Here is a 57,671-nt window from a genome sequence, read left to right as displayed (position 1 = left end):
GGGCCGGGCACCGTCAGGCATGAGGTGGGGCAGCGGGTGTCCCTGGAGCCCGGTGTGCCCGACTTCACCTGCGAACAATGTCGGGCCGGGCGGTACAACCTCTGCCCGGACATGCGATTCTTTGCCACCCCCCCGGTTGACGGGGCGTTCTGCGAATACGTCGCGCTGCATGAGGCCTTCGCGCATCCGGTACCCGGCTCGATCAGCGACGACACCGCGGCGCTTCTCGAGCCGCTTTCGGTGGGAATCTGGGCCTGCCGCAAGGGCAGGGTGAGCGTGGGGGACCGTGTCCTGGTGACCGGGGCCGGGACCATCGGTCTCGTCACCGCGCAGGCGGCGCTTGCCGCCGGGGCGGGAGAGGTGGTGGTGAGTGACGTTAACCCGGCCCGGCTCCGACTCGCGATCGAGCTCGGCTGCACCGCCGGCATCGACGTGAGTAGGGAACCACTCGCTGACGCCGGATTCGAGCCGAACGTCCTGCTGGAGTGCTCCGGTAATCCGGCGGCAATCGGTACGGCAATGCGCAYCGTGGAACGCGCGGGGCGCGTGGTGCTGGTCGGCATGGGAGGTGACCAGATTCAGATCCCGTTGTCGTATGTGCAGGAGCATGAGCTGGAGGTGACGGGCACATTCCGGTACGCAAACACGTGGCCGACTGCCATCGCGCTCACCGCGTCCGGCCGGGTCGACCTCGACCGGCTCGTCACGGGCCGGTACGGGCTCTCCGAGGTGGAATCCGCGCTCACCACCGGAATGAACGATCCCGCCGCGATAAAGGCGATTGTCCGGCCGGGACAGTAAGGCTGTAGGCGCTCCCGGCCAGCGCGGCGCGAAGGGCCGGTCATCACACAATCACCCCGAAGAAACCGCAACGACTCCCGGATCCGCCGGGCTCCTATACACAGGAGGCTCCCATGGCAAGGAAAAGTCTGTTACCCACCCGGCACGTCCGGGCCGGGGCGGCGCTCGCCGCGCTGGCGTTGGGCGCTGCCACTGCGTGCTCGGGTGCCGGCGGCGGCGACGGCGGCTCCGGCAAAGAGACGGTGACCATCGCCACCGTGTCCAACCCGCAGATGCAGGACATCGAGAAGCTCAGCGCCGAGTTCGAGAAGGACCACCCGGACATAGACCTGAACTTCGTGGTGCTACCGGAGAACGAGCTGCGCGACCGGGTGACGCAGGACATCGCCACCCAGGGCGGCCAGTACGACGTGGTGACCATCGGGACGTACGAGGTGCCGATCTGGGCGCAGAACAGCTGGCTGACCGACCTCGACGACTACGCGAGCCGGGACGACTACGACGTTGCGGACATCATTCCGTCGATCCGCGACGGGTTGTCGTACAAGGACAGCCTGTACGCGGTGCCTTTCTACGGCGAGTCGTCATTCCTGATGTACCGCAAGGACCTGTTCGAACAGGCCGGGATCACCATGCCGGAGAAGCCCACCTGGCAGGAGATCGGGCAGTTCGCCAGGCAGCTGGACGACCCGGACAACAACATCTCGGGGATCTGTCTGCGCGGCCTGCCGGGGTGGGGCGAGGTGCTCGCGCCGCTCAACACACTGATCCTTACCTTCGGCGGCCGCTGGTACGACGAGGAATGGAACGCCCACCTCACCGATCCGGAGACGAAGGAAGCCGTCCAGTTCTACGTCGACCTCGTCCGCGAGGCCGGTGAGCCGGGCGCGCCGAACGCCGGCTTCTCGGAGTGCCTGACCTCCATGGGCCAGGGCAACTCCGCTATGTGGTACGACGCAACCGTCGCAGCCAGTTCCCTGGAGGATTCCAGCTCGAGCACGGTGGCGGGCAAGCTCGGCTACGTCGCCGCTCCCACCGTGCAGACCGAGAACTCCGGCTGGCTGTGGGCCTGGTCGTTCGGGATCCCGGAGACGTCGAAGAAGAAGGACGCCGCGTGGGAGTTCGTGTCCTGGGCGACGTCCAAGGATTACATCAAGCTTGTCGGACAGGAGCTCGGTTGGGCGCGCGTGCCACCGGGAAGCCGGTTGTCCACCTACGAGATCCCCGAGTACCAGGAAGCCGCCGCGGCATTCGCTCAGACGACGTTGGACTCGATCGAGTCGGTGAATGTCGAGCAGCCCGGGGTGCACCCGCAGCCGTGGACGGGCGTGCAGTATGTCGGGATTCCGGAGTTCCAGGATCTCGGGACGAAGGTGTCGCAGGAGATCTCCGCCGCGATCGCCGGTCAGCAGTCTGTGGACGAGGCGCTTGAGAAGGCGCAGAGGTACGCCGAGCAGACCGCCGAGGATGGCGGCTACAAGTAATAGCCGTCCGGCGGAGCTGGCTCACCAGCTCCGCCGCCCCGTCCCTGGCCGGAGGTCGCAGGAGGAATACTCGATGACTACCCGAACGCTGCCCGTCGCGGACTTACCGCGACGCCGGCCGGCGCCCGCGAAACTCTCCGCCGCAGAGCGGTGGAAGCTGCGCGCGCCGCTACTTCCGGCGCTGGTTTTCGCGGTCGTGCTGACGCAGATCCCGTTTCTGTTAACCCTCTACTACAGCACGCAGCGGCGAAACCTGCTGCGACCCGGCTCCAGTGAGTTCGTCGGGCTCGAGAACTACGGCAAGGTTTTCGGCGACGAACTATTCCGCAACGCGGCCTTCAACACGGTCAAGCTGACGGTCAGCGCCGTCGTGCTCTCCATGCTCCTCGGTATCGGCTTCGCGGTGCTGCTGGACAAGAAGTTCTTCGRCCGAGGAATCGTCCGCACGCTGCTCATCACGCCTTTCCTGGTCATGCCGGCGGCAGCCGCGCTGCTGTGGAAGACGTCGATGTACAACCCGGTTTTCGGACTCGTCAACTGGGTGCTCTCCCCGTTCGGCGTCGACCAGATCGACTGGGTCAGCCGGTATCCGATGCCGTCCATCGTGGTGGTGCTGGTCTGGCAGTGGACGCCGTTCATGATGCTCATCGTCCTCGCCGGGCTGCAGAGTCAGTCCCCGGAGTTACTCGAGGCCGCCAAGGTCGACGGCGCCAGCAGCTGGAACACCTTCCGTCGGATCACTCTGCCGCATCTGCGTCAGTTCATCGAGCTGGGCATCCTGCTGGGATCCATCTTCATCGTGCAGACCTTCGACGCGATCTTCATGATTACCCAGGGTGGGCCCGGCCAGGCCACCACGAACCTGCCGTACTTCATCTACCAGGAGGCGTTCCGGGCCTTCGACGTCGGTGAGGCCGCCGCGGCGGGAGTGATCGTCGTGGTCGCGACGATCGTGGTGGCCACCTTCGCTCTGCGTGTGATCTCCAATCTGTTCACCGAAGAGGCGTCATGACCACTGTGCCCATCTCCAAACCTCCCGCCGACAAGACGGCCGCCGACCGGACGACCGCCGACCGGGCGACCGCCGCCCGCCGCCGCCACAAGCACCGCTTCTCCGTCGGCACCGCAGGCGTCGCCGTCCTCGCCTGGGCCGGTGGCCTGCTGTTCTTCTTCCCCGTGCTGTGGATTTTCCTGACCGGCTTCAAGCAGGAGTCCGAAGCGTCCACCGACCCGCCGACCTTCTTCTTCACCCCGACGTTCGACCAGTACCGGGCCATTTTCGACCGCGACTTCGCGCCGTACTTCATCAACTCGCTGAGCGCATCGGTGATGTCGACGATCCTCGTGATCGTCCTCGCGACGCCGGCGGCCTACGCCCTTTCGATCGCGAAGGTCGGCAAGTGGCGCGACTCATTGTTCTTCTTCATCTCCACCCGCATGATGCCGGCGGTGGCGTCGATCCTGCCGCTCTACATCCTTACGAACCGCATCGGGATGCTGGACAACATCACGATGCTGTCCCTGATCTACACGGCGATGAACCTGCCGATCGCGGTGTGGATGATCCGATCATTCCTCGTCGAACTCCCCAAGGAGGTCCTCGAAGCCGCCCGGGTCGACGGTGYCTCGCTGTTCCAGGAGATACGCCGCGTCGTCCTGCCAATGATCGCGCCGGGGCTCGCCGCGACCGCCCTGATCTGTATCATCTTCGCCTGGAACGAGTTCTTCTTCGCGGTCAGCCTCACCTCGACGAACGCGGCCACCGTCCCGGTGTTCCTGGTCGGCTTCATCACCAGCGAGGGTCTGTTCTGGGCACGGCTGTCCGCGGCATCGACCATGGCGGTACTACCGGTGATCATTGTCGGCTGGATCGCGCAGAAGTGGCTGGTCCGCGGCCTGTCCCTCGGAGCTGTGAAGTAATGCGCGCAATGGTCATCACCCAGCCGGGCACGGTTTCCATGACGACGGTCGACGACCCCGCCCCCGGACCCCGCCAGGTGGTCGTCGCTCCCGCCGCCGTGGGTATCTGCGGTACCGACATCCACATCCTGGACGGCGAGTTCGAGYACACCCCCTACCCGATCGTCCCGGGACACGAGACGGCAGGCACCGTGGTCGCGATCGGGTCCGGCGTCACCGAGGTCGCCGAGGGCGACCGGGTCGCGGTCGATCCGTCACTGTTCTGCGGAGAGTGCCACTACTGCTCGATCGGACGGGGCAACCTCTGCGAACGGTGGAACGCGATCGGTGTGACCCGGACCGGTGCGGTTGCCGAGTACCTGCTGGCACCGGTCGCCAACTGCCACCGGATCCCCGACGAGCTGCCGTTCGACCATGCAGCTCTGATCGAACCACTGTCCTGCGCGATCCACGGCTTCGACCTGCTGCCCGGCCGGCTCGGCGAACATCACCTCATCTACGGCGCTGGGACGATGGGCCTGTTGATGACACAGCTTGCTCGCCGGGCCGGCGCGGCGAGCGTGTCGGTCATCGACCTCGACGAGGGCCGGCTGGACATGGCGACGAAGCTCGGCGCGGACGCGGTGGCCCGCTCCGCCGACGACCTCGACCGCCCCCAGGGGTGGGAGATCGTGATCGACTGCACCGGCGCGGTCCCCGCCATCTCCGACGGCCTGCGGCGGGTACGGCGAGGCGGCACATTCCAGGTATTCGGTGTCGCAGCGGCCGAGGCGACCGCGTCCTTCTCGCCGTTCCGGGTCTACCGAGACGAGATCACCATCGTCGGCAGCATGGCCGTGCTCCACAGCTTCGGCCGAGCCGTCGACCTCATGGCCAACGGTGCCATCGACGCCGCATCGATGATCAGCCACAGCTTCCCCCTGGGCCAGTACCTGCAGGCCCTCGAGACTTTTCGTGCGGGTAAGGGCTGTCGCAAGGTACAGGTCCGCCCCACCGAAACCGGATAGCCACAGCTCGTCACAGCTCGAGCCAGTCCGTGCACCAGGTCCGCCAGGACCACAAGGCGCTTCAAGGAGGCCCGACATGGCTACCGTCACCTACGACCACACGTCACGCTTCTATCCCGGTTCGGACGTCCCCGCCGTCGACAGGTTGAACCTCGACATCGGCGACGGCGAGTTCCTGGTCCTCGTCGGCCCCTCGGGCTGCGGGAAATCGACCTCGCTGCGGATGCTCGCCGGCCTCGAGGACGTCGACGAAGGTGCCGTCCGGATCGGCGACCGGGACGTCACCAGCATGCCACCGGGAAGACGGGACATCGCGATGGTCTTCCAGTCCTACGCGCTGTACCCGCACATGACCGTCGCCCAGAACATGGCCTTCGCGCTGGAGATGGCGAAGGTGCCGAAGAGCGAGCGGGGCGCCCGGGTGCGTGAGGCGGCGCAGATCCTCGACCTGATGCCGTACCTCGACCGCAAACCCAAGGCACTCTCCGGTGGGCAACGGCAGCGGGTCGCCATGGGCCGCGCCATCGTGCGCCAACCCAAAGTGTTCCTCATGGACGAACCACTGTCCAACCTCGACGCCAAACTGCGGGTGGCCACCCGCTCCCAGATCGCCGCGCTGCAGAACCGCCTCGGCATCACCACCGTGTACGTCACCCATGACCAGGTCGAGGCCATGACGATGGGCGACCGGGTAGCGGTACTCAAAGACGGCGTCCTGCTGCAGTGCGACACGCCGCTGGCCCTCTACCGACGACCCGCCAACGCCTTCGTCGCCGGATTCATCGGCTCACCCGCCATGAACATCCGCGAGTTCGAGGTCGCCAAAGGGCATGCCCGCGTCGGTGACGTCGACGTTCCGCTCCCCCGCGAGGAACTCGCCGGTCTCGCCCGCGAAGGCTCGGACAGCGTCCTGCTCGGGTTCCGGCCGGAATCGGTCGACCTCGTCGGCTCCGAAGAGGGCTTCCCCGTCGTCGTGCGCCTCGTCGAGGAACTGGGCGCCGACGCGTACCTCTACGGCAGCATCGTCGGCGCCGACCCGACCGACTCGCCCGACATCGTCGCCCGGGTCGACCCAGACCGGACGCCGCGCATCGGCGAGACGGTTCACCTGCGGGTCCGACCCGGCCAGGAGCACACCTTCTCCCCCAAGACCGGCGACCGTCTCGGCGCGCAACCGGCGTAACCGGCGAGACGACCGCGGAGGAGTCGGCCGCGGCCGGTGCCACGGCGGCGCCGGTGGTAGTCGATGAAGCCCTGGCGCAGAGCCTGGTCGAGCGGGCCCGCGCCGAGGGGCTGTCGCTGACCGGCCCGGGCGGGATGCTCGGCACGTTGACGAAGATGGTCCTGGAGAAGGCGCTCGCTGCGGAGATGAGCGCGCATCTCGGTTACGAGGCGGGGGATCCGGCCGGTCGTAACAGCGGGAACTCCCGTAACGGCACCCGATCCAGGACGGTGATCACCGAGGTGGGGCCGGTGGAGATCGACGTACCCCGCGACCTTGGCGACCAGCTTCGCCCCGAAGCTGGTCGCCAAGCGGCAGCGTCGCCTCGCCGGTGTCGAGGACCTCGTCATCTCTTTGGTAGCCAAGGGGCTGACGACCGGTGAGGTCCAGGCGCATCTGGCCGAGGTCTACGGCACCGAGGTGTCGCGGCGGACCATCTCGACCATCACCGACACGGTGATCGAGGGCATGGAGGCCTGCCGGGCCCGCCCGCTGGACGCGGGGCGGTCTACGCGGTCGTGTTCATCGACGCGATCGTGGTGAAGGTGCGTGACGGGCAGGTCGCGAACCGGCCGATCTACGCCGCGATCGGGGTCACCGCCGACGGGGAACGTGACGTGCTCGGCCTGTGGGCCGGCACCGGCGGTGAAGGCGCCACGCAGTGGCAGCAGATCCTCACTGAGCTGAAGAACCGTGGTGTCGCCGCGTACCTTGTTCCGTTACTTCCCGACCAAGGAAGACGTCGTTGCGGAGACCTTGCGGTCGGCGGGCAAGCTGGACAAATTCGCGGAGGAGAAACCTCTGCGCTTCCGCGTCACCTATCTTCCCTTTCGGAGAGGTCCCTATTCCAGGAGGGGCCACTGTCCGGAAGAAAAGGGGCGGCTCAGTTCTACAATCGGCGCCGCCACTCCACCAACGGATACCTTAGCCCGCACGACCACGAAACCCTTTTCCACGAGCACAATAAGGCCGCGTAACCGCTCAAAGCCCTACCTGTGAACGAAACCGGGGCAGCTTCAGACCTCCATCGGCCAGTGCCCGTGCCTCGTCCCAGCTCGCTCCAGAAGCCAGCAACCTCCGATACGGCATCAGCTGCCGGACGGCGCCGAACCCCACAGCGCCCTGCAGCGCGCCGTCCCCGCCGGAGATGGCGACGAACGACCCGTCGAGGTCGCCCTGGACAACGTGCAGCTCGTCCTGGGGTCGGATCCGACCGAAAACTTGAAGACGTGAGTCCAGCTGGTCGCTCCACACGTAGGGCAGCGCGTCGTGCCACTGATCCCCGCCTGTGAGGTTGGTGGCCACCACGCCTGCGGTCTCCACCGCGTTGGTGAAGTGCTCGACGCGGGTGTCCTCCCCGTACCGCGGGTTGCGCCAACGGACGACGTCGCCGACTGCGAACACGTCCCGAGCGCCGCGAGCCGCCAGCCGTTCGTCACAGACCACGCCGTCGCGCAGGTCCAGGCCCGCGCCGTTCAGCCACGAGGTCTCCGGGCGGGTGCCCAGCCCGAGGACGACGACGTCCGCCGCAAGGCGGGAGCCATCGGTCAGCCGCACAGCTTCGGCCCGGTCGCTGCCCTCGATGCCCGCGACGCCGGTACCCATTCGCAGGTCGATGCCGGCGGCGGCGTACCGGCGCGTGAACGCCTCGCCCAGCACCGGCCCGACCCCGCGCTGCATCATCGTCGGGAGCATCTCGACGACAGTCACCGTGCATCCCAGGGCCCGGGCCGACCACGCGGTCTCCGCCCCAATGAACCCACCGCCGATCACGACCACCCGGCTGCCTGGTGTGCACGCCGCCCGGATGTCCGTCGCATCCGCGAGCGTCCGCAGCGTGTGGACGCCCTGCCGGGGTTCGACCCCCGGCAGCGTCCGCGGCGTGGAGCCTGTGGCTACGACCAGCGCCGAGAACTCCACGAGTCGCCCCTCGTGCAGGACCACGTGTCGAGTCCCGAGGTCCAGGTCGACGGCAGGCCCGCGCACGAGTCGAACGTCGAGGTCCGCCAGCTCGGTGGGGGACAGCAGGGGCGCGGCTGACGGATCCGGGTCGGTGAGGTACCCCTTGGACAGGGCGGGGCGATCGACTGCGACCCCGTTGGGAGCGCCGGGCTCGGCGCCGACGAGGACGATCTCGCCGGCGTACTCGCGAGCGCGCAACGCTCGCACGGTGTGCACGCCTGCCAGCGAGGCGCCGACCACCACGACCCGGGCGTGGTTCTCGGGCATGTCCGCCTACCTGCCGGGGGTGCCTGAGCTCGCGGCGTCCCCGCGGTAGCCGTCGAGGAAGTCCAGGGTGACGGCGGAGAACAGTTCCGGGTACTCGATCATCGCCCAGTGGCGGCAGTTCGGGATCACGTACCCGGAGGAGTTCTCCAGCAGCTCCAGGAACTTGTACGCCTGGGTGACGGGTACGACCTGGTCGTCCTTGCCGTGCACCACAAGCGTGCGGGTCTTGACCTGTTCGATCTGCTCGGTCCGGTACTCCAGGCCGTGCTCACGTACCCAGGCCATCGTGGCCGCGTAGGCTGCCCGGGTCGCCGGTTGCACGGAGAGCTCGTGGCGGTACCGGACCTGGTCCTCGGTGGCATGGAAGTGCGGGTTGGCCAGCGCGGCGATGATCCGGCGCATGCCGTCGACGGTGAAGTCGTAGTTCAGGATGGCACCGAGGGAGGTGCTTACCGGAGTGGGCAGGCCGGCGCTGCCCATGAGCACCAGGTTCTCGACCAGGTCGGGACGTTGCATGGCAACGCCCAGGGAGGTGGCCCCGCCCATGGAGTTGCCCACCAGGCTGACCTTCTCCAGTCCGAGCGCCTCGATGAAGGCGATGAGTTGCGCGTTGCGCGCGTCCTGGCTGTAGGTGAACCCGGCCGGGTCGGGCGCGTCGGAGTGCCCGAAGCCGACCAGGTCAACGGCGATCGCCCGCTTGCGCTTGGCGAAGAAGGGCAGGCAACCGGTCCAGTTGGACGTGCCGTCGGCTCCGGCCCCACCGCCGTGGACGAGGATCACCGGCTCACCGGCGCCCTGCTCGATGTAGTGGGTCTGGAACTCACCCGTCTTGATCAACGTACCAGGGAGGGAGCTCACGTCCTGCTTCTCTCTTTCGGTTCTCGCGGAGTGGTTGAGCGGCTGACGGGCGACGCCGCCGCGGGCAGGCGCCGACGTGCGCCGACGATGCGCTGGCCGGGGAGCAGGGTGTCAGGAGGCAGCCGGTTCCACGGGCTCCATGCACCCCGGCGCCGGAGCGTTGCCGGGTCGGTGCCCCCAGATGCTCGTGCTCTGCATGTGGGTCACCGCCCACTGATCGGAGTCGTCGACGGTCTCAGCCCCCCAGCCGTACTCGACCTCGAAGCCACTGGGTGACCGGATGTAAAAGCTCAGCATCCGGTCGTTCGTGTGCCGGCCGAGGGTCAGCGCGACGGGGATGTCCCGGTCCAGGCAGAGATCGTGGGCCATGCCCACGTCGTCGACGTCCTCCACCTGCAGCATCAGGTGGTGCATGCCGCGCATGCCCGGGACGGCCATGATCGCCAGGCTGTGGTGCCGCGGGTTGACGTGTAGGAAGACGAGCGTGCTTCCGGCGAAGTCGATCTCGTCGCTCACCCGGAAGCCCAGCACCGCGCAGAAGAAATCGAGAGACTCGGCGAGGTCGGGAACGACCAGGACGATGTGGCCCAGTCCCTGGCCGCCGGTGACGAACCCTGTCGTACCGCGGCCGGGCCGGAACGAACCGGGCACCACCAGCTGGCCGTAGAACAACTCGTGGGTGAATCCCGCGGGGTCGGTGAAGCGCACCAGCTTGCGGACCCGCGCCGCCCGGCACTCCTGCGCGGTGCCCCACTCCACGGTCGTCCCGGCCTGCTCGAGCGTGGCCACCGCGTCGTCCAGGTCGCCGGCTGTGGGTAACTCCCACCCGACACACTGCACCCGGTTGTGAGGACCCTCGCTGACCTGGAGCCGGCCCGGCCGGTCGTCGTTCGTGAGCGACACTGTGCCCGGTTGCCCGGCCAAGTCCTCCGAGACAGCGAGGCCGAGCACCTCCGGGCCGAACGTCGCCCACTCCTTGACGTCGGGTGACTCCACCCGCAAGTACCCGAGCGATGTGATCTTCACGGTCATCCTCTTCTCGACGCCGTACGGGGTCTGGACGTGTCAGCGGTCGTCGGTGCGTTCAGGCACGTCGACGAACAGGTCATCGCCGTCCCGGCGGACCGGGTAGGTCTCCAGCGGGATGATCGCGGGCGGCGCGAGCACCTTCCCGGTCCGGAGACAGAACCTCGCCATGTGCAACGGGCACTCGACCACGTCGCCGTCGAGGTACCCCTCGGCCAGAGAGAATTCGTCGTGGGTGCAGGTGTCACCGACGGCGAAGAACTCGTCCGCCACCCTGAAGACGGCGATCGGCGGTGTGGTGGGCACCCGGAAACCCTCGTCTTCGGGGACCTGCTGGACGGTGCAGGCGTGGATCCAGGTCACCGCGACCTCCTTGCAGTCTGGCTGTCGACAGGGGTCGTGGCCCCGGTGGCGACGTGCACGTGGCCACCGGGGGGACCACGTCAGAAGAAGATGCTGATGTTCTTGCTCAGGATGGTCGTCTGGTCGAGCAGGATCGTCCGCCGAGCGATCTGCCAACCCGGACTGGTGCTCGACGGCCGGAGCAGATCCGACCGTTGCCCCGCGAACAGATCCTGATCACGTTCCAACYGCGTGCGGTAGACGAGGAAGTTGGACTGGACGTGGTACTCGTCCTCGTCCTCGTTCTCGGTCGGCCGCACTCGGACGTTGGTGATCAGGCGACGGGTCCGGCTCGGCGGGTCCTCGGCCCAGGCGGTGCCCAGGCGGAACCGTCGGACCCGCCGGTAGAGGAGGTCGTGCGTCTCGTCAAAGTGGGCGAGCTCCCCGACGCTGGACACCTCCTGCGCGAGCTCGCGTTGCTGCCGGTTGCTCCGCACCGGCATGTAGTAGTGGATGTCCGGCGCCATTAACGTGAACCACTCGTCCAGGTTGCGGTCGTCCAGCAACGCCGCTTCTGCGTAGAGGAACTGCTCGACGTCGTGCTGGAGCTGCACGCTGATACCGGTCGTCGCCCGGAGGATCCCGGTCATGAGGGCGCTCCTGCCGGAACCGAGGTGCGGGCGCGGGTCARCTCGTCGAGGTCGTCCCAGGTGGCGGCGGTCAGCATGTCGGCCCACCGCTGGTACAAGCCGCGGGCAGCTGCTTCGCTGTAGGCGTCCGCGGTCGAACCGGGCAACCCGCCGGCGTCGTGGTCGGAGTACCCCAGACCCATCTTCATGTTGAACTTCGCCTTCCGCGCCTTGTGGCCGCGCAGCACCCGCTGGATCTCCGCCCAGTTCTCGCTGTMGTCCGGCTCGAAGATGCCGGCCGGGCTGAAGCCACGCGAGGTGGTCACCTGCAGCGCTCGCTTGACCTCGGGCGGCGCGGCTGCGGGAACCAACCCCCAGCCCCACACCTCGATCTCGTTCGGCCCGCGGGGGTGCCACACGCGCATGGCGTTGTAGGGCGTCACGAAGGAGAAGCTCGGGAAGAGCGTGTGGTGGCTCTGGAACGCCGAACGCGCCGCACCGACCCGGGCGACGATGCTCTCCTGCTGGGTCGCCAACCAAGCGTCCACAACGGGTCCCGCGAAGTCCGGGGTTCCGGGGGTCGTCCAGAAGCCGGTGCCGTGCCCGAGCGGTGAACTGAACTGGCGCCCCGGACCGCCGGTCGCCATCTCGACCATCTCGGCCTCAGCTCCCTCAGGAGCGAGGACGGCGATCCCCGACGAATGCGAGGTCGCGATGTGGTAGGAGTCGCTGGCGAACTGCTCCGCGCCGAGCTTCCAGTTGCACGGGACCACCCAGCGGTGCGTCCCGCCGACGACTTCCAGACCGCCTTCGAACTTGTCGACGTACGCATCGAAGTACCAGGCGTAGTCACCCAGGTAGTCCTCGAAGCTCGGTGCCGTGGCGTCCCAGGTGCCGAAGATGAAACCCTTGTAGCTGGTTAGCTGAGCGACCTGTGTGGATCCCCAGGACGACTTGTCCATCTCGTTCTTGTAGCCCCGCTCGAGGCGCGGGACGCTCACCAGGTTGCCGGCGATGTCGTAGCTCCACCCGTGATACGTACAGGTGAACGCCTTCGCCGTGCCGGCGTCGGCTCGGCAGATCCGCATCCCGCGGTGCCGGCACTGGTTGAGGAAGGCCCGGATCGACCCGTCACGCTGCCGCACCACGAGCACCGGGTCCTCGCCCATGTAGGTCTGGACGAACGATCCCGGCTTGGTCAGCTGAGACTCGTGCGCAAGGAAGAGCCAGCTACGAGCGAAGATCCGCTCCAGCTCGAGTTGGTACAGGTCTTCATCGGTATAGATGGTCGGGTCGATCTCGCCTCGTGCCGAATCAATGAGCTGTGTCAGATCAACAACCATGGCGATCCCCCCTCCGGCTTACGCCCGGTCGGTTGGCAGCGCAGGAGCGTCCGGACCGGTGCTCCCGCTCGATGTGGCGGTTGTGGTGTCGTGGTCCGAAGGTGCCCGGGGGGCGGGCGGGGTGCCAGAACTTGTTCCGGTCGCCGGAACTCTTGTCAACAAGGTCCGGGCAGCCGTCCGGAGCAGGCGTGGGCGGTGGCGGGTGGCTCAACCCGACCTCGGCGTGGCGGGCCCACTTCCGCACAGTCCCGCCGGCCGCTCGGCGTTACGTCGGTGGCGACCCGCCGCGACACCAGCCCGTGCTCCATCGCGAGAGCGTTCCATCCACCGGACCGCCGGCTTGGCATCCGGCACCTTCGCCCGCCACTGTCGACCCCGCCACTGTCGACACGGTCGACCCGAGGAATGAGATGACACCCGCAGCCACGCCGCCGGGCACCACAGGCCCGAGCACCGCTCCCACCCACCGCAGGACGACCGAGGCCGCGGCCCGGCTCGCCCAGGCTGCTCGTACCGGCATCCCGTGCGCGCCGGTCCGGGACCTCATCGGCGCCGACGACATCGACCTGGCCTATGCCGTCCAGCGGCAGCTGACCCAGCAGCGCCTCGGCGAGGGTGGCCGGATCGTCGGTCGGAAGATCGGTCTTACGTCGCCGGCCGTGCAGGCGCAGCTCGGGGTCGACCGGCCCGACTTCGGGGTCCTCTTCGCCGACATGGACGTCAGTGCCCGGTCCGCGATCCCGTCGGGCCGTCTGCTGCAACCGAAGACCGAAGCCGAGGTGGCCTTCGTCCTGCGCGCCGACCTCGCCGGCGGTCCCCTGGACGACACCCAGGTCCGCGGCGCCGTCGCCTACGCCGTCGCCGCCTTGGAGATCGTCGACAGTCGCATCGCCGGCTGGGACATCACCTTCGGCGACACCGTCGCCGACAACGCCTCCAGCGGGCTGTTCGTCCTCGGCGACACCCGGCTCACCCTGGACCGGTTCGCCCCGGTCGACGTTCCCATGACCATGCAGCTCAACGGTGAGATCGTCTCGCGGGGATCCGGGGCCGCCTGTCTCGGGGACCCCCTGCGGGCCCTGGCCTGGCTCGCCCGCACCGCCCGCGACCTCGGTGACTCCCTGCGCGCCGGCGACGTCGTCCTCTCCGGCGCCCTGGGGCCGATGATCCCCACCCCGCCGGGCTCGGTCGTAGTCGCCGACCTGGGGCCTCTGGGATCGGTAAGCGCCACCTTCTCCGACGAGGATCCCGCATGAACAAGACCAAGGTCGCGATCATCGGATCGGGCAACATCGGCACCGACCTGATGATCAAGATCATCCGCACCTCCGAGGTGCTCGAGATGGGCGCCATGGTCGGCATCGACCCGGACTCCGACGGGCTTGCCCGCGCCGCCCGGATGAAGGTACCCACCACCCACGAAGGCGTCGACGGGCTCATCGCCATGGACGGCTTCGCAGACATCGGCATCGCCTTCGACGCCACCTCAGCCAAGGCACACCTGGCCAACGACGGGAAGCTCGCCCCCCACCGCAAGAGGCTCATCGACCTCACGCCCGCGGCAATCGGCCCCTACGTCGTCCCGTCGGTCAACCTCGACGAGCACCTGGCCGCCGACGCCACGAACCTCAACATGGTCACCTGCGGCGGCCAGGCCACCATCCCCATGGTCGCTGCGATCGCCCGGATCACCCCGGTGCCCTACGCCGAGATCGTCGCCTCGATCGCGTCGAAGTCCGCCGGACCCGGCACCCGCGCCAACATCGACGAGTTCACCGAGACCACCGCGCACGCCATCCAGACCGTCGGCGGCGCCGGCCGCGGCAAGGCGATCATCATCCTCAACCCCGCCGAGCCGCCGATGATCATGCGGGACACCGTGCTGTGCCTCATCGGTGACGCCGACCAGGACACCATCCGCGCCTCCATCGACACGATGGCCAAGAGCGTCGCCGAGTACGTCCCCGGCTACCGGCTCAAGCAGCAGGTCCAGTTCACCGCGATCCCTGACGGGGAGCCGGTGCACACCCTGCTCCCTGACGGCGCCAGCCCGGTCACCACCAAGGTGACCGTCTTCCTCGAAGTCGAGGGCGCCGCCCACTACCTGCCCGCCTACGCGGGCAACCTCGACATCATGACCTCGGCGGCCCTGCGGGTCGGCGAAGGCATCGCCCGACGACTCCTCGCACAGGTGACCGCGTGACCACCACAGACACCAGCCAGATGACCGCTCCGAGCGCCGGTGGCACCGACCTGTACATCCAGGACGTCACGCTGCGCGACGGAATGCACGCCATCCGGCACCGCATCAGCCCGACCGACGTCGGCCGCATCGTCGCAGCCCTCGACGCCGCCGGCGTCGACGCCATCGAGGTGGCCCACGGCGACGGCCTGGCCGGCGGCAGCCTGAACTACGGGCCCGGCAGCAACACCGACTGGGAGTGGATCGAGGCCGCCGCCGCGAACCTCGACCGCGCCGTCCTCACCACACTGCTACTACCCGGCATCGGCACCATCGCCGAACTCAAACACGCCTACTCCCTCGGTGTCCGCTCCATCCGGGTGGCCACCCACTGCACCGAGGCCGACGTGTCCGCCCAGCACATCGCCACCGCCCGCGACCTGGGCATGGACGTGTCCGGGTTCCTCATGATGAGCCACATGGCGCCCGCCGCCGAGCTCGCCCGCCAGGCAGCACTCATGGAGTCCTACGGCGCGCACTGCGTGTACGTCACGGACTCCGGAGGCCGGCTCACGATGGACGGTGTCCGGGAACGGGTCCGCTCCTACCGGGACGCCCTGCGAGCGGACACCGAGATCGGCATCCACGCCCACCAGAACCTCTCACTCTCGGTGGCCAACTCCGTGGTAGCCGTCGAAGAAGGCGTCACCCGCGTCGACGCCTCCCTCGCCGGGCACGGCGCAGGAGCCGGCAACGCACCAATCGAGCCGTTCATCGCCGTCGCCAACCTGAAGGGCTGGACCCACCGCTGCGACCTGTTCGCTCTCCAGGACGCCGCCGACGACATCGTCCGTCCCCTGCAGGACCGGCCCGTGCAGGTCGACCGGGAAACCTTGACCCTCGGATATGCGGGGGTCTACTCAAGCTTCCTGCGGCACGCCGAGGCGGCGTCCCAGCGGTACGGCATCGACGTCCGCACGATCCTGCTCGAAGTCGGCCGACGCGGGCTCATCGGCGGACAGGAGGACATGATCATCGACATCGCACTGGACCTGCAGAGCAGCGGACGCATCCACGACACCTCACCCACCTGACGCCCAGGCCCCCGTGGGACCTGGGATACAGCAATCTCTCCGCTGACCACCGGCGGCGGGTGCGGGTGCTGGCGCGCGACATCGCGCGCCAGCACCCGCGGCGGATCAGGCCAGGCCTATCTGTTGATAGAGGGCCAGGTTGTCGTAGAAGAAGAACTCCTCGGCCATGGTTCCCTGCCGGTTGAAGATCCCAACAGTGATCATGTTCATCGCGAACTTCTTGCCGGTGGGCTGGTTGAAGCCGCCCTTCCCGTCCGGCATGGGTTTGCTGAACGTCCCCTTGAACACGCCGTGGACCGCGACCAGTTCGCCCTTTGCCACCCGGATCGGATGGGAGGTGACCTTGAGGTCGGGCGCCCAGACGAACAGCCACTTCAAGTCCTCGACGTGCTGGTCCAGCCCATCGGTGTAGTGCCCGTCGGGCCAGTGCACGCGGACGTCGGGTGCGTGGCTCTCCCCGAAGCGGTCCCATTGCTGGTTGCTGAAGACCACGAAGTCCGCCTCGTCGAACGTTTTCAGGTGCTCATACTCCTCGCGGGTCAGGTGYCGGGGGAACGGCAGCCCTTCACCGGTCTCGGCCGGGTTGCCCATCACCTGGTACACATCCGCGGCTGCCGAGGCGGGGGTGACACCGCTCTCCACCGCGGTGATTCCGAGCATGCCCACGGCGGCGGCACCGCTACCGCGAAGCACCGAACGTCGATTGACCATCAGGTCCTCCGTACTGGTGTCGATCATTAGATCGTCCCTGCTCGGAGACGCTACTATTGCCCGGACACTAGGTACCTAGAGGAAAGTAATGGCGGGAAGGGCTGATGTGATGGACGACATGGTCCGCGTCGTGGCGGAGGTGGACCCGGAGAACGCCTGCCCCATCGATCCGGTGATCGACATGGTGTTCAGCCGCTGGACCACTCCGATCCTGTGGACGCTCCACAAGTACGGGCGGCAACGCTTCGTGGAGCTCGAACGCCGCATCACCACGATCACTCCCAAGGTGCTGACGCAGCGACTGCGACAACTGGAACGCGACGGCATCGTCGTGCGCACCTACCACGCCGAGGTCCCCCCGCGCGTGGAGTACGAGACCAGCGAGTTGGGGCGCAGCCTGGAACCCCTCTTCGCCAGCCTCGTTGACTGGAAGGCAGCGAACATGCACGACGTCGAGCAGGCTCGCAAGCGCTACGACGCCGTACAGCGGAGCCCGCGCCGAGCCGGTTGACGCGTTCACCAGCCGGCCCACCCCTCAGCGGTCCGACGCACGCCCCACCGTTCCAGCCGCCGGAACCTCCGCTCCGAGTTCGCGCGCCGCGGGTGTGTGATGTGCGTCAACCGCCGGCCGGGTCTGGCTGGTCGGCTCACACGCACCCGAGGAGCGACACGGCATGGCGAGCGCGGAGAAGCGGCCGGTAGACGAGACTGTCCCCGTGATGATCGTCGGAGCCGGCCCGGCCGGACTCACGACGGCCCTGGCCCTGGCCCGCCACGGCATCCAATGCCAGATCATCACGCGCTACCCCAACCAGGCACACACGCCGCGCGCGCACATCACCAACCAGCGTGCACTGGAGATCTTCCGCGCGCTCGGGGTGGCCGACGCCGTCGTCGAAAAGGCGGTGCGCATCGAGGAGATCCCGTACAACCCGTTCATCCTCTCGATGGCGGGTCCGGAGGCGGTGCGGGCGACGGCGTGGGGAGCGGGTCTCAAGGACCAGGAGCGCTACCGGCGGGCCAGCCCCTACACGCCGCACAACATCCACCAGCACCGGCTGGAACCCATCCTCGCCGACGCTCTCGACGCTTCCGGCCTCGCCGACCTCCGGTACAACACGGAGTTCCTCGATTTCACCGAGCACCCCGACGGTGTGGACGTCCGCACCCGGCACCGTGAGACCGGTGAGCAGCGAACCGTCCGGGCGCGGTACCTGGTGGGCGCCGACGGCGCTCGCAGCATGGTTCGCGAGCAGGCCTGCCTGAGCCTGACCGGCGAGATGGACCTCGCCACCTTCGGCTTCGTGTGGGTCAAGGCGGACCTGCGCCGCTACGCCGAACACCGGCCGGGGGCGATGTACTGGTCGATCGACATGACGRAGTTCCCGACCTGGATCATGCTGAACCGCTGGGACGAGTGGCTGATCAGCTGGCAGATCGACCCCGACACCTTCGACCTCGCCGACCACGACGCCATCCGCGCGGTGCTCTACCGGGCGATCGGTGACACGAGCGTCCCGATCGAGATAGTCGACGTGACCAGGTGGAAGGTGAACCACGCCGTCGCCGAGCAGTATTCGAGGGGTCGGGTCTTCTGCGCCGGCGACGCTGTCCACGTCCACCCACCGATGAACGGTCTGGGGAGCAATACGGCGGTGGCCGACGGCTTCAACCTCGGCTGGAAGCTCGCCGCGGTGCTGTCCGGCCAGGCCGGTCCAGGGCTGCTCGACACGTACTCCCAGGAGCGGGTACCGGTCGGCCGGCAGGTCGTCGACCGGGCGTACCGGTCTACCGGCGAGGTCATGACCATCTCGGGCGCGTTCGGCGTCACGCCCGAGATGAGCACGGAGGCCAAGTGGCGGAAGATCCTCGAGGCAGACGCGCCGGGCCCGGAGGGCGAGGCGCGCCGGGCGTCGATCGCCGAGGCGATGCGGCTGATGGAGTACAACCTCAACGCACACGGGGTCGAGATCGGCTATCGCTACGAGACCGGAGCGTTGGTACGGGACGCGACCGACCCGGCCGACGAGCCACGGAGCACGGATCTGGTCTACCGGGCCTCCACCGTGCCCGGGGAACACCTGCCGCACGTGTGGCTGGAGCGGGGGCGGCGGCAGTGGTCCACGTTGGATCTCGGCGGCACGGGTTTTGCCCTGCTCACCGGTCGCGGTGGTGAGGCGTGGATCGACGCCGCCGAGCAGGTACGGCAGCAGTTGGGTGTCGGCGTCACCGTGCGCACGATCGGCGCCCCCGGGTCGTTCCGCGACCTGCYGGGGGAATGGGCCGCCGTGCGGGGCACCGATGAGGACGGCGGTGTGCTCGTCCGCCCCGACGGTCATGTGGCGTGGCGTGCGCGCACCGCGGAGAGCGCCGCGGAGCTGGTCCGAGTGATGGCCACCCTGCTCGACCGGAACACGTACGCCGTGGCGGAGCCCAGCGCGTTCACCCTGCTGAACACCGGCGCCGCCAGCTGATCACCGCCGCGCGCGCATATCAACCGAGCCCGTTGATCACTTGACACACCGCAGGCCAGGAGCGTTGGCCGTGCACAGGCGCGCGGGGCCCTCAAGACGTCACTGGCCGGCCACAGCCGCCTCGTCGGCTCCCTCGTCCGCGCACAGGCCGGCGACGAGGGTCGCCGGCAGCGCCCGCCCGATCCGCGCGGCAGCCGTCCGCAGCGTCGAGATCATCACCTCCCCGTTCCCGGCCGCGGCCGGGAACGCCACCGACACGCCAGCGACCGCCACGCCGTGGGCGTGGATCGGAACGGCCAGACAGGCGAGCCCGTCCACGCACTCCTCCCGATCGACGGCGAACCCGCGCGACCGGCTGAGGGCGAGCTCCCGCTGGAGGATGGCCGGATCCACGATGCTCCTGCGCGTCCGCGCGGGCAGCGGTGCGCGGACCATGTCCGCCACCGCCCGGGTCGTGAGCAGCGACTTTCCGATCGCCGTGCAGTGTGCGGGCAGCCGCTCGCCGACCACCGCCGGGGTTGGGAGCGTCACCCGCGTCCGGAGCTTCTCGATGTAGACGACGTCGCCGCTGCGCAGGACCGCCAAGTGCACAGTCTGCCGGGTGACGCGGTGGACCTCCTGCAGGACGGGCAGCGCCACATCCCGCAGAGCCACCTCGGCCGAGCACGACCCCATCGCGAAGATGCGCAGGCCGATGCGGTAGCCGTGGCCATGCCGTTCGACCGCTCCCATCTCCAGCAACATCGCCAGGACGCGGTGCGTCGTCGACTTCGGCAACCCACTGGCGCGGGACACCTCGGCGAACGTGAGCACACGGCGGTCGGCGCGGAAGGCGCCGAGGACGTCGAAGGCCTTCCAGAGAATGGACGGCGCCCCCAGCGTCGACATCGCGCCCGTCCGGGTCGCGCCGCCCTGCAGTGTGGCCAACTTCCCCATCGGCACCTCCAGAACAACGTTCTAGGGCTCGGACGTTACAAGTGACGTGCGTTACAGTCAACGAGCTGTCGTCGAGCGGGAATGGACGGCCGACCCCCGGAGCCGCGAGCCGCGGGTGCGACCGATCGGGCCTGCCGAGGTGAGGGGCGAAGCAGCGCGGTTCTGGCCATTGGAACACCGACTGGTCCGACCGCCTGGCCAGTGCGGATGATGCCGTACTGCCCGCGATCGTCGCGGCTGCTCCCCCGCGACCGGAACGACCCGGCTGCGAGGGCCACGGCAGGCAAGCGCGTCGCCCGCACGCGGCGCCCGGAGCCACGCCAGACACCACGCTGTTCTACTCGCGGATGGGGGTGAGCCCCCTCGACGCGGAAGTGAGGAAACGCCCATGGGCAGGCTTGAGAGCACCGTCGCGGTGATCACCGGTGGCGGCTCCGGTCTCGGTGCCGCCATCACCTCGAGGTTTGTCGAGGAGGGTGCCCGCGTCGTCGTCCTTGACCGGTCGGCCGAGAAGCTGGCGGCGGCGGAGAACCGCTATGGCGGCACGGTCCGGACAGTCCGGGGAAGCGTGACGGCGTTCGCGGACAACGCCCGCGCCTGCTCCGTGGCCGAGAACGAGTTCGGCGGCCTGGACGTCTTCATCGGCAACGCCGGGCTGTGGGACTTCTCCCGGACCCTGTTCGACTCAACCCCGGAACACCTGGACGCGGGCTTCGACGAGCTGTTCGCGGTGAACGTCAAAGGCTACGTGCTGGGGGCGAAGGCCGCGGCACCGCTGCTCCGGCGCACCCGAGGGAACATGGTCTTCACGCTGTCCAATGCCGCCCTCTATCCGGGCGGCGGAGGGGTGCTGTACACCGCCTCGAAGCACGCCGGGCTGGGCGTCGTCCGACAACTGGCCTACGAGTTGGCGCCCGAGATCCGGGTGAACGCGGTCGCGCCGGGCGGGATGGCCACCGATCTGCGCGGCCCGGAGGCGATGGACCTGTCGGACCAACCGATCGGTGCGGCGATCCCGATCGGCAAGATCGTGCGGGAGAACTCCGCGTTGGGCATCGAACCCTGCGCGGAAGACTATGTTGAGGCCTACGTCCTGCTGGGGTCAGGACGCGAATCGCGCACCGTCACGGGAACTGTCATCGACCTGTCAGGCTTCGGGATCCCGCGTAGACCCGCCTGAGCCCCGGGGAGCGCCGCGCGGACCCGTTCCCGCAGGGGCAGCGCGGCGTCTCACGCCGACGGCACCGCGAGGTCCCGCGGCGACGCGGCGTCTCGCCGGGCGGCGTCCTCGATGGACAGGACGATCAGATGGTGTAGCCGCCGCATGGCGATCCGCACCTTCGTCCTGTCGTCGCCGAACGAGACCAGGCTGCCCCGCGTCAGGTCGATGGTCAGCTCCGCCATCTCCACCGCGAGGGCGCGTGGCTGGAGCACCCCGGCATCGCGGGCGGCCGGTTCGACGACGCTCGCGACCTCCTCGGTGACGTAGCCGCGGATCCTGCCGAGCGCCGCGGTCATCTCGGCGTCCTCCTGGGTCTCCAGGTTGAGGACGACCTCGAGCCGGAAGTACGTCGGGTGCGCCGCGATGGCGACGGCGGCCGCGTCGAAGAACGTGCGCAGGCGCTCCGCCGGCTCCCCCACCAGGTCCTCGGCCCGAGGTAGCTGGGCGAAGAAGGACTCGGCCCCCCGCTGCATGGCTGCCGCCGCGATTCCCGCCTTGTTGCCGAAGTGCCAGTAGATCGAGCCGGTCGGGAGCCCCGTGGCCTCGCGGATGGCGGAGATCGACGTCCTGGCGTAACCGCGCTCGGCCATGAGGTTCTCGGCCGCGACCAGGATCACCTCACGGCCGCCGCGGGGATCGGCTCCGGTCCCATGCTCCACCCGACGACGGTAACGCGTGACCTCCCGGCACAGTGGCTGCGGCGAACTGCCACCGACCGCGGATCCGGTCGAGCCTTCGGCCGCGGCCTCCCCCGCGCGCCGTCCAGCGGGGGTTCCGGCCCCGGCACACGGCCCTGCTGGACCGCGTGCGCCGACGGATCGGAGCTTTACGGCCCTTATCCAGGAAGAATCGGGCCGTGGAACTGCGCCATCTGGAGTACTTCGTCGCGGTCGCGGAGGAGTTGTCCTTCACCCGCGCCTCGCGGCGGCTGCACGTGGTGCAGTCCGGCGTGTCGAGCGCCATCCAGGTGCTGGAACGGGAACTCGGCGCCGCCCTGTTCGACCGGGACCGGCACCGGGTCATCCTGACGGAGGCGGGCCGGGCGCTGCTCCCGGAGGCGCGCGCCACGCTGGCGGCGGCGCGGGCGGCCGCCGATGCGGTAGCGGAGGCCGCCGCCGGGCTGCGGGGAACGCTGACGATCGGGACGATGCTGGCAACCGGGCACGTTGACGTGCCGGGTCTGCTCGGCAGGTTCCACGAGGCGCATCCCGGCGTCGTGGTGCGGTTGCGCACGTCTCCGGGCGGCTCGGCCGAGCTTGGCCGGGAGGTGCTCAGCGGGGCACTGGACCTGGCGCTGCTGTCCATCCCCGGCGAGGCGCCGCCGGGGCTGTCGCTGCGGCTGCTCGTGCAGGAGCCGCTGGTGGTGATCTGCTCGCTGTCGCACCCCCTCGCGAGCGCCAGCGGGGCAGCTGAGGAGGTGACACTCGCGATGCTGGCGGGCGAGTCGTTCATCGACTTCCCTGCCGGGTGGGGCAACCGGACCGTCGTGGACCGGGCCTTCGCCGCCGCCGGCCTTGACCGGCAGGTCTCCTTCGAGGTCGCCGACATCGCGAACTTTGCCGGCTTGGTCCGCAACGGGCTTGGCGTCGCCTTCATCCCGGCATCCGTCGCCGCGACGATGGACGGCGTGACGCGGCTCGCGCTGTCCCCGGCACCGCCGTCCTGGGGGATCTCGGTGGCCACCGCATCGACGAGACGGCTGCCCGCAGCCGCGCGGGCATTCCTGGCACAGCTAACCGCGTCGCACTGTCATCAGGCCGAGCGATAACCGCGAGCACGAAGAGTCATCACCGTTACGACATGCCGCATGGGCCGGCACCGGTTAATGCGGGCATGACTGTTCTCCTTGAAGCCGGGCGCGTTGCGCGGCCGTCCCGCCGGCACAACGCGGCGTTCTGGATCGTCGGCTACACCTTCGCCGTCACGATGGCCTTCTCCGCCGTGCCGACCCCGCTGTACGTGCTGTACCAGTCACGGAACCACTTCAGCACATTCATGGTCACGGTGATCTTCGCCGCCTACGCGGCGGGCATGGTGGCGAGCCTGTTCCTGGCCGGCCACCTGTCGGACACCCGCGGCAGGCGCCGGATGCTCGCGGCGGCCGTGGCGACCAACATGCTGTCGGGGCTGCTGTTCGTGGCGTGGCCGGCCACGGCCGGCCTGATCGTGGCCCGCGTTGTCTCCGGGGTGAGCATCGGCATGCTGACCGCGACGGCGACCGCCTACCTGAGTGAGCTTCACGCGCATGCGCGGCCAGGCCACGGCCAGGCGCGCAGCGAGATCGTGTCGACCGCCGCCAACCTTGGGGGGATCGGCCTCGGCCCGCTGCTCGCCGGGGCGCTCGCGCAGTACGTGGCCCACCCACTGGTGGTGCCGTACCTGGTGGTGGAGACGCTGATGCTCATCGGCGTCGCCGCGCTCTGGGCGACCCCCGAGACCGCATCCGTGCCCGCCGAGCGGCCGGCGTACCGGCCGCAGCGCGTGTCGGTGCCGCCCGCGCACCGGGCCACCTTCCTCGCGGCGGCGGTAACCGGCGGGGCGCTGTTCTCGCTGTTCGGCTTGTTCACCTCGGTCTCCCCAACGCTGCTGGCCAGCGTGCTGCACAACAAGTCGCACCTGGTCGCGGGAGTAGTAGCGTTCACCGTGTTCGGCGCGGCGGCGGCGGCGCAGATCCTCTTCGGCCGGGCCTCGCGCCGGTCACAGCTTGGCGTCGGCCTGCTGGCGGTGCTGGCCGGGCTCGCCTTGGTCACCGCGTCGGCGTGGGCGGCGAGCTTCCCGCTGCTACTGGCCGGCGGCATCGTCGCGGGCGCTGGCGCGGGGGCCGCGTTCCGTGGCACGGTCGCGACCGTCATCCGGATCGCGCCGCCGGAGGCGCGCGGGGAGGCACTCGCCGGGCTGTTCCTCGCCGGGGCCGTCGGCCTCGCGATCCCCGTCGTCGGGCTTGGCGTCGCGACGCTGTGGGTGTCGATGCAGGCCGCCGTGCTCGGCCTCTCGGTCGTACTGGCCGCCGTCATCCTCGCTGTGGGTCCTCGCCTGCTGCGCTCCGTTTGAGGAGACCGGGCCGCAATGCGCGGGCCGGGACTGAGTCCCCGCACGGGCGGATACGGGGCCCCGGATGGTGAACGCGACCAGGGCGGCGGCGAAGATGGCCACCGCGGCGATCCAGCCGCCCTGGCCAGCCGGGAAGCGGGCCGGCCAGGTCACCGGGGTCGGGTAGCTCGCGGGCGCAGGCCAACGGCGCCCCGCGGCTGGGGACACAACTGCCGAGCCGACCTACACCAACTCGCCGACGCCGGCTCCGACCTGCTCGAAGCCGCCCGCGGGCCGCGATCGACACCGACTCTGGGACCTGCGCACAGCGCGCCACGCCATCCGGCTGGCCTGCCTGTCCCGCCCAGCAGCCGCCGACACCAGGCACAGCCCGGCTGGGGGGACAGGCCACGAACGGCGTCAGCCGAGATGCGGCTGAACGGGCACTGTCGCCGGTAGGTAGACGCGGTCGGCCTCTGCCCTATGCACTGATCAACGACAGGACGAGCTGGTTGATATATCAACTCATCGGTATGATGAGGCCGTGGAGGAGCGCGGACTGGATGACCGGGAGCTGCACGCCTGGCGGTCGTTCTTCCGTATGCAGGAGGTCTTGCGCGGACGTATCGAGCAGCAGCTTCAGGCCGCGAACGGCCTCTCCAACGCCGATTACACCGTACTTGTCGCCTTGGCCGACGATCCCGCTGGGCGGGCGCGCCTGGTCGAACTGGGCCGCTTTCTCGGCTGGGAGAAGAGCCGTCTGCACCACCAGCTCACCCGTATGTGCAAGCGGGGCCTGGTCAGGCGCGAGAGCGCAGCGACCCGCGCCATGTTCGTCGTCCTCACCCCTGAAGGCCGCGACGCACTCGAAAAGGCTGCGCCATGTCACGCCGCCCACGTGCGACGGCTGACCATTGATCCGCTCACTGATGAGCAGATCGACCAGCTCGCTGAGATCTCCACCGCCATCCTCGCCAACCTCGAGGCTGACCAGCAGCCGTCCCGCTAGGCTAGTGCAGCGCCTCAGTAGTTCCTTTCCGTCCTCTGGTCKCGGTATGTGATGTCAGGCCGCTTGGGGAGGTTGTTGGTGAAGCTGCCCCGTTTCGTTCACAGGTAGGGCTTTGAACGATTATGCGGCTTGATGGTACTCGTAGAAGCGGGTTTCGTGGTCGTACGGGCTAAGGTATCCGTTGGTGGAGTGGCGGCGCCGCCGATTGTAGAACCCCTCGATGAAGTCGAAGATGGCAGCGCGGGCCTCGTCGTGGGTGGTGAAGTTGGTGCGGTCGAGGAGCTCGCATTCGAGGGTGGCGAAGAACGACTCGATGACCGCGTTGATCAACGCAAAGGCACCCGAAGGGCCGGTCGCAACAAGGGTCAGACCAGCGTGGCGGCGACAACATGATGCTCGCAATCGAAACAGTCACCGGCGGATCCGACGGACCGGCGAACATCATGTTGAGCGCAGAGCCGGGCGAACTCATGAGAAACGTATGGACTCACGTTCCTCCCGGAGCTGCCGGTTCTCCTTCCGGAGGCGTTTCAACTCGTCACGTTCCGCGGCGGTCAGCTCATCGGCCCGAGCTTCTCCCTCCTGTTCGGCCTGGCGTACCCAGTTACGGATCGACGGCCCCGACGGGCCGCATTCCTTGGCCAGCGCCTCGGGCGAGTGGCCAGCTCAGACAAGCTCCACCATCTGACGGCGGAACTCCTCCGTGTACGGCGGTTGTGATCTCGACACCTGCACTCCTCCCTGGGACCATTATCCAAAAGAGCCCAGGTGTGAACAGGAAATGGTCAACTTCAGCCCCAGGTAGGACGCGACCCTGCCGGCTATCGATATGGGATGATATTCACGCCAAGGCGCGCTGCCAGTCTTCGTTCGGGATGCGCGAGCGCAGGTATTCCAGGGACTGTTCGACGAGTCGCCGGGCGCGGCGGGCGTCGACGCCGATGAGGGCGCCGCGGTGTTTGAGGACCCGCACGTTGACCAGGACTGTGTCGATGTCGCCGCGCTGTGCCTGGAAGACGAGGTGCCCGGCCGGGTTGCTGGCGGCGGTCATCGCCGGGGTGTCGGTGCGCATCATGACCAGGTCGGCCCGCTTGCCCGGGGTAATCGAACCGATGATGTTGTCCAGGCCGAGCACCCGCGCGCCGCCGATGGTGGCGTATTCGAGCACGTCCTTCGCGCGTAGCTCGTTGGTGGAGAGCGCGTGGCCGGCTTCGTGGGCGCGCAGGTGGGCCAGTCCGCGATCGGCGTTGAGGGTGGCGCGCATCGCGGAGAACATGTCGCCGCTCCACCACACCACGGTGTCCTGGGACAGCGAGATCGGGATGCCGAACTGGCGGGCCTTCGCGGTCGGCGGGTAGCCCTGCCCGGCGTTGAGTTCACTCTCGGCCGAGAGAGACAACTGGGCGCCGCTGGCGGCGATGCGCCGGTACGAGTCGTCGCTCAACGTGGCGGCGTGGATCAGGGTGGTCGACGGTGACAGGACGCCGTTCTCTTCGAGGAACGTGATGTTGTCGTCGCCGACGAACCCCAATACGCCGGCGTGGGTGCTGAACGGCAGGTTCCGGTCGATCGCGAACCGGAGAGCCTGGCGGGCGTCGCCGGTGTTGACGAAGATGTCGAACGCGATCTGCATGGTGACGAGCTGGTCGGAGCTGGCGAACCGGGACGTGAGCATCTGGTCGACGCGCCCGTCGTACACCCAGCTGAGGTCCGGGGAGAACGCGTTGCTGTACCCGAATCGGGCCCGTCCCGGTACGGCGAACAGCGCGTCCACCGCGGCGTCGGCGTGCTCGGGCGTGCGCAGTCCGTGCGAGAAGTCCATCACGGTGGTCACGCCGGAGTCCACGGACTCGACCATGCTCGCGTAGTTGGCCGCGTAGATGTCCTCGGGGCGGAACAACGGCCTCCACTTCATCAGTATCCACTCCAGGTACTCGCCAATGGTCCAGTCCGCGCCCACGCCCCGGAACGCGGCCTGCCACATGTGCTGGTGGGTGTTGACGAACCCGGGCAACAGCAGCGCTCCCGCCGCGTCGACGACGATGGCGTCCGCGGGTGCGGGCAGCCGCTTTCCGACCGCCGCGATGGTGGTGTCGCGGACCAGGACGTCGGTTTCGGGCAGCACGCCGAGGCGGGCGTCCATGGTGACCACGGTCGTCCGGCGGAAGAGGATCCGGCCGGCCGGGCGCGAACGTTGCCGCTGGCGCGGCAGAGGCCGGTGCGGCTGGATACGTCGCGCTGACCCCCGCCCCCACGGCGGAGGCGCCGACCAAGGCGGCGGCGCCGCCGAGTACTCGTCTACGGCTGGTTCCGTCTACAGATCTGTCCATCGGGTTTTCCTCACTATCGCGGTCAGGACTATCGCGGTCAGGCGGCGGCCTGGCGGACGGTGGCGAGGGCGGTGCTCCAGCCGCTGGGCCGGCCACCGAGCGAGATCAACAAGTTCGCTTCCCCGCGGCGCAGGGCTCAGCGGTACCGCAGGCGGGCCTGGTGAGGGATCTCGCCGAACCTGCCGCTGCGGAAGTCGCGAAAGGCCTGCTCGATCTCAACTCGCGTGTTCATCACGAACGGGCCGCCCAACGCGACGGGCTCGCGGATGGGCTCACCGCTGTAGACCATCACCACGCTGTGTGCGTCGCCGTCGCCGGTCTCCAGCGTCATCGACGAGACCGATGCCTGAGGAATGGGGTCGGACCATGCGATCTGGCCTGCCCGTACGCTCCGCCCGGCGATCACTATCTGGCCCGACAGGACATACAGGAACRCACGGTCACCGGCGGGCAGCACGTGCTCCAGGCGCCGGTTCGGCTCCAGCGTGATGACGGCCGCGGAGATGGGCCAGTGGTTGAGCGGGCCCTGTGACGCCGTCCGCCTCGCCCGAGATGAGGTCGATGCGGGTACCGTCCCGCTCGATGACGGGACGCCGAGCGGCGAGCAGGTCCTGGTAGCGGGTATCGACCATCTTGCTCTCGCTGGACAGGTTGACCCACAGCTGCAGGGTGTGTGCCCGCTCGTCGCGGAAGGCGAGCTCGCGGTGGATGATGCCGTGCCCCGCGGTCATCCACTGCACGTCCCCCGTGGTCAGCGCGCCGACATGGCCGGCATTGTCGCCGTGCTCCAGGACGCCGTAGACGACCAGCGTCACCGTCTCCACACCGCGGTGGGGGTGCCACTCGAAGCCCGGTGAGGAGAACCAGTCCTCGGACAGAAACAGGAACGGGTCGGTGAGGTCCGGCCGCGTCGAAGCGATGATCATGTTCTTGTTGTCGACCTGTGCGTCCGGCCCGAAGTTCCTCTTCGTCTCGACCCTGACGACGCTCCGTTCCGCGACACCGTCCAGCACTTTCATGACACACGTCCCTTCGAATCGACCCATCCGGTTGATGTGTCAACTCGACAGTACATGTTCGGGGTGATACGTCAACTCGTCGTGGCGGCGTGGTAGGTACATGTCCCCGGCGAACTGTGGTGCTCCGCCGCGGCGGGCAACCCATCGGCGCGGCCCATGACCGTGAGGCGCCGCGCGGCGACATGCGTGCCGCGGACCGGGGCCCACGCTCCGGTTCAGCCCGACACCGACCCTCCATAATGATCAATAAAGGAAGCGCAGTGATCAAGAGCCAGCAACACGAGGCCGGGGGCGGCACTAGTCGCTGGTTGGTCAGGTTGGGGTGACCAGTGGGTGGGAGTGGCCCACGTGGTCAAGCAGGGCTGCCAGTTCCGGTGGGGGTGGGGCGGTCGACCAGCGGTGCCGGTACAGCTGCAGACGCGCCCAGGGGCACAGCCAGCCGCGGACCTGTCGCAGTGTGTCCTGCCAGACGATGCGGCGCCGTGGATTTTTCCCCCGCCGCCCCGCGGTCCTCGCGGGGTGTTTCCTGGGCGTGGTCGGAGGGTGACGCGGTCAGCAGGCTGAAGGTGAACGCCAGCATGACCAGCTGCCAGTGCCGCACGATGGCCTGTTCGGAACGGACCTGGAAGTCCGCCCAGCCCAGCTCGTGCTTGACCGGCTTGTAGTAGTGCTCGATCCAGTCCCGCAGCCGGTAGATCCGGTAGACCTCGGCCGCGTCCGCCTCGGCCACCGAGAGGCTGGTGGCCATGAACCAGGTCGAGTCGGCGGTGAGGACTGTCGAGTCGGCGGTGAGGACTGTCGGGTCGGCGGTGGCGGCGATCAGGCGGGTGCCCCGGGTGGGTCCGTAGCAGGGGCCCAGCTCCAGCTCGGCGGGCGTGAACGCCGGCGGGTGGGCGGGATCGGCGACGACCTGCCAGGTGCCGTGGCGGGGACGCAGGGCCAGCACGTAGCGGATCCTGGCCGCCCGCAGCCGCCCCTCGAGCGTGGGGTTCTCCCCGTAGACGCAGTCGGCCACCACCGCCCGAAACGGCACACCGCCAGCCCGGGCCTGCTCGATCAGCTCCCAGGCCAGCTCCGGCTTGGTGGCAAACGCCGGGTCCGCCTTGCCGGCGGGCAGGCGGGAGGCGGGCCGGTAGGGTCGCACCCCCAGCGGCACGTGCCGAGTGCCGTCAGCCCAGTGACTGGTGACGGCCACAACGCCGTTGGCGGTGCGGCCGAGCTTGCCGATGTACTGCTGGGCCGCCAGCACGATGCCATGGCCGCGCTTACGGTCCCCGGTCTCGTCGATGATGAGCACCCCGTTGCCATGCGGCCCCAGCTCAGGGTGCCGACACCACAGGTCCACCCGCCGCGCACCCAGCGCGTCGGGATCCCAGGGCGCGTCGTGCAGGAAGTGATGCAGCCGCTGCCGGTCAGCACCGGGAACCAGAGCGGCCAGCTCCGTCAACGTCTTGTTGCGCTCCCGGGGCAGCAACAGACCGATCAGATAGTGCCGCAGCGCGGTGCGCTCAGCCACACGACAGAACAGGTCATCGAAGTCGCCGCAGAACCGGTCCACCGCCTCCGCCGTCGACGCGGTCGGCTTGCGAGGAGTAGCCATCGGGCACCTCCCACCACAACGGCCCAGCCAGACACCACAACCGTACGTCCACCTGCCCCAACCCGACCAACCAGCGACTAGTTCCGTACCGCGGGGGACCCCGTTGCCCGTTCCAGCGCACGGGAAATGGCCGCCGAGGTCTCGCGCAGCGGATTGACCAGCGGCTGTCCGTCTCCCGCGGCCGCGGGGTAGGCCACCGACATCGCGGCCACCACCTTGCCCGCCAGTCGGATCGGTACGGCGACACAGGCCAGCCCGTCAACCGCCTCGCCGACGTCTCGGGCCATGCCCAGCTCCCTGACGCGCCGCAGCACCCGACGCAGTGCCACCGGCTCGGTAACGGAGTTTCGGGTACGGCCRCCGAGCGGTCCGGCCAGTACGGCTTCCACCTCAGCCTCCGGCGAATGAGCCAGTAGCACTTTGCCCACACCAGTCAGATTCGCCGGGAGGCGACCACCGACCACAGTCGGCAACGGAAGCGCGGATCGTGACCGCAACTTCTCCAGGTACACCACGTCACCGCCTTGAATCACGGCTAAGTGCAACGTGTGTCCAAATACCCGATGCAGCGCCTCCATATGGGGCAGTGCCACGTCCCGCAGAGCCACCTCCAACGAGCAGGTACTGAGGGCGAACATGCGCAGACCTATGCGGTAGCGATCGCCGTCGCGCTCCACCGCGCCCAGCTGCCCGAGCATCCCCAGCAGCCGATGAGCCGTGGACTTGGGCAGCCCACTGCGCCGTGCGATCTGGGCCAGGCTCATCTGCCGGCTGTTCTGGTCGAAGGCATCAAGAACGGCGAACGCCTTCCACAAGATGGACGACGCGAGCCCGAGAGGAGCAGCGCTGTCGGATGCCGGGCGCGACATTAGCTCGGGCATATGCGGCCTTTCCTCTAGCGACCCCGGACCGGGGCCTCCGGCGGTGCGCAAAAAACACGATCCACCGCCTTTGACCTCTAGAACGACGTTACTTCCAGATGTCTGCGGCGTCAATCTCCAATACGCACATTCTTCAGCGTGGTGTCGATTGCACAGGTGCACCGCGCGGCCGGCACATGCCCTTGCCGTGGGTTTCGGCAATACAGCCTCGGACACCGCCATTACGGCATGCACCATCAAGGCTATTGAGCAGCGGCTCGGCGATTTCATGACGCGTCCGCCGGCCGGGCCGGGCCGTCTGCGGTGGCGCGGTGTCCCTCCCCGAAATAGCTCGACATCAACAGGTCGCGGTCATGGCGAAGCCGCTCGCCGCGATCGTGCAGGACAATCTCCCCGTGGGAGAGGACGTAGGCCCGATCCGCCGTTGCGAGGGCGAGCTGCACATGCTGTTCGACGAGGACCACCCCGCAGCCGGATTCATCGGCGTACTGCCGGATGACGGGCAACAGCTCCGCCACCACGAGCGGTGCCAGGCCGAGGCTCAGCTCGTCGACGAGAAGCAGCTTCGGGCGGCGGGCCAGAGCTCGCCCTATGGCTAGCATCTGCTGTTCGCCGCCCGAGAGCAGCCCGGCCGGGCGGTTGGCGAAGCCGGCCAGCCGCGGAAAATACTGGTAGACCAGGTCGACGTTCGGTCGTTCCCCGCGTGCCCGCAGCCGGAGGTGTTCGGCGACCGAGAGGCCGAAGAAGTTTCCGCGGCCCTCCGGTACGTGCGCGATGCCCGCCCGTGCCCGGCCACTCGCCGACAGACGGGCGAGATCTTTGCCGTCGAGAGTGATGGATCCTGATCGGGCCGACAGGAGTCCGGAGATCGTTCGCAGCGTTGTCGTCTTGCCCGCGCCATTGGCACCCAGCAGCGCCACCACCTCGCCCGGGTCGACGGTGATGTCCAGCCCGCGCACGACTGCCCCGTGGTTGTATCCGACAGTGAGTGCCTCGATACGGAGACGGGAGGTGGTCATGAGTTCTCCGTTCCGTCGCACGCGACGACGAATTCGGCATTCCGCGTCTTCCCTACGACCTCGTCGTCCTCCAAGCCGAGGTAGGCCCGGACGACGCGCGGATCTCGCCGGATTTCTGCGGGCGCCCCGCTGGCAATGAGCTCGCCGAACTCGAGGACGAACAACCAGTCGCAGACGCCGAGCACGAGGCCCATGTCATGGTCGACCAGCAGCATGGACGTGCCGGCGTCGGCAAGCGCGCGCAGCCTCTCGCCGAGCTGGGTGCTTTCATGTGTGTCGAGCCCCGCCGCGGGTTCGTCGAGGCACAGCAGCCGCGGCTGTGACGCGACCGCGCGGGCGACGCCGACGAGCTTGCGCTGGCCCTCGGAGAGGTCACCCGGCATCGCGTCCCGCGCCCAGCGCAGGCCGAGGAGGTCCAGGACGCCGTCGACCATGCCGCTGCCGGAAGACCCGGTAATGATCTCCTTGACGGCATTCGGCAACGAGAGGCGGTGTCGGGCGACCGCGATGTTCTCCCCCACCGTCAGGTCGTCGAACAGCTCAGTCGTCTGCCACGTTCGCGCCAGGCCCAGCCGGAAGCGTTCATGGGGTGTCATCCCGCGCAGGTCGCGGCCGTCGAGCGTGACGGCGCCGCGGTAGGCCGCGAACCCCGTCAGGGCATCAATGAAGGTGGTCTTCCCGGCGCCGTTCGGCCCGATCAGGCCGACCAGGCGGCCCTCGCCGACGTCGAGGTCGACGTCGCGTAGCGCCGCTACTCCGCCGTAGCTGACGCTCAGTCCGGAGGTTTGCAGGATCGTCTTCACAGCGCCACCGATCTTTTTGTCGGGCGGGTCTGATCCAGCGGGGGAAGCGGAACCGCGCGGCTTTCCTTCCGGTCTCGCCGTTTGTTCCTGGAAAAGTCGAAGGTCCTGGCGATGGCGCCGGCGGCCCCGTCCGGATTGCAGATAAGCGTGAACAGCAGCAGCACGCCGCCGACGAGCACAAAGTAGTTTCCGGAGATGCCGAGCCAGCGGTCCAGGGCGAACGGCACGAGCGCCTGGCTTGACAGCAATCCGGTGAGCACGGCGCCGGACACCATGGTGATGCCTCCGACGTAGGCAAAGGCGGCCAGGCCCAGGGCGGTCAGCAGGTCGAAACGCGCCGCACTCACCGAACCGAAGTTGTACGCGTACAAAACCCCGGCGGTGCCGGCGATGAAAGAACTGACGCCGAACGCCGCAAGTTTGGTGTTGCGCACGTTGATACCCGCCGCCGCAGCGGCCCGCTCATTGGAACGGACGGCCAACATCCGCTGACCAGAGCTTGATCGGCGGATGCCGACGACGAGCAGGCACACCGCGACCGAGACGGCCAGGACAACGAACCCGAACACCGGGCTCGGCAGGTTTCCGTCCATGCCCCGATACGACGCCTGTGGGCCGAAGTCGAAGCCGAACAGACGCGGCTCGGGGACGGGCGATCCAGCCAACCCTCCACCCCAGATCGAGTTCGTGAAACCGAACTGGGTGAGCGCCGTCGCGGCCGCCAGAGTCACGATCGCGAGGCTCACCCCGCGAACCCGCAACGCGGAGACAGCCGTGAGCAAACCGAGCGCGGTCGCCGCGAGGATGCCGAGCACAGGTCCGACGGGAAAGCCGACCCCGAGATCCTCCGCGGTGTGCGCGATCGTGAAACCCGCTACGCCAGCCAGCCCGAGCTGCACCACCGAGATCTGCCCGACGAACCCGGTGATAACGACGAGCGACAATGCCATCACGACACCGATGAGCGAATTGATGAGCGCCTGCCGGAAGTCGAAGGGGAAGAAGACGAGGGCGAGCACCCCGACGACGGTTGCCAGCGTCGCGTACGGCAGTGGCCGATTCGGCCTGGGAACAGCCGGCAGGCGCTGCTCGATGATGTCGCCGCGGCCCGGTAGCCGGTTGCCCCGAACGAACATGATGACGATGATGAGAAGAAAGACGAGCAGCTCCTTCGCCCCGGGAATGGCGACGCCGTCCGCGGTCGGGAACCACGCCTGCGTGGACGCGTATTCGATCAAAGATCCGAGAACGCCGAGACCGATGCCAGCGATGCAGGCGATCCACAGGGACGTGAAACGCGCCAGCAGGGCCGCGGCCAACGCCGGCGCGACCTGCAGCGGCAGGGAGGTGGGGTCGAGCGCCGTCACCGACGCCGCCACTACTCCGACGCCGCCGGCGACGATCGTGRCCAGCAGGGTATTCACCAGCGACAGACGGGTCGGCGCCAGGCCAGCGAGCAGGGCGAACGCCTCGTTCTCCGAGGCCGCCCTGGACGCCACACCGAAGCCGCTGAACCGGTAGAGGACAGCCAGCCCAGCCATCAGCATGATGGCCATTCCGAGCAGGATGAACCGGCTGACCGGTACAACTGAGCTGAATACCAGCACGGAGCCATTCGGCAGCACCTTGGGCTGCGCCTGCGACTCGGGCCCGAACGCGATCAATACCGCGGCCTGGGCGACAAGCAGCACCCCCAGCGAAGCCACCAGCTTCGCCAGCGCGGCGGCCCGGCGCAGCGGCCGGACCGCCGTCCACTCGATCAGGACCCCGAGCGCAAGCTGGATTCCGAGCGTGCCGAGAAGCGCGGGAACTGTCCCGAGTTCCACTCCGAACTTGCCGACACGCAGGGACCAGAACATATATCCGGCGACCATGGCGACGGCGCCAGCACCGACATCTATCCGGCCCGAACCGCGATAGCTCACGACGATCGCGAGGGCGAGACCGGCTATGAGCGAGCCCGACCCGAGGCCGAGTACCGAGAACAGAAACAACTGGTCCACTATCTCCCGCTCCTGACAATCTTCCGCTTGGCCACCTGGTCGGGACTGTTACTGCGGGGGCCGCAGGAACCCGCCGCTGGCGTTCACGAAGCGACCTTTCCCCTCATACCTGAAGAACTGGGAGGCGTCGCCGCACAGGCCCGGGGCCGCTGCCTGCTTGCCACACGCCAACTCCGGCGTGCCCATGATCAGAGGTCCGCGAAATGAGCGGATCTGGGATTGCAGGGAAGCCGGGTCCATCGCGTCGACGCCAAGTGCATTCATGGCCCGCGCTGTGGTCATCACCTCGCCGAAGGCCACCTCGGCCCACGGGTTGCCGGCAAGGTCGGCGGCACCGAACTGCTTGAAGACGTCTTTGTACGGCGCGGTAGCCGGATCGGTCGTGTCCGCGGGCACGGCGGAGGCGATGGAGTACGTCCACTGCGGGAAGTCACCGTCCAGCGCCGCGGCGACCTCCGGGACCAGGCAGGAGGGATTTGTGACGACCTTCTTCGGATCGATGCCCACCTGCTCCAGGGAGTTCGCGATGTTGACACAGCCCGCCGGGTTGGAGAACGGGACGACCATGTCCGCAGTTGCCGCTCCGGCCGCCGACAGGGGTCCGACGAGGTCGGTGCTGGTTGGCGCGTAGCCCACCTTCTTCACCGTGACGCCGACGGCCGTCAGCGACGCCGCCAGAGAAGCGGCACCCGCGGTCAAGTCGGGCGATTCCTGGAAGACGACCGCCGCCCTCCTGGCGTGCAAGACCTGAGCCGCGTAGGTGCCGAACGGAGCCAGAACGGCCTGCGCGTCGCCGTATAGGATCGCGGCGTTGTCCTGAGCTCGGTCGACGTTTGTGAGGGCCACCCCGACGACCACCGGCAGCTTGCCCGCGAGGGTCGCGTAGAACGACTGGATTCCGGTCGCGACGGCGCCGGTGACGACTGCCTTGACGTTGCTGTTGCCGAGGAACTGCTGTGCGCAGCGAGTGCCCTCCTCCTCAGCGGAGCGGATGAAGCAGGTGGACAACTCGAGCGGATGGCCGCCGATGCCGCCCAACTGCTCGTTGATGTACTGCGCCGCGAGACTGGCGCCGGCCTCGGCCCCGGGCCCCGGTTCTATGGCTCCGCCCTGTTGGGCGAGGAAGCCCAGGGTCACCGGCGCCAGACCCGGATCCGCTCTCCCGCTCTTACCGCCGACATAGGCTAAGTAGTCGGTGACGGGCTCGCTGGGTAATGCCGCCTGGACCTGCACGGGACGAGTCGGAGCCTGTGCCGCTCCGCCCGAACTGCTACACCCCGCCCCGACAGCACCTATCGCAAGAACCGCGAGGGCACTCTTCACGTATCTGTTGATCGGTCTCGCCTCCCCATCTCCGCCATTTCTGCTTGGATGCGCGTCCGACTGGAGGGCGCAGGGTCACGGGACGGCCGCCCCAATGGCGATGATTAGCCGTCCGCGCCGCGAGTTCTTGGTCAGCCGTCCCGGAAGATGGAGTGCACGCGGCGTTCCAGCACGGGCACGGCTATAGACTTCTCCTGGCACAGGTAAAAATGGTTTGTGATGCTCTGCTAGACGGCAGGGCTCGGGGGCAGAGGCCTAGTACGGTGCGCCGGCGGCGTCGCATCCGGGCGGTCAAGTAACCCGTCTGTCGGTCGGGATGGCCTCACCGGACGGCCATGCCCTGGAAGTAAGGTATGCAGTGTCGCGACGAGCCCGTCACCTTTAAGTAGTGCCGCGAGAATAGTTGCTCGGCCGCGGCGGAGCGTCGTGCTAACGACGTGACTCGCCAGCCTTTCCCGGCAGGCCGCCTACGTCATTCGTCGCGGTGCGCGTGCTAGGACCCAGGATTTCGCCACAGCTACCTGCCGGCACATCAAGAGGGTGAATGGCCCGCTCGGGGCGGCCAACCAGGCGTAGTAGCGCATTCCGCAAGTTCCTTGGTTAGGAGGTATGGCGGAGGATGCGTGCGGCGAGGCTACCTTCCAGCGGACCGCGCTCGCGGCTTCGGGAGTCGTTTGGGCACATGCAACCCATCGGGGCCGGATGCTGAGTCTTGTATTCGCAGCCACCGCAACGGTCCCGCCGGCACCGTCGGGCGGGACCGCCCCCTGCTGTCCGCCCCCTGCGGCACCAGGCCTACGACAGACGTGCGCGACCAGAGATAGCAAACCTGCCGGATCTTCTCCGGTGCCTACCGGTCGTTCGACGGAACGACCAGCCCATGGTCGACCGCCCACAACGCTGCCTGGGTACGGGATTCCAGACCGAGTTTGGCCAGCATGTTACTGACATGGGTGCGCGCGGTCCGTTCACTGATCGTCAGTGCTTCACCGATCTCCCGATTGGATTTCCCAGTCCCGAGCAGGGCAATCACCTCGCGCTCCCGAGCGGTGAGCGGCCCGAGGCCAGCATCGGGGTGCAGGAGCGAATCGGTCAGCGCCCTGGTGACGGCGGCATCCAGTTGAATCTCACCCCGGTAAGCGGCCCGCACCGCGGCGGCAACCTCGTCGGCTTCCGCGTCCTTCAACAGGTAGCCGGATGCTCCTGCGGCGAGCGCGGCGCGCACCCGACTGCCCTCCCGGAAGCTGGTGAGCACCACGACGGCGACGGCCGGGAACTTTTTCTTGATCTCCGTCGTCGTTGTGATGCCGTCCACCGTCGGGAGGATCAGGTCCATCAGCACCACGTCGGGCAGGGCGCCGTCGGTCGCCATCGCGGCCAGCCGCTTCATGCAGGCCTGCCCGTCCGCCGCCTCCCCGACGACCTCCATGTCGTCGAGGAGTTCGAAGAAGGCACGGATACCGCGGCGTACGACCGCGTGGTCATCGACCACGAAGACACGGATGGAGACGGGCGCTGTCGACTCGCCGCTGGTCATGCGGGCCTCCGAGATGTGGCACCGACATCCTCGGCCGGCCCCGCGCCGCCAGGTCCGGAGAGTCGCTCCAGCGCCCGCCCCAGCCCCCGGGGCACCAGCACCCGCACGGTCGTCCCCCGGCCCGGTGCGGTGAGCACCTCCAGCTGCCCGCCGAGCCACTCGGCGCGCTCGCGCATCGTCACCAACCCGAGATGACCGGGCGGGACGGCGTCCGGATCGAAGCCCGCCCCGTCGTCTGTCACCTCGACGAGCATGGTGCCCTTGTCCCAGGACGCGCACCCGATTTCAATCTGCACCGAGTCGGCGCCCGCGTGCTTCACGACGTTGTGTAACGCTTCCTGGATCAATCGGTAGTAGTCCTCTTCCGCCGACGCGGGGATATCTAGCCGGTCGGCGCCGGCGTGTACGTCGATCCGCAGGTCCTTGCGCGCCGCGACGGTCGCGGCGTACCGGCGCACCGCCTCGACCAGTCCCTGCTCGCGGAGCACGGCCGGACGCAGTTCGAAAATGAGCGACCGCATGTCGCTCACGGTCGACTGGGACAGCTCCAGTAACTCGGTGACGCTGCGCCTGATCGAGGGCTGGGTGTCGCCCAGGCGGTCGATACTGAGCTGGAGCGCACGCACGTGCAGCGTCATGGAGAACAGTTCCTGCTGGATCGAGTCGTGCAGGTCGCGCGCGATCCGGTGGCGCTCCTCCAGCGCGGCGCGTCCCTTGGAGTCGGCGAGCAGCCGGGCGTTCTGCACCGCGACCGCCGCCTGGTCGGCCATCGTCGACAGGAAGGCGATGTCGCTGTCGCCCGGATCGTGCTGTGGCGGGTAGAAGGCATTGAGCACACCAACGGCCTGATCTCGGACAAAAAGCGGCACGGCGACGAAGCTGTCCCAGTCGAGCCGGCCCATCTGCCCGTGTAACGGTTCCCAGGCCGGGTCCCGCATGATCTCCGCTTTGCGATGACGCGCGATGACAACCGAGCGGGTACGCACTGCCTCCACCATCCGCAGGCGGGCGCCGCGTTGCCGGCATTGCTCCAGCCGGACGGCGAAATCGTCGGTGTCCTCGGGAAAACCAGCGAGCCCGATCAGCCGGAACCCGTGATCGACCGGGTCCATCGTCACGATCTGGGTACCGGCTGTACCGGTCGCCCGGACGACCTCGCCCGCGATCACCTCCAACGCCTTCCGCAGGGAACCCGAGAAGGCCACGCTGGACGCGGTGCGACCGAAGGCCGCGAGCTGCCGCTCGCGCCGGCGCGCCTCCGTGACGTCCCGGAACGTCACGAGCGCGAAATCCCGTCCAGCCACAACGATCGAGGTGTCGTGGTACTCCAGCTCGACCCACCGACCATCCGGGCGCCGCAGCCGCACGGTCGGGATCGCATGCTCGCCGCCGACCGGCGCGGCTGACGCGGGCCGATGGCCGTTGCCCGCCGTATCGCGGCGGAATGCGGACCGTCCCGGCAACTCTTCAGGCGACGCGCCGAGAATCCGGCAACCCGCCGGATTCACATAGTGGTAAAGACCGTCCTCGTCGACAACCGCGATCCCCTCCGGCACATCCAGAATAATGCTCGTCAGGGTCGCCAGGCCGAGCCGGTCCGGCGTCATCATCGACACAGGAGTCACGAGCACCCGTCCTCCCCGACCGCGGCGCCCCGCAGGTCGTCACCGGCGCCCATGGATCCCGCTGACCCTCAACTCGGCGCGGCCGTCCGCGACTGTACGACGGCCGCGCGGCCAGGCCCACCCCCTCGCTCCTGCGGGTGAGTCGCCAACGGCTCCACGATAATCTCCATCCACGGGAACATCGGAAGGGATGCGAGCGCGTCGTGCAACTCTGTGGCGTCCGCCGCCTCATACAGGCCGATCGTGCCACCCCGGCCGGGCACCCGCCACAGCCGTCTGAGGATGCCGGCCTCCCGTAGCTCATCGGCGCGGGCCCGCTCCGCGGCACGCAGCCGGTCCCGTTCGTCGGCAGCCGTGTGCGGTGGCAGCCGGTTCTCCGTTCGGACGAGGAACTCCATGGGTCGGCTCCTGTAGCGGTCAGGTCGCGACGATGTCGAGAAGGATCTTTGTGAGTTCTCCCGGTGCGGTGACCATGGCCTCGTGGCCGGTCGCCAGCGGGTGGACCGGCCATCCCCGAGCCGCTGCACGCTCGGCGAACGGCTGGAACACCCGCATCCAGTCGGTGCAATCGACATAGGCGGCGGGCACGGCGTCGACGGCACCGCTCAGCCGCAGCGGCTGGGAGTAACACAGCCACGGCAACGGGGTCAGACGCGGCTGGAGCCAGGACAGGTCGGCGGGGTCAGTGACGCCGAGCACCTCCAATGACCGGGGTGGGATCAGCCATCCGAAACCGGCGTCCCGCACGGAATCCCGGTAGTGGCCGGCGATCGCCGGCGGAAGGAGGTCTATCGCGGCGTCACCGTCACCGCCGACGAAGGCGTCGAGGTAGACGCGGCGCCCAACGGCGGCGGGGCGCCTGTCCGCGACGGCCGAGATCACCTGACCCGCGTAGCTGTGCCCGACGAGAACGGCGCCGGTGAGGCCCTCCGCGTCGAGAAGCCGCACGACATCTTCGACGTGGGTCTCCAGCCCGACTCCGGCGTGCAGCACGTGGGCGCGGTCGCTGACGCCGGTCAGCGTCGGGGTGAACACCTCGTGGCCGGCCGCTCGTAGCCGGACGGCCACCCGCCGCCAGCACCATCCGCCGTGCCAGGCGCCGTGCACCAGGACGAATACGCTCACTGAGCAACTCCTCGGACGGTGGCCGTCAGGTTCGCGTCACGGGGCGGGAGGCTGCCATGTCGTCCCGCCCACTCCGCTCGGTGGTGCCGAGCAGGCCGTGCGGGTCGAGGACGTACTTGCGTGCCGCGCCCGCATCGAAGGTGCGGTAGCCGTCGGAGGCCTGTCCCAACGGGATGGGGACGGCGTTGACGGCTTTCGCGATCTGCACCCGGTCATGCAAGATCGCCATCATCAGCTGCCGGTGGTACTTCATCACTGGGCACTGGCCGGTGAAGAACGCGTGCGAGCGGGCCCAGCCCAGCCCGATCCGGATCGACAGCGAGCCGACCTTCGCCGCGTCGTCGGCCGCGCCCGGATCACCGGTCACGTACAGCCCAGGGATTCCTATGGATCCGCCAGCGCGGGTGATCTCCATGACGGTGTTCAGGACGGCGGCGGGCGCTTCTGCGGCGTCCGGGGCGTGCCCGCGGGCCTCGAACCCGACCGCATCGACCGCACAGTCCACCTCGGGCTCACCGAGGATTTCCGCGATCTGGCTACCGATGTCACCGAGGGAGACGTCAACGGTGGCGCAGCCGAAGCTGGCCGCCTGCGCCAGCCGCTCGGTGTTGAGATCGCCGACAATGACGACCGCGGCGCCCAGCAGGAACGCGGACACCGCCGCAGCCAGCCCCACCGGTCCCGCTCCGGCGATGTAGACGGTGGAGCCTGGGCCGACGCCGGCGGTGACGCAGCCGTGAAAACCGGTCGGGAAGATGTCGGACAGCATGGTCAGGTCCAGGATCTTCGCCATCGCCTGGTCCCGGTCCGGGAAGCGCAGCAGGTTCCAGTCGGCGTAGGGAACCATCACGTACTCGGCCTGGCCGCCGACCCAGCCGCCCATGTCGACGTAGCCGTACGCCGACCCGGGACGGTCCGGGTTGACGTTCAGGCAGATGCCGGTCTTGCGTTCCTTGCAGCTGCGGCAGCGGCCACAGGCGATGTTGAACGGAACGGAGACGAGGTCTCCGGCCTTGACGAACTCCACGTCCCGGCCGGTCTCGATGACCTCACCGGTGATTTCGTGGCCGAGGACCAGCCCGGGCGGCGCGGTCGTACGGCCACGGACCATGTGCTGGTCGCTGCCGCAGATGTTGGTCGACACCACCTTGAGGATGACGCCGTGCGGGCACTGGCGGCCCACGTTCGCCGGGTTCACCCCCGGCCCGTCCTGTAACACCAGCCCGGGGAAGTTCAGGTCGACCACCTCGACCCGGCCCGGCTCCATGTATGCCACCCCGCGGTTGTCAGCCACACCACACCCCTCCTTCGTGTGAAGATTTTTTAGTGGGTTCCAGCGGCGACGGAGGCTCTGGAAGCACGGCCCGCCGCGGGCGTTGCCTGTGCTTCACGGTCGATCATCTGATCCAGCACCCGCCGGGCCCGCAGCGCCGCCAAATCGGACCCGATACTCGACTCCGGCCGGGGCACGTTATCCGTGGCGTACATCAGTTCTTGTGTTTCCAGCGCGTCCACGTCCTCCTTCATCACAGCCAACTGCTGGCTGTGCTGGAACTCCGTGAGCGCCGTGTCCGCCGCCCGATAGTCGCGGGCTACCGCGTAGAAGTCGTGCGTAGTCGCCGCGGTGGCCGGAGTCATCCCGTACATGATCTTCATGTGGAAGCCGTCGGGCTCCGACGTCCCGGTAGGTGCGATCCGGATATGCAAGATGAAGATCCCGGGCGCGTGGAACTCGCCATCCTGCCAACGGTCCACCGGAGACGCCATGCCGCAGGATTCGGCGTAGAAGGGCGGGGCCTCGATCCCGACCATCCTGCGGCTGAAGAAAACCTTCTGGTCCTGGACCGCCGTGGTCATCGGGGTGGCGGCCACGGCGGCGTTGCCGATGCTGGAGGGATGCAGGAACGTCTCATGGGAAAGATCGAGCAGATTCTCGACGAGGAGACGGTGCCGCGCCCGTAGCGGCACCAGTCCGTGGAAGTGCGTCCACCCCGGATCGGTGAGCCACCAGGTGTCGGGCAGCAGTCCCTCGTCAGCGCGGTCCGGATCGCCCGGCCAGATCCAGACCACCCCGTGCCGCTCGACGAGCGGAAAGGCGCGCACCTGCGCCTTCGGGGTGTCCGTCTGCTCGGCCACACCGACGCAGGTCCCCCCTCCGTCGATGCGGTAGCCGTGGTAGGAGCATTCGATGATGTCGCCGTCGAGCCGGCCGAGCGACAGCGGATACTTGCGGTGCGGGCAGCGGTCCTCCAGCGCTACCGGAATACCGTCCGCCAGCCGATACAGGCAGATCGGCTGATCGGCGATCCACCTCTGCATGAGCGTCGAGGAGATTTCCTTCGACCAGGCGGCCAGATACCAGCCGTTCTGAACATGTGGCATGTCGTCCTCCGATGGGGGCAGCTCCCGCGAGGAACCATCCCGGGTTCCCAGCGATCCTGCGATTGAACTAGTGCCACCCCCGGCACTAGAGGTCCGGCGAGCGGCAGGGTTTCGGCCCAGCGCGGTGTCCAGCGATTGCGGGGCAAGGCCAGCGGGTCGGGCTCGTGCAGCAAGCTCCGCCGTCAGGCCCCTGCACCCGCCGTCGCCGTCGCGCCTCCCGCATCCCGGTCCCGCGCGACGAACCGGCAGCCGGTCCAGGCGAGCAGGGGATGCGCGCCGGCCGCCACGCAGGTGTCGATATCCAGCGTTCGGAAGGCATCGATGTCCGACTGCCGCAGGCCGTACTCCTTGACGACACCGTCGGGGTCTACCAGGTAGCGCGCCCGCAGCTGCGGGTCGCGGAAGTCCCGCAGCAGCCGGTTGAAGGCGTAGCTTTCCGGCTCGGGATAGCGGTAGTAGTGGTAACCGCGTTGGGTGAAGGCGAACGGCAGTCGCCCGCTGGTGCCGTCCGGCTGCCGGCCGCCGTCACCGCTCCGACTGTCCTGCGGCGGCTCCCAGACGACGACACCCTGCCCGTGGTGCCAGATTTCCTGGTAGCTCAGCACCCGGCCGGGCGCACGCCGGCCCATGGCTCCCCACAGCACAAACCAGGCGAGCAGCTCGCCCTCCCCGATCTCGTCGAGCTGCTCGGGGGTGAGGTCCAGGATCGGATCGAGATCGTTGTCCGCGATCCGGGACATGATCCAGTGATCGACGGCAAACTCGGGATGCGGGTACTTCGGGGTGCCCGGATAGTGCGACATCCCCCCGCTGGCGAGCACAGCGACCCGCTCGTCCCGCTCGGCGATCACCTCGGCTATCGCCTGGCCCAGCGCCTCACACCGGCGGGACCGCGGCAACGGCGGCAGGTAGACGTTGATCAGCAGAGGGATCACCGGGATGTCCCGATCGCCGAGGACAAACCGGAAGGGAGTAGCGAACGCGTGCCCGAGCTCGGCCGACTGCGAGTACGCGAGGTCGAAGCCGCGGGCGACCAGCCCGTCCAGCAGACCGCGGGCGAGCGGTTGATGCACCGGGCGGGAGAACGCCTCCCCGCCGAACTCCCCCTCCGCCCGCTCGCCCGTGACCAGCGTGAACGCCGGGACCAGATCGAGGGAAAAAGTTTCCATGTGGTCAGTACCAATGACCAACAGCGCATCCGGCCGAGTCTCGTCGAGAATCTCCCCGAGGCTGCGCAGGGCCGCCCGGCTGGCCGCCAGCTTCTCCTCCTCCTCACCCGCAAATCGCTGTAGCAGCTGCGGGGCGTGCACCCCGGCCATGGCCGCCACCACCTCACCCACGGCAGGCTCCCGTCGCCGGCACCACGAACCGCCAGAGCCCGACCGACCCGTGCTGCCTCACAGCAACACCTCCCCGACGACCGGGAACGTCCGCTGGAACGCCTCTGCGTGGACAATCGCCTTCGACCCGCCATTGCGGACCGCCTGGACCCCACGCCGCACCGCCAGATCCGTGTAATAGCGGACCAGATGCCCCTGGGCGCCGCGCATGCATTCCATCGCCTTGACCTTCCGGTCGAACACCGGAGTGATGTCCAGCAGCAATGTTGGTATGAAGCCGCACACCTCCGGCTGATGCGGCTCGAACTGCAACACCTGCGGTGCGCCGATCGCTGCCGTGGACCGGTCATGACCGTGCGCCTGCGCGACCATCCTGGCCAGCAACGTGGTCTCGTAGGCCACGTTGTGGTCACGGTTGTACGGGTCCTGAGCGACGTGGGTGAGAAGCACTTCCGGTTGGGCGCGGCGCATCGCCGCGACAATGCGCTCGACAGCCTCGTCCGGCACCCGCAACGGGTAGTCGCCCAGGTCGAGGAATTCCACTGACGCGCCGAGCGCGGCGGCGGCCGCCAGTGYCTCCTCACGCCGGCTCTCTTTCACCTGCTCGACCGTCATACCGGGCTGCTTCCACAGCCCTTGCGACTCGCCGCGCTCCCCGAAACTCAGACAAAGTACCTGGGCGTCATAGCCACGTTCGGCATAAAGGGCCAGCGCACCCCCGGCCCGCCAGACAAAGTCCGCCGAATGCGCACTGATCACCAAGATGGAAGGTTGCCGCGGGTCGTCAGTCATCTAGTCCCTCCCGGCGCTATGGGCGGAAGAATTCGCCGGTGCCGTCCGCGCACCCATGACGGCGCCGGCAAAGAGCACTGGCATGGAAGATGCAGCTGCCATCCAGGACTGCCCTCCCTCGGTGATCGGTCCGGAGAAATCGGCGTCGGCGAACTCGCGAGGTCCGGCGACTTCAATAAGAGAGGGGAATATCCTGGACCCGGCCAAGTAACTTTTCGGTACCACAAGCCAACGAAGCCCTAGATGTGCGCACATCAGTGTGCGCACATCGCAAAATTTAGCCCGGATAAGGCTCCTGAGTCCATGGGCGGACGACAGAACCTCCTTGGACCAATGTCGCGCATCGACCGGGACACATGCCGTAGGAAGTAGCTGCCCGCCGCTGCGTGGCGCACGCGACCAGGCTAGGCGCAGCGGCCCGCTCCTGGTCACCGGCAGGACAGGCACGTTGGAATGGGCGGATCGCGAGACCCGCCGCCGGACCGGGAACCCTTTGCGGGACCGGCTGTCGACAAATGACGTAGACCGGTCGGGACATTTGCCGATCAGGGTCCCGTCATTCGCGGCTTACTTCGTACTTTTCGGCTCAGTTAGCGTCACACCCGGCACCGCGGTGGACGACTGCCGGATCGCTGTAGACGCCAGATCGGGAAGCGTGAGGAGTTGATCGACGTGGCCGGGCCGCCCGCCACTACCCTGCCTGCTTCGGATGCCGCCGCCGGCCCGGGTGGGAGGCTCGAATTCGACGGCACTGTCGTCGTCCAGTTCCGGCGCACCGAGTCCGACGGCGTGGTGTCCCTACAGTTCGGCCGGGCGTCGGGAGAGCCGCTGCCGGGGTGGGCTCCTGGCGCCCATGTCGATCTGCTGTTGCCCAGCGGGCTCGTGCGGCAGTACTCGCTGTGTGGGTCGGTATCTGACCGCGGCGCGTGGCGCATCGGCGTGCTGCGCGAGCCGACCGGCCAGGGTGGATCGGCCTGGATCCACGACCACGTCCAGGAGGGCGCCGAGCTGCGGGTGCGGGGGCCGCGCAACAACTTCCCGCTGCTGGCAGCGCCTCGCTACCTGTTCATCGCTGGTGGTATCGGGATCACCCCGCTGCTGCCCATGGTGACGGAGGCCGAGGCTGCAGGCGCGGACTGGACGCTGCACTATGGCGGTCGGCGCCGCGCATCCATGGCCTTCCTCGACGAACTCGCGCACCACGGGGACCGGGTACGGGCGCACCCCAAGGACGAGTTCGAAATCCTCGACCTGGCCGAGATCCTGGGCGAGCCGTCCCAGTCCACGCTCGTGTACTGCTGCGGGCCTTCGCGCCTGATCGACGCCGTCGAGTCGCGCTGCGCGTCGTGGCCGCCCGGGTCCCTGCATGTCGAACGGTTCACGGCCAGGGCGTCCGCGGCCGACCGCGAGAACCGGCCGATCGTGGTCGAGTGCCGACGCTCCGGCATCACCCTGACGGTGCCGCCGGAGCTGTCGATTCTCGAGGCGGTCGAGAACGCAGGCCTGCAGGTGCTGTCCTCCTGCGTCGAGGGTATCTGYGGGTCCTGCGAGACCACGGTTTTAGAGGGTTTGGTCGACCATCGGGACTCGCTGCTCACCGACGACGAACGCGACGCAAACGACACCATGATGATTTGTGTTTCGCGGGCGAAGAACGGCCGCTTGGCGCTGGACCTGTAGTGGTTCAGTTTTCCTTCAGCCAGGAAGGTGCACGCCATGTTCAACCGGAAGAAGGCCAGGGCTGCCTTATGAACGGCAGGCAGGCTGAGGTGGTCCGCGGGTTCGCCGAGCCGACGGGCCGGGGTGGGCGGCCAGTCGGCGGTGTCCGATGAACCATGTGATCGTCCGCACCGGGCGGGGACCGGAGCCGGAGATTCTCGCCGCTCTGGCGAAGTACGGTGTTGCCACCGCGCACGAGGCCATGGGTCGGCGTGGGCTGCTCGGGCCGGAGCTGCGGCCGATCTACCCGGGCGCGCGGATCGCCGGTCGGGCAGTCACCGTTCTGTCGCATCCCGGCGACAACCTGATGATCCACGCGTGCATCGAGCAGTGCCGCGACGGCGACGTGCTCGTTGTCGCGACGACCTCGCGGTCGACCGACGGGATGTTCGGCGAGCTGTTCGCCACCCAGCTGCGCTATCGGAACGTGGTCGGGCTAGTGATCGACGCCGGGGTGCGCGACGTTGCCGACCTGACCGCGATGCGCTTTCCGGTCTGGTCACGCGCGGTCCACGCGCAGGGGACGGCCAAGGCGGTCGCCGGCTCGGTGAACGTACCGGTGGTGGTGGCCGGGCAACTGGTACACCCGGGTGACGTGATCGTCGCGGACGACGACGGGGTGTTGTGCGTCCCCCTGGCGGACGCGGCGGGGATCGTCGAGGCGGCCGCCCGCCGTACGGAGAGTGAGGAGGCCAAACGGCACCAGTTCGCCGCTGGCGTCCTTGGCCTTGACCTGTACGGCCTGCGTTCGACGCTCGAGCGGCTGGGCGTTCGCTATGTCAATGACATTGAAGGCACTGTTGCATCGGCGAAGTCCGTCATCTCGGCCACCGAGCAGTCATGATCGAACGATGCGTCGACGTCGTGTCCATCCACCGGCTCCGACGTCGGAGTTCGCCGGGTTCCGGTTCCCACCAGAGGTGATCATCCTGGCGGTCCGCTGGTACCTACGGTTCGCCCTGTCGTACCGGGACGTCGAGGAGCTGCTCGCCGAACGGGGCATCGACGTTGACCACGTCACCGTCTACCGGTGGGTCCAACGCTTCACGCCCTTGCTCGTCGACGCCGCGCGGCCCTGCCGGCACAGCCCTGGGGACAGGTGGTTCGTCGACGAGACCTACGTCAAGGTCGCCGGCCACTGGACCTACCTGTACAGGGCGGTTGACCAGCACGGGCAGGTCATCGACGTCCTCGCCAGCACCCGCCGCGACCAGGCCGCGGCACGCCGGTTCTTCACCGCGGCGCTGTCCCACGGGCGCCGGCCGATCGAGGTCACCACCGACAAGGCCCCCGTCTACCCTCGGGTCCTCAACGAGCTGCTCCCCGAAGCCCATCACGCCGACGCCGCGCGGGAGAACAACCGGATCGAAGCCGATCGCAGCCGCCTGAAAGCCCGGCTCCGGCCGATGCGCGGCCTGAAACAGCTGCGGTCCGTCCAGACGATCAGCGCAGGTCATGCGCTCGTGCAGAACATCCGCCGCGGCCACTACGAACTCGGGACCGACACCGACCCGCACGCACGGCTGACAGCCGCGTTCACCGAGCTCACCCCCGCGATCTGATCACCCGCTCGGCGGGATCAACCATGCCCTGCCATCCCGCAATGCAACAGACCCAGCACGATCCCGTCGTAGGACTCGCCCAGGTGCCGCACGATGCCGTTGCCGCGCGCACCGTACGGGCACGACTCGTCCGGACCCCGCTCGCCGATCACCCCGAAGCCGTGCGCGTCGTCCACGTACAGCGTCGCGCCCCGGTCGCGGCACACGGCCGTCAGCGCGGGCAGGTCGGCGATGTTGCCGCTCATGCTGTTGACGCCGTCGAGGCACACCAGCCGCGGCCCGGTGCCGGGCGCCGCGGCCAGCAGCCCGTCGAGTTCGTCGGGGCGTTCGGCGTGGAAGCGGTGCAGGCCGGCGCCCTGGGCGCGGGCGGCGACACAGCCGTCGTACACGGTCCGGTGCGCGGTCGCCTCGACGAAGACGTCACCGCCGTCGGCGAGGACCGGGATCACCGAGGAGTGGATGAGCGTCAGCGTCGGCAGCAGCAAGGTGTCGGGTGCGCCCAGCAGTTCGGCGAGCCGTTCCTCGATCTCGGGGTACAGCCGCGGACTGCCAATCAGCCGGGACCAGCTCGGATGGGTGCCCCACCGGCGCACGGCGGGCTCGATGCGGGCGGCGATCTCCGGATCCCAGTCGAAGCCGAGGTAGTTGCAGGACGCGAAGTCGACCAGCCAGTGGCCGCGGCTGCGGCTGCGGCTGTGCCGGCCCTCCACCTTGTCCAGGACGGCGTCGGTCATCAGCGTGGCCCGGCGCAGATGCTCTAGGTCCGCACAGCGAGTCGCGGGCCCGCTGCGCGCGGCGGTGGCGCGGTGCCCGGGCTCCGGATCCGCGGGCGGGAAGCGGTCCCCGTTCCGCCTCCAGTAGTCGCGTACGAGTTCCTGCGGCCTGACGTCCAGGAATCCTGGAACCCGCGCGCCTTCGACTGCGACGACGACAAGGTGACCCGGGTGGTCACGCTACCGGAGGAGGTCCGTGAGGACCGCGACGACATGGGGCACTTCCTCATCTACGACGAGGAGTTCGTCCGCCGGGACGGTGACGGGCAGCCCCAGGTGCACGCGTTCTGTGTCGGCGAACCCCAGTGGGAGCACCCGCAGTTCCGGGTTGGTGGGCCGGTGAACTGGCTGAACACTGCGGAGTGGGAGGAAGGCTTCGACCTGACCGAGGCGGACGAGCGGTACGGGGAGATCAACCCGTACGAGCTGCGCGAGCGGTAGCCGGACGGCGGCACCCGTCTCGACCGGCTGGCCAACCCCGGGCATTCAGCGTGACGTGGAGGCGTCATACGCGCTGGTAGAGGGCCATTTCGCAACGCGTGGACGTCACGCTGAGCGCCGTGCGCGCCGGGCCGCTCGCTCCCTCCAGGCGCGCGAGCGGCAGGTGCCCCGCAGTAGATCGCATCGCTTCTGCGGCCCCCGCCGGCGAAGGTGATTCTCCCACAGACCGGGCAGGTCAGCAGCCGGATCATGCCGGTGTCGCCGTTCCACTCCGCCCACTCTCATCGTCGTCCCTTTCCGTCAGAGGAAACGATGCCACGCCCCACCCCCTCGATGTAGTCGTCCCCGACCAGCCACCCGTTCTCACCCCGGCTCTGGCCGCCGTCCTGCTACGTCTATTCTGCCGCCGCGCAAACGCACAACCGCCCTCCGGCAAAAGTGGCCTATGAATCTCACCCACCACACGACGAAGACAGGATCGAACGAAAGGTTTCCTAAATTGATCAGATTCGCCTTCTGTGGCCGGGTGTCTACCGAGGACCAGCAGGACCCCGAATCCTCCCGCGCCTGGCAACTCGCCCGCGCCCACGCTCTCATCGACCCGCACGGGGAGATCGTCACCGAGTACTTCGACATCGGCCACTCACGCTCGATCCCCTGGAAGCGCCGCCCGCAGGCCGCTCTTCTCCTCGCCGCACTACGCGACCCCGACCGCGGCTTCGACGCGGTCGTGATCGGGGAACCGCACCGGGCGTTCTACGGCAACCAGTACAGCCTCGTGCACCCCGTCTTCGAGCACTACGGTGTCGTCCTGTGGGTGCCCGAGGTCGGCGGCCCCATCGACCCCGCGTCGGAAGCCCACGATCTGATCATGTCGGTGTTCGGGGGTATGTCGAAAGGTGAACGGAATCGGATCAAGATTCGGGTGCGGACCTCCATGGCAGCCCAAGCCAAGACCGAAGGACGCTACCTCGGTGGACGCCCGCCCTACGGCTACCGCATCGCCGACGCCGGCCCCCACCCCAACCCGGCCAAAGCAGCCGACGGCAAGCGCCTGCACGTCCTGGAGCCCGACCCGGTCACCAGCCCGGTCGTGGTCCGGATCTTCCGTGAATACGCTGCGGGCAAGGGTCTCTACGCAATTGCCGAAGGACTCACCGGCAACGGCATCCCCAGCCCGTCAGCCCACGACCCGGTTCGTAACCCCCATCGCACCGGTATCGCGTGGTCCAAAGCAGCGCTGCGCGCCATCTTGACCAACCCCCGGTACACCGGCCGGCAGGTCTGGAACCGCCAGCGCAAAGACGAGGTCCTCCTCGACGTCGAGGATGTCGCCCTCGGCTACGAGACCCGGATGCGGTGGAACGACCCGGACGTCTGGATCTACTCGACGGCCGTCGTCCACCAGGCGCTCGTCGACGACGAGACCTTCGCCCAGGTCCAGGCCCGCCTCGCGGCCAAGAAGCTCGACCCCGGCGGCCCTCGCGAGCCCAAGCGCACCCGACACCCCTACCAGTTGCGCGGCCGGATGCGGTGCGGAATCTGCCGGCGGCGAATGCAGGGCAGCTGGAACAACGGCAAGGCCCACTACCGCTGCGTCTACCCCGACCAGTACGCACTGGCCAACCACGTTGAACATCCCCGCAGCGTCTACGTCCGCGAGGAATTCATCGTCCCCCACCTTGACCGCTGGCTCGCCCGTGCCTTCACCCCACCCCAGCTCCCCGCCACCATCGCCGCCCTCACCGCCGCCCAGGACGACGACACCGACATCAGTCTCGACACCGATCGCGCCCAGGCCCGGCGGACCATCACCGACTGCGACGCCAAGCTTGAGCGCTACCGGCTCGCCCTCGAAGCCGGTACCGACCCCACCCTCGTCGCCCGCTGGACCGCCAAGGCCAACACCGAACGCGCCGCCGTCCAAGCCCGCCTACGCACCACCGGCCGCAGACGCATGACCGAGCAGGAGATCAGCGGCATCGTCGCCGCCGCCGGGGACATCGTGGCCGTCCTCGCCGAGGCCGACCCATCCGACAAGGCTGAGATCTACACTCAACTCGGACTGGAACTTACCTACGAGCCCGGAGGTAACAGAGTGATCGCCGAGGCCAAGCCTCCGGCGATCATGTACGAAGGAGAGTGTCCGAGGGGGGACTTGAACCCCCACGCCCCGCAAAGGGCACTAGCACCTCAAGCTAGCGCGTCTACCATTCCGCCACCCGGACGAGTGGTGGTCCTGGGCTGCTCGCCCGCACCAGAGGTGACTCTACACGGTCGCGACGGCGACTGACGCTACGCCCGACCACCGGTCGATCAAGCACTGACCGAGGCTCCCCGGCGCGGCCTCCGACCTCCGCCACCAGCCGGCCTCCCATCCACCACCGGTGGCCGGCCACTCGCCATCCGACGACCAGCCGATCCGCTTCAGGCAGGGCGTTCCACGCCCCTTCGCGTGCCGGGACTGTCCCCGATCGACACAGTGCGCTCGCGGAGGGCCGGGGCGGATCCGCCCGCTCAGCATCAGCGTGTGGGCCGAGATATAGGTGAACCGGCCCGGCTGATCCGTGGCCGGCCGATGAGATTTGGCTGCCGCGCCGGTCTACCTACCGAGACACCACCTGACTCGAAGGGACCACCGCCATGGCAAAGGTCATCTCCACGCTGTTCATCTCGGCCGACGGCGTGGCTGAGATCAACCCTGACTGGCACTTCCCGTACTTCGACGAGAACATGGGTCGCGCCGTCGCCGAGGACTATGACACCTCCGACGTGCTGCTCATCGGCCGCGTGACCTATGACAGCTTCGCCGGGGCATGGCCAGCCCGCGAGGCAGCGGGCGGCGAGGACGCGCCGTTCGCCAAGCAGCTCGGGGACGTGCGCAAGGTGATTGTCTCGCGTCAGCCGCTCGAGTTCTCCTGGCGCAACTGCGAGCTGGTCGAGGGCGACGTCGTCGAGGCCGTCACCGCGCTCAAGGCTGATGCTGGCATCAGGGGCATCCTGATCCCCGGCTCGATCTCCGTGGTGCGGCAACTGCTCGCCGCGGGGCTGGTCGACGAGCTCCGCCTGCTGGTGCACCCGGTGGCGGCGCGCAAGGGCCGCCGGTTGTTCGACGACGGCGACACGCCGTACCACCTGAAGGTGACGGCGACGGAGGCGTTCCCGACGGGCGTGATCCGCATGATCTACTCGCCCGCCGATGCGCCCATCAAGGTCGGCTACGACCAGGTCAAGGACCAGGTGCCCGCAGGGAAGTAGCCACGCGGCCAGGGTGTGGGGTCGGTTCCTGAAACAGGACGGCGCCCGCCGCAGTAAACGCGGTGTGAGGCCGAGCAGTACGCGAGGACTGGAATCCAGTACTACTGGCGGGCCGAGCAGGCCCCCGCTGGGCATTCCAGTCCTCTTTTACCTGCGTCCTCGACCCCCGCGGCCGGGAGGTACCCTGACAGTAAGGTCTTTGATTGAGTCAGTATTTGAGAGTTAGCGTTGTGACGCCTTCCTTGCGATCGGCGCTCAGGACGGTGTCGCGTTCGAAAAAGACTTGTCCTGGTGGTGAGCGCGGAGGTGTGGACGCGGCTGACGCTGCTGATCCCGGCTCGGGAACGGCGGTTCCGCTACCCAGACCGATTGCCGCTCGACGACCGGGCGGCGCTGGCGGGAATCCTATGGGTGCTGCGTAACTACGTGCCCTGGCGGGAGCTGCCGAGCACGCTGTTCGGGGTGTCGGGGGTGACCTGCTGGCGCCGCCTGCAGGACTGGGTGCAGGCCGGGGCCTGGCCGGAGCTGCGCGAGCAGCTGCTCGCCGAGTGCGACGCCGACGGGATACTCGACCTGCACCGGCGCTGGTGGATTCCTCTCACATCCACGCGCTGAAGGGGGCTCCGAGACGGAGTCGACCCCGCAGCGCCGCCGCCCGCGGCGGCAGGGTCGGGGGCGACCGGGCCGGGGACGACCGGGCCGGGGACGACCGGGCCGGCGGCCCCGCCCACGCAGGCCACCGTCGCGCCGGCGAGGATCCTGCGCGCGGGGGACTATGTGCTCACGGCGGGCGAGGAGACCGCGGGCTTCGAGAGCTCGGGTGGCGCTGGCGACGAGAACAGCGGCAGAGGACCAGCTGGCGGGCGAGGACGGGAACGGCTTCACCTACGAGATCGTCGCGGTCGAGACACCGTCCCCGCCGCGGGGGGCCACCGCGCTGGTCCGCACCTCGATGGGCATCACGGACGAATACGGCACCTACGGTTACGTCTTCGACACGATCTATTTCTACGTCGGCCAGGTGGCCGTCGAGCTCGACGTCACCAACATCCAGGACGTCCCGCCGCCGATCATCGAACAGGGCCTCATCGACCAGATCGCCGACAAGTTGACCAACCAGTAGCCACCCGGCCGCCACACAACCGGCCGGGACAGGGAGCTGACCACTGAGCAGGGCCAGCACAGGCCATGTGGCCCTCGCGGAATCGGCCATGAGGAGACGAACGACCGGACTGTCAAGGCCCAGCAGTACTCGAGAGCGGAGACTCCCGACCCGAGATGCAGCCCCGCTGAACGGTCCCTCTGGGTGACGTCCGCTGTCCAGACCTGGCTCGAGGCTGGGGCGGCGAAGCCGCGTCCGACCAGGTCTGGTGGGAGGCGGGCGGCACGGTCTCGGCGGGTGAGGCTGATCCGTCGAGGGCGGTGAACCCCTTGCGTCGCCTGCCAGTCCCATCAGCCGGGCGACGCGTTTACGGCTGGTCCGCACCCCGGCGACGGCCAGGTCGGCGCGCATGCGTGGGCGCGCCGTAGGTGCCCGGGATGCCGCGTGGACGGCGGTGACCTGGGTGGTGAGGGTCTGGTCGTCAGCGGTCCGGGCCCTCGTTACTTCCGCCCCGACTCGGGCAGGCTGGGGAGATAAGCTGTCCGCGGCACGGTGTGGGGGTGTCCAGATGGTCTCCCAGCGGGTGACCCCGAGCCGGGATTTGCCGGTGACGGTGGTGCGACCGGAGCTGCTTCATACGACGGAGCAGACCCGGATCACTCGGCTGGTGTTTCCGACTGGATGTGTGATCCGAAAGGAACCGCTGGGACCAGACGCGCAGCGGCGGTTGCGGCATGAGGTCGAGATCCTTGGACGGCTGTCGGGAGTCCAGGGGGTCGCGCACCTCGCTGCTGGGGCCGTGGAGTGCGCGGGATCGATCCTGCTGGTCGATGTCGATGGCACGGCGCTGTCCGAGTGGACGACTCCACTGGATCCGGCCGAGCTGGTCGATCTCGCCGAATCGCTGGCGCGGGCCGTCGCTGGGATGCATCACCGGGGTGTGGTGCACCGGGACATCTGCCCGGCGAACATCGTGGTGAGCAAGGACTTGGGAGTTCCCTGCCTGATCGACTTCGCGCTTGCCACAGCTCTTTCGTCGGTCCGGCCGGAGTTCACGTACCACGGGGCAACTGTCGGGACGGTGCCGTACCTGGCGCCGGAGCAGACCGGGCGGACCGGTCGCCCGGTCGACCAGCGAGCCGACCTGTACGCGCTCGGGGCCACCCTGTACGAGCTGGCTACCGGCGCGCCGCCGTTCGGCACGGACAACCCAGTTCGGATCATTCATGACCATCTCGCTCGGATCCCACGCTCGCCTGTGGCGGTGAATCCGTCGGTACCGGCCGGGCTGTCGAACATCATCACGCACCTGTTGGAGAAGGAACCCGACGACCGCTACCAGAGCGCCGACGGGTTGGTGCACGATCTCACCCTGGTACGACGCGGCGCGGCGGCGGTGCATCCTGGCGAGCATGATTTTCTGACGCGTCCGCTGATGCCATCCCGGCTGTCCGGGCGCGACCGGGAGGTCGACGAGCTGGACGCGGCGTTCGCCGAGGCCGTGACCGGACGCTCTCACGGGGTCCTCGTCGGCGGCGCACCGGGCGTGGGTAAGACATCCCTGGTCAGTGAGCTGGGGCCGATAGCGGCCGGCGTCGACGGCTGGTTCGCGGCCGGCAAATTCGACCAGTATCGCCGTGACCAGGAGTACGACGGGGTCCGGCAGGCGCTGCGTGCGCTGGGTCGGCTGCTGCTGGCCGAGCCGGACGACTACCTGGCCGAGGTGCGGGACCGGATGTTGCGGGCGTTGGGACCCAACGCCGGCCTGGCTGCCGCCACCGTGCCGGAACTGGCGGTGCTGCTGAAGGTTCGCCCAGAGCCAGGCGATCCGATGACCGCACAGGTACGAGCGCCACGTGTCGCAGTCGAGGCACTACGTGCCGTTTCCTCCCGGAAGCGACCAGTGGTGTTCTTCGTCGACGACCTGCAGTGGGCCGGGCGGACGCCGCTGGACTTCGTCGACCTGGTGTTCGCCGGTGAGGAGCAGATCGCGGGACTGCTGCTGGTCGGCGCGTACCGGGAAAGTGAGATCGACGCCGCCCATCCACTGACGCCGATGCTCGCCCGCTGGCGTCACCAGGCGGTCGGACCCCACCACCTGCGGTTGGGTAGCCTGCCGCCAGCAGGGCAGGCGGCCTTGGTGGCTGACCTGCTGCACCTGTCCCCGCCGCCCGCCACCGAGCTGGCGCAGATGATTGCGCCATCCGCCCGGGGAAATCCGTACGACATCGTGGAGCTACTCAACGCGCTGCGCCACGACAGGGTACTGACCCTCGGCGGGGGTGGGTGGCGATGGGACTGGGAGGCGCTGCGCCGCCGGCTCGACCGAGTGGATGTGACCGAGCTGCTGGCCGCGCGGGTAGGCCGCGCCGCCGCCGGCCACCGCGGAGGTGCTCGCGGTGATGGCCTGCCTGGCGGGCCAGGTGGAGCTGGACCTCCTAGCTGCCGCGACTGGGCTGCCGGCGGACGAGGTCGAGCGGCGGCTCGCCCCCGCGTTCGGCGACGGCCTACTGGTACTGGAGTCCGACGGCCGGCAGAGCGTGCGGTTTCACCACGATCGGACGCGGGAGTCCGTGCTGGGCGGCCGCGCCGCGCAGAACCAGGACGCGAGGCGGTTGCGTCTGGCACGGCGCCTGGTCGAGCGGCCCGAGTTCTTCGCCGTGGCGGCGGAGCAGTACCTGCCCGTAGTTGATGCTGTACATGGCACCGAGGAACGGAAGCCGGTGGCCGGACTCTTCCGGCACGCCGCTGAGGAAGCGAAACTGCTGAGCAATTACTCACTGGTCGAGCGGCTCCTGACCGCGGCGGTCGAGGTCATCGATCCGACTGACACCGACCAGTTGATCGCAGTCCATACCGACCGGCACGCCGCCTTGTACAGCCTCGGCAGGCTGGAGGAGGCGGACGACACATACCAGACCATCGGCCGGTTGTGCACCCACCCGGTTCAACTCACGGCCGCCACAGTGGTGCAGGTCAGCAGTCTCACCAACCGGGGACGCGGTGGCGAGGCGATGCGGCTCGGCCTCGACCAGCTGCGGCACCTCGGCATATCCGTCCCGGACGAGAACGATCTCGATGCGGAGATCGACCGCGGACTCGACGCGCTCTACCGATGGATCGACACGACCAGCGAGTCCGACGACCTGCACCGACCGGGCATCACGGACCAGTCCCGGCTCAGCACCATCAAGCTCGTCAACCGGCTCATGCCCGCGGCCTTCTTCTGTGACCAGGCGATGATGGCCTGGCTGACCATCAAGACGCTGGAGGTCTGGGCATGGCACGGCCCGGATCGCGCTCTGCTCGGCCCGGCCGGCCACATCGCGATCGTGACCATCGTCCGCAGGGGCGACTACCGCACCGGGCACCGCATCCTGCGGCGGATCCTGGCGGTCGGTCAGGCGCTCGGCTATGAGCCTGATTGGATGTTTGATTTAACTTAATTGTGGTTCCTCTTCTATTGAGGGTCTCGCCAGGTTGGTGTGGCTTCGCCTGTTACGCGCCTGGCCGTGTTG

General features: G+C 68.4%; 49 protein-coding genes, 1 tRNA gene and 5 pseudogenes (1 of these 55 running past the window's edge). 25 read left to right on the top strand and 30 right to left on the bottom strand.

Annotated features, from left to right (window positions below; translation table 11 throughout):
- The 7 genes and pseudogenes from BBK14_RS22605 to BBK14_RS35765 all read left to right on the top strand — a co-directional run.
- On the top strand, positions 1 to 801 hold the 3' portion of the coding sequence (locus tag BBK14_RS22605) for an NAD(P)-dependent alcohol dehydrogenase (protein WP_198541393.1). Its footprint begins 198 nt before the window's first position; 801 of the gene's 999 nt are visible here — the last part of the coding sequence; its start codon lies off the left edge, out of view; it ends in the stop codon at positions 799 to 801.
- 113 nt (positions 802 to 914) lie between these two features.
- Positions 915 to 2,285 (top strand): ABC transporter substrate-binding protein, encoded by a 1,371-nt coding sequence (locus tag BBK14_RS22600; RefSeq protein WP_071065266.1) that lies wholly within the window; start codon positions 915 to 917, stop codon positions 2,283 to 2,285.
- 73 nt (positions 2,286 to 2,358) lie between these two features.
- Positions 2,359 to 3,297 carry a carbohydrate ABC transporter permease gene (locus BBK14_RS22595; protein WP_071065265.1) on the top strand — a complete coding sequence of 313 codons (939 nt, stop codon included), beginning with the start codon at positions 2,359 to 2,361 and terminating at the stop codon, positions 3,295 to 3,297.
- The gene (locus tag BBK14_RS22590) at positions 3,294 to 4,205 is read left to right on the top strand and encodes a carbohydrate ABC transporter permease (protein ID WP_071065264.1); all 912 of its coding nucleotides are present in this window, start codon (positions 3,294 to 3,296) and stop codon (positions 4,203 to 4,205) included. Before BBK14_RS22595 ends, BBK14_RS22590 begins: the two co-directional genes overlap by 4 nt.
- Before the next feature lie 38 nt (positions 4,206 to 4,243).
- Positions 4,244 to 5,212 carry a zinc-dependent alcohol dehydrogenase family protein gene (locus tag BBK14_RS22585; protein ID WP_241831759.1) on the top strand — a complete coding sequence of 323 codons (969 nt, stop codon included), beginning with the start codon at positions 4,244 to 4,246 and terminating at the stop codon, positions 5,210 to 5,212.
- A 76-nt stretch (positions 5,213 to 5,288) separates the two neighbouring features.
- A complete protein-coding gene (locus BBK14_RS22580; RefSeq protein ID WP_071065262.1) occupies positions 5,289 to 6,395 on the top strand; it encodes an ABC transporter ATP-binding protein in 1,107 nt (368 codons plus the stop codon).
- A gap of 53 nt (positions 6,396 to 6,448) precedes the next feature.
- Positions 6,449 to 7,135 (top strand): annotated as a pseudogene (locus BBK14_RS35765) (IS256 family transposase); the annotation flags it as partial.
- Positions 7,136 to 7,415: 280 nt separating this feature from the next.
- On the opposite strand, the gene BBK14_RS22570 reads toward BBK14_RS35765, so the two are convergent.
- The 6 genes from BBK14_RS22570 to BBK14_RS22545 form a co-directional block, all read right to left on the bottom strand.
- On the bottom strand, positions 7,416 to 8,663 hold the full coding sequence (locus tag BBK14_RS22570; protein ID WP_071065260.1) for an NAD(P)/FAD-dependent oxidoreductase: 1,248 nt from the start codon (positions 8,661 to 8,663) through the stop codon (positions 7,416 to 7,418).
- A gap of 6 nt (positions 8,664 to 8,669) precedes the next feature.
- A complete protein-coding gene (locus BBK14_RS22565; protein ID WP_071065259.1) occupies positions 8,670 to 9,521 on the bottom strand; it encodes an alpha/beta fold hydrolase in 852 nt (283 codons plus the stop codon).
- 111 nt (positions 9,522 to 9,632) lie between these two features.
- Positions 9,633 to 10,547, bottom strand: a complete 915-nt coding sequence (locus BBK14_RS22560) for a VOC family protein (protein WP_071065280.1) — start codon at positions 10,545 to 10,547, stop codon at positions 9,633 to 9,635.
- Positions 10,548 to 10,586: 39 nt separating this feature from the next.
- The gene (locus tag BBK14_RS22555) at positions 10,587 to 10,910 is read right to left on the bottom strand and encodes a bifunctional 3-phenylpropionate/cinnamic acid dioxygenase ferredoxin subunit (RefSeq protein WP_071065258.1); all 324 of its coding nucleotides are present in this window, start codon (positions 10,908 to 10,910) and stop codon (positions 10,587 to 10,589) included.
- 80 nt (positions 10,911 to 10,990) lie between these two features.
- A complete protein-coding gene (locus tag BBK14_RS22550; protein ID WP_071065257.1) occupies positions 10,991 to 11,539 on the bottom strand; it encodes a 3-phenylpropionate/cinnamic acid dioxygenase subunit beta in 549 nt (182 codons plus the stop codon).
- Positions 11,536 to 12,861, bottom strand: a complete 1,326-nt coding sequence (locus BBK14_RS22545; RefSeq protein ID WP_071065256.1) for an aromatic ring-hydroxylating dioxygenase subunit alpha — start codon at positions 12,859 to 12,861, stop codon at positions 11,536 to 11,538. Before BBK14_RS22545 ends, BBK14_RS22550 begins: the two co-directional genes overlap by 4 nt.
- A 410-nt stretch (positions 12,862 to 13,271) precedes the next feature.
- Here BBK14_RS22545 and BBK14_RS22540 point away from each other — a divergent pair, with 410 nt between their 5' ends.
- The 3 genes from BBK14_RS22540 to dmpG are packed head-to-tail and all read left to right on the top strand — an operon-like array spanning position 13,272 to position 16,137.
- On the top strand, positions 13,272 to 14,117 hold the full coding sequence (locus tag BBK14_RS22540; protein WP_071065255.1) for a 2-keto-4-pentenoate hydratase: 846 nt from the start codon (positions 13,272 to 13,274) through the stop codon (positions 14,115 to 14,117).
- Complete coding sequence (locus BBK14_RS22535; RefSeq protein ID WP_071065254.1) at positions 14,114 to 15,064, top strand: acetaldehyde dehydrogenase (acetylating); 951 nt, start codon at positions 14,114 to 14,116, stop codon at positions 15,062 to 15,064. Before BBK14_RS22540 ends, BBK14_RS22535 begins: the two co-directional genes overlap by 4 nt.
- 20 nt (positions 15,065 to 15,084) lie before the next feature.
- Entirely contained in the window at positions 15,085 to 16,137 is a 1,053-nt protein-coding gene (gene dmpG / locus BBK14_RS22530; RefSeq protein WP_071065279.1) for a 4-hydroxy-2-oxovalerate aldolase, read from the top strand.
- A 105-nt stretch (positions 16,138 to 16,242) separates the two neighbouring features.
- Here the strand turns inward: dmpG and BBK14_RS22525 are convergent, their stop codons facing one another.
- Positions 16,243 to 16,875, bottom strand: coding sequence for an ester cyclase (locus BBK14_RS22525; protein WP_198541392.1), 633 nt, complete (start codon positions 16,873 to 16,875; stop codon positions 16,243 to 16,245).
- Between the two features lie 82 nt (positions 16,876 to 16,957).
- Here BBK14_RS22525 and BBK14_RS22520 point away from each other — a divergent pair, with 82 nt between their 5' ends.
- Positions 16,958 to 17,359 (top strand): winged helix-turn-helix transcriptional regulator, encoded by a 402-nt coding sequence (locus BBK14_RS22520; protein WP_198541391.1) that lies wholly within the window; start codon positions 16,958 to 16,960, stop codon positions 17,357 to 17,359.
- Positions 17,360 to 17,522: 163 nt separating this feature from the next.
- Positions 17,523 to 19,322: an FAD-dependent monooxygenase gene (locus BBK14_RS22515; protein WP_071065253.1), complete on the top strand. Its 1,800-nt coding sequence runs from the start codon at positions 17,523 to 17,525 to the stop codon at positions 19,320 to 19,322.
- 99 nt (positions 19,323 to 19,421) lie between these two features.
- Here BBK14_RS22515 and BBK14_RS22510 read toward each other — a convergent pair whose 3' ends face one another.
- Positions 19,422 to 20,258, bottom strand: a complete 837-nt coding sequence (locus BBK14_RS22510) for an IclR family transcriptional regulator (RefSeq protein ID WP_198541390.1) — start codon at positions 20,256 to 20,258, stop codon at positions 19,422 to 19,424.
- 388 nt (positions 20,259 to 20,646) lie between these two features.
- Here BBK14_RS22510 and BBK14_RS22505 point away from each other — a divergent pair, with 388 nt between their 5' ends.
- Positions 20,647 to 21,438: an SDR family NAD(P)-dependent oxidoreductase gene (locus BBK14_RS22505; RefSeq protein WP_071065252.1), complete on the top strand. Its 792-nt coding sequence runs from the start codon at positions 20,647 to 20,649 to the stop codon at positions 21,436 to 21,438.
- A 50-nt stretch (positions 21,439 to 21,488) separates the two neighbouring features.
- On the opposite strand, the gene BBK14_RS22500 is transcribed toward BBK14_RS22505, so the two are convergent.
- Positions 21,489 to 22,139 carry a TetR/AcrR family transcriptional regulator gene (locus BBK14_RS22500; RefSeq protein WP_071065251.1) on the bottom strand — a complete coding sequence of 217 codons (651 nt, stop codon included), beginning with the start codon at positions 22,137 to 22,139 and terminating at the stop codon, positions 21,489 to 21,491.
- Between the two features lie 197 nt (positions 22,140 to 22,336).
- Between BBK14_RS22500 and BBK14_RS22495 the strand changes: the two genes are divergently transcribed.
- The 3 genes from BBK14_RS22495 to BBK14_RS22485 all read left to right on the top strand — a co-directional run bounded on the left by BBK14_RS22495 (position 22,337) and on the right by BBK14_RS22485 (position 25,519).
- Positions 22,337 to 23,248, top strand: coding sequence for a LysR family transcriptional regulator (locus BBK14_RS22495; RefSeq protein WP_071065250.1), 912 nt, complete (start codon positions 22,337 to 22,339; stop codon positions 23,246 to 23,248).
- Between the two features lie 65 nt (positions 23,249 to 23,313).
- Positions 23,314 to 24,531: an MFS transporter gene (locus BBK14_RS22490; protein WP_071065249.1), complete on the top strand. Its 1,218-nt coding sequence runs from the start codon at positions 23,314 to 23,316 to the stop codon at positions 24,529 to 24,531.
- 523 nt (positions 24,532 to 25,054) lie between these two features.
- A complete protein-coding gene (locus tag BBK14_RS22485; protein ID WP_071065248.1) occupies positions 25,055 to 25,519 on the top strand; it encodes a MarR family winged helix-turn-helix transcriptional regulator in 465 nt (154 codons plus the stop codon).
- A 120-nt stretch (positions 25,520 to 25,639) separates the two neighbouring features.
- On the opposite strand, the pseudogene BBK14_RS37270 reads toward BBK14_RS22485, so the two are convergent.
- The 19 genes and pseudogenes from BBK14_RS37270 to BBK14_RS22400 all read right to left on the bottom strand — a co-directional run.
- Positions 25,640 to 25,843 (bottom strand): annotated as a pseudogene (locus BBK14_RS37270) (IS3 family transposase); the annotation flags it as partial.
- 144 nt (positions 25,844 to 25,987) lie between these two features.
- Positions 25,988 to 26,164 carry a transposase gene (locus tag BBK14_RS42350; protein WP_116430132.1) on the bottom strand — a complete coding sequence of 59 codons (177 nt, stop codon included), beginning with the start codon at positions 26,162 to 26,164 and terminating at the stop codon, positions 25,988 to 25,990.
- 196 nt (positions 26,165 to 26,360) lie between these two features.
- Complete coding sequence (locus BBK14_RS22475) at positions 26,361 to 27,692, bottom strand: amidohydrolase family protein (RefSeq protein ID WP_275078506.1); 1,332 nt, start codon at positions 27,690 to 27,692, stop codon at positions 26,361 to 26,363.
- A 293-nt stretch (positions 27,693 to 27,985) separates the two neighbouring features.
- Positions 27,986 to 28,306 carry a pirin-like C-terminal cupin domain-containing protein gene (locus tag BBK14_RS39050; protein ID WP_198541389.1) on the bottom strand — a complete coding sequence of 107 codons (321 nt, stop codon included), beginning with the start codon at positions 28,304 to 28,306 and terminating at the stop codon, positions 27,986 to 27,988.
- On the bottom strand, positions 28,290 to 28,868 hold the full coding sequence (locus BBK14_RS22470; protein ID WP_198541388.1) for a pirin family protein: 579 nt from the start codon (positions 28,866 to 28,868) through the stop codon (positions 28,290 to 28,292). The genes BBK14_RS39050 and BBK14_RS22470 overlap by 17 nt, the downstream gene beginning before the upstream one ends.
- A gap of 352 nt (positions 28,869 to 29,220) precedes the next feature.
- Positions 29,221 to 30,468: an IS701 family transposase gene (locus BBK14_RS22465; RefSeq protein WP_116430130.1), complete on the bottom strand. Its 1,248-nt coding sequence runs from the start codon at positions 30,466 to 30,468 to the stop codon at positions 29,221 to 29,223.
- A 77-nt stretch (positions 30,469 to 30,545) separates the two neighbouring features.
- Entirely contained in the window at positions 30,546 to 31,349 is an 804-nt protein-coding gene (locus tag BBK14_RS22460; protein ID WP_198541387.1) for an IclR family transcriptional regulator, read from the bottom strand.
- Between the two features lie 266 nt (positions 31,350 to 31,615).
- Complete coding sequence (locus tag BBK14_RS22455) at positions 31,616 to 32,368, bottom strand: ABC transporter ATP-binding protein (protein WP_071065244.1); 753 nt, start codon at positions 32,366 to 32,368, stop codon at positions 31,616 to 31,618.
- Positions 32,365 to 33,171, bottom strand: coding sequence for an ABC transporter ATP-binding protein (locus BBK14_RS22450; protein ID WP_198541386.1), 807 nt, complete (start codon positions 33,169 to 33,171; stop codon positions 32,365 to 32,367). The genes BBK14_RS22455 and BBK14_RS22450 overlap by 4 nt, the downstream gene beginning before the upstream one ends.
- Entirely contained in the window at positions 33,168 to 35,174 is a 2,007-nt protein-coding gene (locus BBK14_RS22445; protein WP_071065243.1) for an ABC transporter permease, read from the bottom strand. Before BBK14_RS22445 ends, BBK14_RS22450 begins: the two co-directional genes overlap by 4 nt.
- A gap of 48 nt (positions 35,175 to 35,222) precedes the next feature.
- Positions 35,223 to 36,407 carry an ABC transporter substrate-binding protein gene (locus BBK14_RS22440; RefSeq protein WP_157904318.1) on the bottom strand — a complete coding sequence of 395 codons (1,185 nt, stop codon included), beginning with the start codon at positions 36,405 to 36,407 and terminating at the stop codon, positions 35,223 to 35,225.
- A 940-nt stretch (positions 36,408 to 37,347) separates the two neighbouring features.
- Entirely contained in the window at positions 37,348 to 38,034 is a 687-nt protein-coding gene (locus BBK14_RS22435; protein ID WP_071065241.1) for a response regulator transcription factor, read from the bottom strand.
- Positions 38,031 to 39,641, bottom strand: coding sequence for a histidine kinase (locus BBK14_RS22430; protein WP_198541385.1), 1,611 nt, complete (start codon positions 39,639 to 39,641; stop codon positions 38,031 to 38,033). The genes BBK14_RS22435 and BBK14_RS22430 overlap by 4 nt, the downstream gene beginning before the upstream one ends.
- An 86-nt stretch (positions 39,642 to 39,727) precedes the next feature.
- On the bottom strand, positions 39,728 to 40,057 hold the full coding sequence (locus tag BBK14_RS22425) for a muconolactone Delta-isomerase (RefSeq protein ID WP_071065239.1): 330 nt from the start codon (positions 40,055 to 40,057) through the stop codon (positions 39,728 to 39,730).
- Between the two features lie 19 nt (positions 40,058 to 40,076).
- Complete coding sequence (locus BBK14_RS22420; protein WP_071065238.1) at positions 40,077 to 40,784, bottom strand: alpha/beta fold hydrolase; 708 nt, start codon at positions 40,782 to 40,784, stop codon at positions 40,077 to 40,079.
- Positions 40,785 to 40,809: 25 nt separating this feature from the next.
- Positions 40,810 to 42,078 carry a formaldehyde dehydrogenase, glutathione-independent gene (gene fdhA / locus BBK14_RS22415; protein WP_083391170.1) on the bottom strand — a complete coding sequence of 423 codons (1,269 nt, stop codon included), beginning with the start codon at positions 42,076 to 42,078 and terminating at the stop codon, positions 40,810 to 40,812.
- A 29-nt stretch (positions 42,079 to 42,107) separates the two neighbouring features.
- Positions 42,108 to 43,166 carry an aromatic ring-hydroxylating oxygenase subunit alpha gene (locus tag BBK14_RS22410; protein WP_071065237.1) on the bottom strand — a complete coding sequence of 353 codons (1,059 nt, stop codon included), beginning with the start codon at positions 43,164 to 43,166 and terminating at the stop codon, positions 42,108 to 42,110.
- Between the two features lie 182 nt (positions 43,167 to 43,348).
- Positions 43,349 to 44,506 (bottom strand): DODA-type extradiol aromatic ring-opening family dioxygenase, encoded by a 1,158-nt coding sequence (locus BBK14_RS22405; protein ID WP_071065236.1) that lies wholly within the window; start codon positions 44,504 to 44,506, stop codon positions 43,349 to 43,351.
- A 57-nt stretch (positions 44,507 to 44,563) separates the two neighbouring features.
- A complete protein-coding gene (locus BBK14_RS22400; RefSeq protein WP_071065235.1) occupies positions 44,564 to 45,298 on the bottom strand; it encodes a PIG-L deacetylase family protein in 735 nt (244 codons plus the stop codon).
- A 672-nt stretch (positions 45,299 to 45,970) separates the two neighbouring features.
- Between BBK14_RS22400 and BBK14_RS22395 the strand changes: the two genes are divergently transcribed.
- From BBK14_RS22395 to BBK14_RS22385, 3 genes are all read left to right on the top strand, one after another.
- Entirely contained in the window at positions 45,971 to 46,978 is a 1,008-nt protein-coding gene (locus BBK14_RS22395; protein ID WP_083391174.1) for a PDR/VanB family oxidoreductase, read from the top strand.
- Positions 46,979 to 47,126: 148 nt separating this feature from the next.
- Entirely contained in the window at positions 47,127 to 47,861 is a 735-nt protein-coding gene (locus tag BBK14_RS22390) for a 4-carboxy-4-hydroxy-2-oxoadipate aldolase/oxaloacetate decarboxylase (RefSeq protein WP_071065234.1), read from the top strand.
- A 7-nt stretch (positions 47,862 to 47,868) separates the two neighbouring features.
- Complete coding sequence (locus BBK14_RS22385; protein WP_071065233.1) at positions 47,869 to 48,579, top strand: IS6 family transposase; 711 nt, start codon at positions 47,869 to 47,871, stop codon at positions 48,577 to 48,579.
- A 17-nt stretch (positions 48,580 to 48,596) separates the two neighbouring features.
- Here the strand turns inward: BBK14_RS22385 and BBK14_RS22380 are convergent, their stop codons facing one another.
- Complete coding sequence (locus BBK14_RS22380) at positions 48,597 to 49,313, bottom strand: aminotransferase class I/II-fold pyridoxal phosphate-dependent enzyme (protein ID WP_083391169.1); 717 nt, start codon at positions 49,311 to 49,313, stop codon at positions 48,597 to 48,599.
- A 72-nt stretch (positions 49,314 to 49,385) separates the two neighbouring features.
- Here BBK14_RS22380 and BBK14_RS22375 point away from each other — a divergent pair, with 72 nt between their 5' ends.
- Positions 49,386 to 49,793 (top strand): hypothetical protein, encoded by a 408-nt coding sequence (locus tag BBK14_RS22375; RefSeq protein ID WP_071065232.1) that lies wholly within the window; start codon positions 49,386 to 49,388, stop codon positions 49,791 to 49,793.
- A 445-nt stretch (positions 49,794 to 50,238) separates the two neighbouring features.
- Positions 50,239 to 51,189 (top strand): annotated as a pseudogene (locus BBK14_RS40455) (recombinase family protein); the annotation flags it as partial.
- Positions 51,190 to 51,936: 747 nt separating this feature from the next.
- Here BBK14_RS40455 and BBK14_RS22365 read toward each other — a convergent pair.
- A tRNA-Leu gene (locus BBK14_RS22365) sits at positions 51,937 to 52,021 on the bottom strand.
- Positions 52,022 to 52,436: 415 nt separating this feature from the next.
- Here BBK14_RS22365 and BBK14_RS22360 point away from each other — a divergent pair.
- From BBK14_RS22360 to BBK14_RS22350, 4 genes and pseudogenes are all read left to right on the top strand, one after another.
- Positions 52,437 to 53,051 carry a dihydrofolate reductase family protein gene (locus tag BBK14_RS22360; RefSeq protein WP_071065230.1) on the top strand — a complete coding sequence of 205 codons (615 nt, stop codon included), beginning with the start codon at positions 52,437 to 52,439 and terminating at the stop codon, positions 53,049 to 53,051.
- Positions 53,052 to 53,339: 288 nt separating this feature from the next.
- Positions 53,340 to 53,668: pseudogene (locus BBK14_RS22355) on the top strand (transposase); the annotation flags it as partial.
- A 203-nt stretch (positions 53,669 to 53,871) separates the two neighbouring features.
- On the top strand, positions 53,872 to 54,174 hold the full coding sequence (locus BBK14_RS35755) for a hypothetical protein (protein WP_241831758.1): 303 nt from the start codon (positions 53,872 to 53,874) through the stop codon (positions 54,172 to 54,174).
- A gap of 547 nt (positions 54,175 to 54,721) precedes the next feature.
- Positions 54,722 to 57,578, top strand: a pseudogene (locus BBK14_RS22350) (ATP-binding protein); the annotation flags it as partial.
- Positions 57,579 to 57,671: the final 93 nt, after the last annotated feature.

Origin of the sequence: Parafrankia soli (genome assembly GCF_001854695.1) — a bacterium.
GTDB lineage: Bacteria > Actinomycetota > Actinomycetes > Frankiales > Frankiaceae > Parafrankia > Parafrankia soli.
This window is presented reverse-complemented; position numbering and strand designations above follow the sequence as displayed.

Excerpts from the sequence above, each read along its gene's own strand:
- BBK14_RS22600 (WP_071065266.1), top strand. The coding sequence starts at position 915 with ATGGCAAGGAAAAGTCTGTTACCCACCCGGCACGTCCGGGCCGGGGCG.
- BBK14_RS22580 (WP_071065262.1), top strand. The coding sequence starts at position 5,289 with ATGGCTACCGTCACCTACGACCACACGTCACGCTTCTATCCCGGTTCG.
- BBK14_RS22570 (WP_071065260.1), bottom strand. The coding sequence starts at position 8,663 with ATGCCCGAGAACCACGCCCGGGTCGTGGTGGTCGGCGCCTCGCTGGCA.
- BBK14_RS22540 (WP_071065255.1), top strand. The coding sequence starts at position 13,272 with ATGACACCCGCAGCCACGCCGCCGGGCACCACAGGCCCGAGCACCGCT.
- BBK14_RS22535 (WP_071065254.1), top strand. The coding sequence starts at position 14,114 with ATGAACAAGACCAAGGTCGCGATCATCGGATCGGGCAACATCGGCACC.
- dmpG (WP_071065279.1), top strand. The coding sequence starts at position 15,085 with ATGACCGCTCCGAGCGCCGGTGGCACCGACCTGTACATCCAGGACGTC.
- BBK14_RS22520 (WP_198541391.1), top strand. The coding sequence starts at position 16,958 with ATGGACGACATGGTCCGCGTCGTGGCGGAGGTGGACCCGGAGAACGCC.
- BBK14_RS22510 (WP_198541390.1), bottom strand. The coding sequence starts at position 20,258 with ATGGGGAAGTTGGCCACACTGCAGGGCGGCGCGACCCGGACGGGCGCG.
- BBK14_RS22505 (WP_071065252.1), top strand. The coding sequence starts at position 20,647 with ATGGGCAGGCTTGAGAGCACCGTCGCGGTGATCACCGGTGGCGGCTCC.
- BBK14_RS22490 (WP_071065249.1), top strand. The coding sequence starts at position 23,314 with ATGACTGTTCTCCTTGAAGCCGGGCGCGTTGCGCGGCCGTCCCGCCGG.
- BBK14_RS22470 (WP_198541388.1), bottom strand. The coding sequence starts at position 28,868 with ATGAAAGTGCTGGACGGTGTCGCGGAACGGAGCGTCGTCAGGGTCGAG.
- BBK14_RS22465 (WP_116430130.1), bottom strand. The coding sequence starts at position 30,468 with ATGGCTACTCCTCGCAAGCCGACCGCGTCGACGGCGGAGGCGGTGGAC.
- BBK14_RS22455 (WP_071065244.1), bottom strand. The coding sequence starts at position 32,368 with ATGACCACCTCCCGTCTCCGTATCGAGGCACTCACTGTCGGATACAAC.
- BBK14_RS22435 (WP_071065241.1), bottom strand. The coding sequence starts at position 38,034 with ATGACCAGCGGCGAGTCGACAGCGCCCGTCTCCATCCGTGTCTTCGTG.
- BBK14_RS22430 (WP_198541385.1), bottom strand. The coding sequence starts at position 39,641 with ATGACGCCGGACCGGCTCGGCCTGGCGACCCTGACGAGCATTATTCTG.
- BBK14_RS22425 (WP_071065239.1), bottom strand. The coding sequence starts at position 40,057 with ATGGAGTTCCTCGTCCGAACGGAGAACCGGCTGCCACCGCACACGGCT.
- BBK14_RS22410 (WP_071065237.1), bottom strand. The coding sequence starts at position 43,166 with ATGCCACATGTTCAGAACGGCTGGTATCTGGCCGCCTGGTCGAAGGAA.
- BBK14_RS22390 (WP_071065234.1), top strand. The coding sequence starts at position 47,127 with ATGAACCATGTGATCGTCCGCACCGGGCGGGGACCGGAGCCGGAGATT.
- BBK14_RS22385 (WP_071065233.1), top strand. The coding sequence starts at position 47,869 with ATGCGTCGACGTCGTGTCCATCCACCGGCTCCGACGTCGGAGTTCGCC.
- BBK14_RS22380 (WP_083391169.1), bottom strand. The coding sequence starts at position 49,313 with ATGACCGACGCCGTCCTGGACAAGGTGGAGGGCCGGCACAGCCGCAGC.
- BBK14_RS22360 (WP_071065230.1), top strand. The coding sequence starts at position 52,437 with ATGGCAAAGGTCATCTCCACGCTGTTCATCTCGGCCGACGGCGTGGCT.